This window comes from Myroides oncorhynchi (genome assembly GCF_020905415.1).
Lineage (GTDB): Bacteria > Bacteroidota > Bacteroidia > Flavobacteriales > Flavobacteriaceae > Flavobacterium > Flavobacterium oncorhynchi_A.
In genome coordinates this window covers 1048873-1106543 of sequence record NZ_JAJJMP010000001.1, presented here as the reverse complement: position 1 = coordinate 1106543, position 57671 = coordinate 1048873, and the positions used below count along the sequence as shown (strand labels likewise).

The following is a 57671-nucleotide window of genomic DNA, read 5'->3' as shown; positions in this document are numbered from 1 at the left end:
CACTAGTACCTTATCATTAGCGACATAGTAGTTAATATAACTTCCCTTATAATACAGGTTCACTCCCGAGGGTGTAGTTACGTTTTTATTAGTCAGGGGCAATGCTACTTTAGTGTATTCCTTATTCTCTATATTCGTAGCTGTGTATAAAGTAGTAATATCTGATGGGGATACTCCCCACTCTGACAAATCTTTTTTACTCATCGTCACCATCACATCACTACTTACAAACTTAGCTATACCATCTATGTGCATATCTGTAATATCTTCTTTTGAGAATCCACCTTCTAACCAAATAAACTTTTTGACACCTAAGTATTGAGAGAATATTTCTTCTGCTTTCGCCTGAGACATCCCTTTATTTCTAATCGAGTTAGTAGGATATTGACTAAGTATCGCACTTTTAGTAGCAAGGAATACTCCATTGGGATCAAGTTCTACAGCACCTCCTTCGTTTACCATTATATCATTTAGGTTCACTACCTGAGTATTCGTGTCTTTAGCGATTAAGGTAGGGATAGTATTACATCGTTCGTAATCAAACTTCTCTCCCCATCCATTAAAGCCCCAATCCTGTATAACAAGGAGAACCTTGTTATCAAGAACATAGATAGGGCCGTTATCTCGTATCCATACGTCATCAGTCTTATATATCTTGAAGTCGATATTCGCTAACGGTACATCATTCTCCACAAGTAGATCCGTGATGCGTACTCTTTCTATCTCATTATAAGCGATAAGGTGTACCCTTTCTGTAGACTGTAGCGCCTTAGTCATCTCTACCCATATTTGATCTAATTCGTCTGGATAATCTATCCCATGCTGATACTGATGAGGCCACTGTAGCCAAGTCCCCTCATGAGGAGCAGACTCTTCTGGAAATGTGTATGTAGTTTGTTTCATTTTTGTAGGTGGATCTGTATCTACATGATCAGACGCATTACAGGATTGATTTAGCATAGATAAGGTTAGACTTAAGGCAACGGTCTTTAGGAACATCGTTCTGTTATTTTGATGATTAATTATAGAGACAAAATTACTTCAAGTCAGTGATGTCGGATTGTTCTAAATTGACAAGTTTCTTTTCGACAGGAATTAGAATATGCGTTGCCCACATATCAGCTAACACCTCATTAGGAAGATATTGTTCTATGATAGGTGTAGCATTTATCGTATAAGAGGGAGCGTTCATCCACTGATAGTAGATATTTCGGTAGGTATCCTCTATTGGGGTATGATTATCAGGATGTGTATATCTCGCATACCACTGTCCGAAAATAGTCTTCTTTAAGAATGGTTTAGTATCTGTAACTTTAGTCATACAGGCTTCGTAGCGAGTTCTGGTTTTGTCAGAGATAAGAGGTTGATCGATGATTATCCCAAACAACATTGTGTCTGTGGTAGAGGATATATAGTTATCTACCTGTTGCCATATCGTGTTAATAGCATCAGTGTTATAATCATTAGTGATATATACATTATAATAGACTGCTAAGGGAGGTATAAATACATAGTCAAACGCAAGATCGTTACTATCTATTAGATGTGACGTTATATAAGGAATGAATACCTTCGCTTTATTCTTTCTCGCATTAAGTGGTGTAATGCCAAACTTCTGTTTAAACGCTTTCGCAAAAGATTGGTTACTCTCAAATCCTACATTAAAGGCTATCTCTGTAATTGGTAAATCTGAATATATAAGTAGTTTATAGGCGTTCTCTAATCGCAGACGTGTGATACATCTGCCTATCGTTTCTTTAGTCAGCGCTAAGAAGATTCGCTGTATGTTTCGATAAGAGTAATGAGACACATCCTCCAATTCCTCAGGGGTTATCTTTCGATGACTATTTGCTTCTATGAATGCTAAGAGTTTTTGTATTCGGTGTATATCCATATAGTTAAGTAGTCATAGAGGAGATTATTATTGAGCTAAAGTTAAGAATAATGAGGCTTTTTATACGAAGTAAAGTGACCTTAACTATTGATTTTTTTACAGCTTTTTAGGTGGTGGTCGGCTGATGGTCGGCATGTGATGGGCATGTGATGGGCTAAAAAGTGCTATAAATGAGCCTATCACTATCCGAGCATATCGGGAACATGTAGTGAGCATAGCTATGATACATCACGGATTATGACTACTGTGTGTACTCCACACGAGTTTTAACCTTAATTCCGTGTGGAATACCTTTTAAAACCTCCTATTTTGCTGGTATTGTTGGTTTTATTCTATATAAACTAAATAATTAGTTTGAAAACTAAAAAAATAGTTATATGTTTGTGGTATCAAATTACAATTATGGAAAAGCTGACTAATAAAGAAGAGGAGATTATGTGTATCCTCTGGAAACTTGAGAAGGGATTTGTCAATGATATTTTAGAACATATGCCAGAACCGAAACCTCATTATAATACATTGTCTACGTTAGTGCGTATTTTAGAAGAAAAAGGAGTGGTGTCTTATAAAGCATATGGAAAGTCTCATCAATATTTTCCATTGGTTAAGATGGAGGATTATCGCAAGATGTTTATGGAAGAGACGATGGAGAAATATTTTGATAATTCGTTTAGTAATCTAGTGAGTTTTTTTGTGAAGGATAAGAAGTTATCTAAGAATGAACTAGATGAATTGATGCAAATTATAGAACAGAATAAAAAATAGTTATTGCTGTTTAAAATGCTGACAAATAAAATTATTAGTTAGGATTTTGATTAATTTACTTTTTTGTCTTGACACCAAAAAGTAACAAAAAAAAGCCAAGGCAGTAACTCCTAAACGGTCAATGTACAATGTAAATTCTTAAACTAAATTAACTCCATTCGGTCAGGCACTGTTTAGTTTTACAGAATTCACATCTATTGACGCTCGCTTATGCGTTTACGCCCTTGTCGCTTCGCAAGAATATTTATTTGAGAGAGAATATCTAGCTTGTGTTCAGAAAAAAATAGTTTGATTATTAACCAACCAATCAACTGACTTATGACACCCATTCTGATATATATATTAAAAGTAAACGGATTGCTATTAATAGTTTATCTGTTTTATAAATTGTTTTTACAAAAGGAGACTTATGTAAGAGCTAATCGCTTATACTTCTTGTTGGGAGTGGCGTTAAGTGTTACTCTTCCTTTGTTTACCTATACTAAAGTAGAGACAGTAGAGTTTGAACTAATTCCTGAAAAGTTAGGTATTGTTGCTGATGCTAATAAGGTGATTCCAATTAGTGATTCCTCTTTATCCAATGAAGAGGGAGGTCTAGAAAGCACCCCTGATATTAAAGATTTAAAACACCTAGCTGTTGAAACAGCTACAGTACAACAGTCAGATTGGTCCGCGGTTGATTATTCTGGCTTAGCTATGAGACTTTTTATAGTTATGACTGGACTTAGTCTTTTATGGCTAGTGTATAAAGTACAGAGGTTAATACGTCATATTTATAGACTTCCCATTAGTCAGATAGATGCAAGTGTGCGTATAGATCATAGTAGTACTGATGCATATTCGTTTTTGAGATGGGTAGTGTTACCTAGTGATTATAAGTCTATGGATCAGTTAGAGGTGGTATTAGCTCATGAGCGTGTGCATGTGAGACAGTGGCATAGTGGAGATCTTATTCTTATGGAGATCTTAAAGCATCTGTTTTGGTTTAATCCTGCATTACATCTGTTGCAGAAGGAGGTTAATCTTAACTTAGAGTATATTGTAGATGAGAAGATAGCTCGTGAAGAGGATGTGTATAGTTATCAGAAAGCATTAGTGCTGTATGAATCTAATAAATTAGGGTATACTCCTATGGTGAATACATTCGGTTCTTCTGATTTGAAGAAGCGTATCTTAATGCTTAACAACCCAAAATCAACGAATATGAGACGTTTAAAATATTTATTACTTAGTCCTGTGATAGGGGGATTCTTCTTTCTATTTCAGATAGAGGTGCAAGCGCAGTATGTAGAGAAAGTTAGTGGTACATCTACTGTACCTGTGCCACCTCAACCTATGTCTGTTGATGTGATAGATGAAATGATAAAAGAAGGGGAGAAAGCTAAGTTTTTAGGTGAAGAAGCAAAACGCATAGGTGAAGAAGCGAAACGTGTAGGAGAGGATGCTAAAACTACAGCTAAAAAACGTGAAGAGATTAATACTGTTTTTTCTAGAGTATCCGTATCTGGAGATAATAATAAAACTCCACTATATATAGTAGATGGAAATGTAGCGAAAGAGATCAAAGATCTAGATGCTAGTACTATCGAGTCAATGGATATCCTTAAAGGTGATTCAGCTACTGAGTTATATGGAAATAGAGCAATGAATGGGGCAGTAGTAGTTAAACTTAAGAAGAATATAAAAGATGTTCCTTATATCGTGAATGGATTTGTGTATTCTTATAACGAGTTTACAGCGTTAGGTAATCCTATATCAAGTATCGCTAGTATGGATGTATTAGATATAGATATAGCTACTAAACGTTATGGAGAAGTAGGTAAGAATGGAGCTATCGTGGTCAAACTAAAACCTGATACAGAATGGACGAATAAAGGGAGCTTTATGGATGGTTCTCGTAATGTAGGGCATGCTTCTGGGACTACGTCTTACGTGTTAAGTCTTCAGGATAAAGAGGGTAATACGATAGAGACTAAGACTTATAAATCAAGAGCAGAAATGGATAAAGCTATGGAAGCTGGAATAAAAAAACTTGATAAAGAAGCGAAAAAGAAGGAAATAGAAGCGCTTAAAGCTGAAGTAGAAATTAAAAAACACGAGTATGCCTCTAAGAGAGAAAAAGCTCTTGCAGACCTAGAAGAAAGGAAAGTTTTGCTAGATCAAAAATTGAAAAAGCAATTGGAGGAGAGAGAGTACCAACAAAAGAGAGAGAGAGTTTTATTAGATCAAAAAGCGAAACAACAACTGGAAGAGAGAGAGGAAGTAAGAAAGGAAAGTAATGTATGGAAGGTTAAGTCTATTGGAAACGTAAAATCGAATAAAGATGTGCGCATTTTTCTAGATGGGTCAACGTTACATCAAGAGAGTGAAATTATAAATGAAAGTTTTAAAGGATTGGTATTGGTAAATGATGTAGAGAAGTTTAGTGAAGATCTTAAAAGTATCAATACCCAAGATGTGATAGCAGTGGAATATTATAAAGGAGCTTCTGCAGTAAAGAAGTATGGAGAAAGAGCTAAAGATGGCGTCATCTTACTCAGAACAAAATAAATCAATAACATAAATACTATTTTAAGAAAGTTAGCAGAAGGCAACCTCATATTACTGAGGTTGCTTTTTTTGTATGGTTAGGAATATGTATAATGATAAAAAGCTATTTTGGGGTTAATACCCCATTATCTAAGATCATTACTTTAGTAACGATAGAATCAACTAAGTCAGTATTATGATCAGTTAGGATGATTATTTTATGCCTTGCTTTCTCTTTAATAACCTGAGAAATAAATTCTTGTAATATGGGAGAGACCCCTGCGAAGGGTTCATCTAATAAGCAAATAGGTTGAGGTAAGTCTAAGACGTATAGGGTCTGTATTAGTTGTTTTTCGCCTGTTGATAAGTCTTTTATTTTGGTGTTGAAATATGGATAAAGAGGAGTATCTCTTATTGTGTTCTCTTTAATTACGTCACATACTTTTAAATGCTTAGGAAAGAGGTCAAACTGTGGTTTATAGCTAAAATATTTGTTGAGTTTGTGTCTATTCATTATCACTTGATCATCTATTTTGATATGATGATAGTTAGGCTTAATACTACCAAATAATATATTCAGAAGGGTTGATTTTCCAGAGCCATTACGACCACGGATATTGAGTATATCTCCAGTAGTAGCAGATAGATATACACCTCTTAATATAAGTTTATTATCGATAGAATAACTTAGGCTATCTACATGTAAAGAATGGCTAAATGACATTTAAAAAGTATTGGATTAGACAGGTAGTAATTAAACAACAGATAAAGATAAGTATTAGTATCTGAATAATATTTGTTTGGTTGTTACGATGATAGTACAACTCATTTTTTCTAAAAGTAAAGAAGTAGAAGATATATAAGCTTATGCTGACTATAGGAATGAAGAAAAACAATACATTTCGCATTGCTATAGTTATAATTATATTTAGAACTAAAATTGTCAAAATATTTCTCCAAGGAGTTGCTACTACGGGATTCATAATTATATAAATATCTGGTATATAAGGTGTAATTTAGAGTTATTTATCTAAAAAAAATCATTTGTTAAGACAAATTTGTCTATTTGAAAGGTCAGACCAGTAATATTGAGCCAGTATTTTGTATGTATATAAAGTATCACAGAGATTTCTCAAGAATGTGAATTAATTGTAAAACTTTGCTGCAAAGGTTGGCATTCAATAGATTTAAGTATATTTGTCTCTAAACTAATAACATCAATATGGATTTCGGTACAATTATTAAGCAAGCTCACTCTGGTGTTGCTTATTTAGCTGTTATTTTCTTATTAATCGTTGTGATCAACGCGTTTATGGGAATGTCAGCAAACAAAGAGTTTAAAGACAAAGACAAAAAACTTGGGCTGTTTGCATTAATCTTCACGCATACACAATTATTGTTAGGTCTTATTTTATATTTTGTTTCGCCAATGGTTCAAGGATTTGGAGTAGCAATGAAAGATTCTACATTAAGACTATATGCTTTAGAGCATCCACTAATTAATATCATCGCAATCGTGTTAATCACAATTGGATGGTCTAAACACAAAAAAGATGTGGATAGCAAAACTAAGTTTAAGCGTTTTGCAATATTCTATACATTAGGATTGATTTTGATCTTATCTAGAATTCCATGGAAAATGTGGTTACCAAGTTTATTCGCATAAACAAGTACTTATAAATATAGAGAAAGGATCTTCGAAAGAGGATCCTTTTTTCGTTTGGTATGCTTCTTGCAAATATTTACTTGTTGAATTAAAAAAAAGTATGAAAGCATATCAATATTTACTAGCTGTATTCTTTATGATTTTCTTATCAAGTTTTGGTGGAACGACAAGAATTGTTAAAGAAAATAAAGTTAAAATCGCATTGGCAAAAGTAGTTCCAGATTCTATTACAGAAGAGAACGATTCTATCGTTATGGCTGCAGATGCAGAAGAGAATTTTATTGTATTAGATGAGGATACTCAAGCTTCGTATTACCACGATAAATTCACTGGACGAAAAACAGCTAGTGGGGCAGTTTTTAACAACAAAGAATATACTGCAGCGCATAAATCACTGCCTTTCGGAACTAAAGTTAAAGTAACAAACTTAAAGAATAAACGTTTTGTTATACTTACAATTACGGATCGTGGACCATTTGTAAAAGGCAGAAATATAGATATGTCAAAGAAGGCTTTTAGTGACCTTACTGATAATGTTGGACGCGGAGTTTTAGATGTGAAAATCGAAAAGTTCGTAGGGGAAAATGAAGAAGAGATTTAGTTTAAAGAGTTATTTATTTCTAAGCTTTTTTATTATGTTTTTAGCAGGTTGTTCTTCCTCTAGAAACACAAGTTATTCAACAAAAGGCAATTATAAATCTAATGTAATTGCATCTTATTATCACAATAAGTTTAATGGAAAGCGTACCGCAAGTGGGGAAAAATTCCACAATTCGGGTATGACTGCCGCACATAAATCCCTTCCTTTTAATACTAAAGTGAAAGTAACGAACCTAAAGAATAATAAATCTGTAAAAGTTCGTATTAACGATAGAGGACCTTTTTCGAAAGGTCGTGAAATCGATCTTTCAAAAAAAGCTTTTATGAAAATAGCAGATCATAAAAACGATGGTCTATTACGGGTAGATATTAAGATTATCAAATAACGATGATTACCAGTTTTTAAATGGGTTATTGGCGATATAAGAATTGTAGTACTTTATATCACCTGTGACCTCTTCCCCTAACCAATTTGATTTATTATAGGCTTCTGTTTCTGAAGACAATTCTATTTCTGCGAGAATTAACCCTTCATTATCACCGTGAAATACATCTACTTCGAAAGTGTGTATTCCAGATTTGATTAAATATCTAGTCTTAGAGATTACATAGTCTTCACATAGATTAATCAATTGATTAGCTTCATTAAAGTCAATTTGCTTTTCCCATTCTAGTCGAGATGTTCCAGTATCATTACTTTTTCCTTTTATTGTTATAAAAGCGAGTTCATCTTTTAACCTTATGCGCACTGTTCTTTCAGGATGAGAGTTTAAATATCCTTGAGTAATCTTATGGTGTTTATAAGATTGTTTAATGAAATCCAGTGAGTTGACTAAAAACTTTCTTTCTATTTCGATCATTGTTTTGAGAATAAAATGTAATTTTATGCCAAAATAAACGATTTTATTTTACTAACTATTTAAAAGTAGATTTTTTTTCAAATGAGATTACGACATATGTTACGTTCACCACATGGTGTAGAAGAATTATTTAATAAGTATGTTATTGACGGAAAGGTTTATGCGACAGAAGATTTGCTTTTTATTGTTGATTTAGTACATATTTTTAGACCGAAAAATAACAAGAAAATAAATAGAGTATCAATAGATGCTTTAATCGCTTATCTAAAGACGCATGATTTAGAGCGTGTTGCTTTGATGGATTATATAAATGAATTACTATCAAGCAGGCATTTTAGTAGAATGGTATCAGATGCAGGTATACTTCAAGATGCTGATTTCTTTGATGAGGTTAAGAAGCGTCTTTGGGCTAAAGTATTACCTTATCAACCGGAGAAGGATACCTATGAGTATGTACTAAATCAGGTGTTCTATAAGCACACTGATGCGGAATGGGTGGATATGATTCCTGAAGATCAGTTAATAGAATTATTTTCTTTATTAGAGTTTAGTTCTATATTTTCTGATAAAAAAGAAGGAGAAAGCTTAAATGAATTATTGACTTCTATTGATATTATTACCCAACGTATGAGTGGTAGAGCCATGGAAAGTTCTATTATTAATATGGTTCCTGAATATTCTCATCTAGAAAGTCCTTTTAGGGCTTTAGAACATGAGTTTACAGTTATTCTTCAAAGTTTTCAAAATGGTGAGATCAAGTTCCTCTTAGACTCAGACATAAATTATAAGCAGATAGTGATTCTGCATAAGCAATGTCAGGAGTTCGTTAATCAGGCTTTTAAGAATAGTTCGAAGTATGGTATATCTATGAAGGTAAACCAAAGCTTACTTCGTCTTAGACAACAATTAGCAAGGGTAAATGTCCTTATTTCTATCTTGGTTGTCAAAGAAGGGAATTTGCAAGAGAAACGAGAAAACACATTGCGATTAGCCCGCAAATTAATTGAGTACAATTGTTATAAATATAATGTAAGCGGACTTATAAGAGAGAGTACACAGTTGATTTCTTATGAGATTACACAACATACTGCTAAAACTGGAGAACATTATATTACAAATTCTGCTAAGGAATATTGGCATATGTTTAAAGGAGCCATGGGTGGTGGTGTTATAGTAGGATTCATGTGTATCTTGAAAGTCTTTGCCCATGAAGCGAATGTCAGTAAATTCGGAGAGGCTATGTTGTATAGTTTAAACTATGCTTTAGGATTCTGTGTTATTTATCTTTTAGGATTTACACTTGCTACTAAACAGCCCGCAATGACTGCGGCTACTATTATTAAGGCAATTGAAGACGGAAGAAAGCAGCATATTGATAATGCGGATAAGCATATTGGTTTTGCTAAGCTGTTTGCTCGATTATTTAGATCGCAGTTTATTGCTTTTATTGGTAACGTTATTTTAGCATTTCCAATAGCAATGTTACTGATTTGGGGAATAGACCAAGTGTTTGATGTGAATATTGCAGAGCATGGTTGGGAGAAGATGTTAGTAGATGCTGATCCAATAGAGTCTAGAGCTTTATTCCATGCTGGTATAGCAGGAGTATTTCTGTTCTTATCTGGTATTATATCTGGTAACGTATCAAATAGAAATAAGCACAATAAAGTGTTTTATCGTATACAAGAACACCCTTGGTTAAAGAGAAATATAGGATACAAGCGTACTACTAAACTAGCAAATTGGGTAGATACTAAATGGCCAGGCATAGCATCAAATATTTGTTTTGGTTTATTTATGGGAACATGTGGTACTATTGGGGCATTTATAGGATTGGGAATAGATATTCGACATATTACATTTGTTAGTGGTAATATAGCATTAGGATGGTATGGCTCTGAGTTTGGAGCACCTGTTAATATGTTAGTATGGGCATTTGTAGGGATGTGGTTGATAGGATTTATGAATTTCTTAGTGAGTTTTTCATTATCTTTATTTTTAGCTTTCAGATCACGTAATATACCATTTAAAGAAACAAAAGACTTAATTAAGGCTACATGGAGACATTTTAGAAGTTTTCCAGTAGAGTTCTTTTTGCCTACTTCAAGTGGGGTGGTAGAAAATCCTCATAACCTTACAACCGGTAAGGCTACAGATAAAAAAGAAGATACACACTAGTAGGTTGATCACAATAAAAGCAAAAGGCTGTTACTAATATTAGTAACAGCCTTTTGCTTTTATTGTACAATCAGAGTTATCAACTAAAGAAAGTTCTATGATGCTTTGTATTATTTACAAACGATATATGTCGTTTGATAAAGCTTCAAAGTTATTATTAGTTCTCAGAAGTTACATTAGCAGTTTCTTCTATTTTAGACTCTGTGGTTTTTTTGTGGTTTCTTGTATTCTGAAGATTGTTTTTCATCATGTCAGATTGTTCTGCAAACTCTAATCTAGAGACATTTATGTAGTCTTCTAAATTGTGTATGTTCTTTGCAAGTTTGCGAAGGGATGCTCTATCACTTTTAATGAATAGCTCACTCTGATTAGTTGCTTCTTCATGGCTAAACCCTAGTTTTTCTAACATTACACCTCCAACATAAACTGCGGAGAAGAAAGTTTCTCTATAGACTTCTGTCAATCCATCTTGAAGATATTCGTAAGCATTTTTACGGTTTTTAGCACGTACGATTACTTCTACATTAGGGAAGTGCTTGCGAAGCACAGCTACTAATTGTTGATTCAGTTCTGGGGGATCCATAGCGGCTATTACGTAATCGGCATCTTCTACGCCTATTGATTTTAAGATATTGATAGAAGTAGCATCTCCATAATAGACATTAAAACCAAGTTTACGCAGGTGATCTACTCGTTCTGCATCATTATCAAGAACGAGAGTAGGTACATCATTGGCTTGTAAAAGTCGTCCAATAGTATTACCAAAATCTCCGAAACCTGCAATTACAATTTTTTTATGAGCTGTAATATGCGATAGGTCATCAAATTCTTGTTTCTCTTTTGTAGAAGGGCTTAGTCCTAGGTATGGAGCTATCCATTTCTCGTTTAATAACAATAGTATTGGTGTCACAACCATAGACAAAGCTGTCGTCGCAAGTAGATAGTCATACCACTGCTGATTTATCAAGTTAATAGTCTTTCCTAAGGCTAAGATTACAAATGCAAATTCACCTACTTGAGAAAGTAAAATCGCAAATAAGAAATTCTGATCTTTAGGGAATTTTTTCCATTTTCCAATAGCTAGTAAAACTATAGCTTTTATCCCCATAGACCCTAGTAACAAGCTCAGAATGACTAATGGTTCATCTTTGATAACTTTAAAGTTAATAGTAGAACCTACAGCAATAAAGAATATTCCTAATAATAAAGCTTTAAAAGGTTCAATATCACTTTCTAGTTGATGTTTATAAGGATTGTTAGCAAGTACTACACCTGCGATGAACGCTCCTAACGCTGGAGATAGACCTACTGTTCTCATTAGTAGTGATACTCCAATTACTAATAATAATGCTGAGGCGGTATAAATCTCTCTAATCTGTAGTCGTCCTACAGACTTGAACAGAGGATTGACAATGTAGTTACCAACAACAAAGATCATTGAGATAGCCCCTAAGATAGCAAGGGTCTTCATAAAGACAGGAGCACCATTTAACCAGCTATCAGCTTCTGTTGTTATTGGTGTGTTCGTAGATACTGCTAATAATGGAATAATCGCCATCATTGGGATTACCATTATATCCTGAAATAAAAGTACAGCAAAGCTTGATTTACCCGCATTAGATTGGTTTAATCCGCGTTCTGAAATGGTTTGAAGTATAATAGCAGTAGAAGACATTGTTATGACAAACCCTATGGTTAGAGATGTACCTATGGTCATATCTAGCCCTAGATGAGCAATAGTCGCTATAATAGCTGTAGTACCAACAGCCTGTGCTGTACCAAGTCCGATAATCTCATTTTTAATTTTCCAGAATTCTTTTGGATCCAGTTCTAGTCCTACTAAGAACAGCATCATGACAACACCAAATTCTGTAGCGTGCATAATATCTGCACCATCAGTCCCTACAAACTTTAATACAAAAGGTCCTATCAGAACACCTGCAAATAGATAGCCTAATACAGATCCCATACCTAATTTCTTTGAAATCAGGACACATACAACGGCAGCAAAGAGAAAGATAAATGCCTGTGCCAAAAAATCATTCATTTTATATAGCTCTTTTTTTTAGTTAGTTAATAATGATGTGAAAATCACTATTTTTTTCATAGTCTCTACAAAATTATAAAAAGCGATTAGCATTATTAAGAATAAGTTAAAAAAAAAGTAGTTTATTTTTGCATTAGCAATGTTTGCCCTTTTTGGTATAACTTAGTTTCGTAATTAGTTGATTTAATGAATCGTAAGATAATACATGTCGATATGGATGCTTTCTATGCATCAGTAGAACAATTAGACTTTCCTGAATTAAGAGGTAAGGCCTTGGCTGTTGGTGGAAGTGAAGAGAGAGGGGTTATTGCGGCAGCTAGTTATGAAGCAAGGAAGTTCGGAGTTCGGAGTGCCATGAGCGGAGTGATGGCTAAAAAGAATTGTCCTCATCTCATTTTTGTCAAGCCAAGGTTTGAGCGTTATAAAGAAATCTCTAGAATAATTAGATTAGTATTCTATGAATATACTGATCTAGTAGAACCATTAGCATTAGATGAAGCATTCTTAGATGTAACGGAGAATAAGATAGGTTGTCCGAGTGCAACCTTGATTGCGCATGAGATTAGAATGAAGATATTTGAAAGAACTGGACTTACTGCGTCTGCTGGTATCTCTGTTAATAAATTTCTTGCCAAAATAGCAAGTGACTATAATAAACCCAATGGACAAAAGACAATTGAACCTCATGAGATAGTTGAATTTTTAGAGCGTTTAGAGATAAAGAAGTTCTTCGGTATCGGAAAAAAGACGGCAGATAGGATGTACCATTTGGGTATTTTTATGGGGTTAGACCTAAAGAGTAAGACAGAAGAGTTTTTGACAGAGCACTTCGGTAAGTCAGGTAAGATCTACTATGATGTCGTAAGAGGGATAAGTCATTCTCCAGTACAACCAAATCGAACGATGAAGTCTGTTGGAACTGAACGTACATTTGATGAAAACTTGTCCTCTGAAGTTTATATAGAGTCAAGACTAGAGTCTTTAGTTGAGGAACTTAGTTTAAGGCTAAAAAAACAAAATCTCGCAGGAAAAACAGTTACATTAAAGATTAAGTATTCAGATTTTGTTCAACAAACTCGTAGTATAACGGTTTCTTATTTTGTGTCAGATTACGATATTATCTTTGATTTAGCTAAGGCTTTGCTTTATCAAGAGCGATTAAAGGATTCTGTTCGTTTAATAGGCGTATCGCTGTCCAATTTAAATACGGATGAAAAGAAGAGACCTATTGCTGTTCAGTTAAGTTTTGATTTCTAAATTTGTAATACAACATTAATAACAATACACAATGATAAGACCCGATTATTTAAAAAAAGGAGATAAAGTAGCTATCGTATGTACAGCACGTAAGTTTAGTAAAGATGAAGCTGAATTAGCTATCGCATTAATGAGTTCATGGGGATTAGAAGTTGTGTTGGGGGATACTATCGGTTTAGATAATTATCAATTAGGAGGAACGGATAAGCAACGTGCTGATGACTTTACTAAGCAACTGAGGGATCCTGAGATTAAAGCGATATGGTGCGCTAGAGGAGGATATGGAACGGTACGCATTATTGACGAGATTGATTTTACGGGATTTAGAGATAATCCGAAGTGGGTTATAGGCTTTAGTGATGTGACTGTCTTACATAGCCACGTTCATAATCTTGGTGTAGAGACGATACATGGTATAATGGCATTTAGTGTAGCGAAGTCATTAGTTGACTCTAGAGATTCGCTGTATAGAGCATTGTTTGGACAACAGATTTCTTATATGATTAAATCTGATATAAGTAATAAGATTGGACATGGTCAAGGTGAGTTAGTTGGAGGAAATTTATCTATTCTATATAGTCTCTTAGGATCGGTATCTTCGATGGACACAGAAGGGAAGGTATTGTTTATAGAAGATCTCGATGAGTATCTCTATCATTTAGACCGCATGCTCCATAATCTTAAACGCAATGGATTGTTGAGTGGTTTGAGTGGTTTGGTTGTTGGTGGAATGACCGATATGCATGATAACGCTATTCCCTTTGGTTACGATGCAAAGCAAATCATCCTTTCAATTACAGCAGAATATGATTATCCTATCGTTTTTGATTTCCCTGCTGGACATGGTGAAGAAAACCTAGCACTAAATCTTGGTAGAGAGGTTAAATTAGATGTCTCGTTAGAACATACGCAATTAACATTCATATAGTATGGCTATAAATCAAGATGTAGGTAAAGAGGGAGAGGAAGCAGCTGTTCAATTTTTAATTGATCTAGGCTATGTGATTCTTCATCGCAATTATAAAGGAGGTAAAGCAGAAATTGATATCATTGCTTTGTTTAATAACCTTTTGGTTATTGTGGAGGTGAAGACTAGAAGCTCTGTGGATTTCATTCTCCCACAAGATGCCGTCAATGCAAGAAAAAGAATGTAATTGATCAAAGCAACTAATTATTATGTAGAAGAATTTGACCGTACAGAGGAGGTTAGATTTGATATTATTGCTATTCATAAAAAAGGGAATACGTTTGATGTGAATCATATTGAGGATGCTTTTTACTTCTTTTAAACAGACTCTTAATGTAATAGATTGAGGATTTAAGTAATTAGGAAAGGAGTGTAGTAAAAACATTGGGTTTTATTACATATATTTGTAGAACATTGAAATTCAGCGTTCAATAGTTTTTTTTAGACCAATCTTCGAGGTCAATTTTAAAATAATTACATTTTGCACTAATCAAGGAGAGGAATAGGCATTTTTATGCAGTCTTGGTTTAGGTGAGTCCATAATGAGTCCATAGTGACTCCATTAGAACAGCCTTTTTAATGGAGTCACTATGCACACAAGATGCTATCAATATCCAATCAGATGAATGGAGTTAGTAACATCTCTAAAAGAGGCGATTAATAAGGTGAGTTTTTATTGAGATAAGTGAGGATGTATAATCCTTAAGTGGACTATTATTCTTGATTTCTAATTAAATAGAAATGAATATTGAACTGTAGATATACGAATTTAAATTAAACGTATGTGAAAGGGATATACTAAAAAGAGTTCTATTTTGTAACAGTTTTAAATAGGTAGGCTTCTAAATTTTGTTCTTTTATCTCTTTATTAAAAGTTATTTTTAAGAAATTAGAAGTTGACTTATTTTGTCGTATTCGTGATTTCTCCTTGTTTTATCAAGGCTTGAGTAGGATTAGTTTAGGATTTAAGGGGTGTTTTTCTATTTTATTTAATAACTATTTAAAAAAAGTCTTAATAAGACTTGGTTGTTATTTAGAATCAATATACATTTGCACAAGTTAAATGAGTCTAAATAATATAACTAAGTATGAAATTAATAAATACTCTTTTATTTACTATTGGTGGGGTAATAGTAAGTATTGCTCAGACTTCTACGATTAAAGGTCGTATTGTTGACGAAGCGAATAAACCTGTCCCTTTTGCAACAGTATATGTTGGTGAAGGTAATGTAGTAACTCAAGCTGGAGAAAATGGGGAGTTTAAATTAGTTCAAGTTCCTAAAGGAAAGGCGATAGTAAAAGTTTCTTCTGTAGGATATGTTGATTCTCAACGTGAGTTAAATGTAGCTAAAAGTGATGAAGTATTGAATTTTGTGATGTCTTCGGATAGCCAACTTAGCAATATTACAGTATATGGAAGAAGTAATAAAAATGTAAAAAAGTTACAGAATTTAACTAGACTTCCATTGGGATTACAAGACCAGGTTCAATCTATAAGTATTGTGTCAGAACATATTATTAAAGAACAAGGAGCATTAACTATTACTGAGGCTGCACGTAACGTAGCAGGTGTAGTACAATTCTCAAACTATGGTGGACCTGCAGAAAGTATGTCTATTCGCGGTTTTAGAGGTACTCCTGTATTGCGTAATGGTGTAGGAATGGATTCTGACTTTAGAACCGCTTCAGCTATGGCAGACATGCAAGGTGTTGAAAGTGTAGAAGTTATTAAAGGGTCTGCTGCTGTATTACAAGGTATTGGTAATGGATTAGGAGCTGCAGGAGGTGTTATTAACTTAGTTACTAAAACTCCAAACTTCCAAAATAAAAGAGAAGTTAGTTTCCGTACAGGAAGTTATGGACAAATCAGACCAACTTTTGATTTTGAACAGGTTTTAGATAAAAAAGAGACTGTGTCATTCCGTTTAAATGCTGCTTACGAAAGAAATGATGGTTGGAGAACGCATACAGGAAATGATCACTTCTATATTAACCCATCGTTAACTTGGAAGATTGATAGTAAAACGAAGTTGACTGTAGAGATGGATTACCTAAACGGAGATTATACTCCAGATAAAGGAACAGTTAATTTAGCTCCTGATTATGTGGAAGCTGTCTATAAAATGCCTCATAATAAATTCTTAGGATTTAAAGGTGACAATCAGAGTATTACAATGCAGAATTATGTTGCTCGTTTTGAAAGACAACTTACTGATAAGTTGACGCTGAGAACTTCTTATACAGCATCTATTTATAATGAAGATAATCGTACTACAAGTGTTGGTACAGTAAAACGTAAAACGGATATTACTGACTGGAATGATTTTCAAAATATAAGACGTACGGTCTCTAAAGGAGAAACAGGAGATTATAATTCTGTATTTCAAGCTGATTTAGTAGGTAAGGATATCTTCACAGGAGTACTGAAACATACTTTTCAAATAGGATTTGATTATCGACAAACTAAAACAATTGCAGGAAGTACAACAGGGCAAGTTTGGGGAACAGATAAAAATGGTAAACCTGCTTTAGTGAATTACACTAATGATGTAAATGTTTTAGGTCCAATTGATAATACATTACCTGATAATGTAGTGTTTGGAGATATTAATACAACAAGAACAATGAGCCCTACAATTGGATTTATGGTACAAGATTATGTTGCTATTGGCGATAAATTAAGTGCTATGTTAGGAGTTCGTTATAGTAGATTAAATGGTAGTACTACTGAAAATGCTACTGTGGAACGTTGGAACCCAATATTCGGATTAATCTATAAACCTGTTGAAAATGTTAGTGCGTTTGCATCATATACAACAACATCAAGTTTAAGACAATCTAATAAACTTATTCACGGAGGCGGTACAGCAGGTGCTTCTGATACTAAGCAAATTGAGTTTGGTTTCAAATCAAATTGGCTTAATGATCGTTTAGGATTTAATTTTAGTTACTTCTTTATTAACCAAGATAATCTATTAGCTCCTTATATTGATCCTATTACTAATGAGCAGTCTAAAACCGAGAGTATCTTAGTAGGAAGCTTGAAACGTAATGGGTTTGAGATTGAAGTTAATGGGAAAATTACGAATAACTTAGAAGTAATGTTAGGATATGCCAATCTAGATGCTAGATATAAAAATAGTCCAAATTACGAAGATGGTTCTGCTCCAATGAATGCACCTAAAAATGTAGCTAATGGATGGGTTAACTACAAGTTCGACCAAGGTTCTTTAAATGGATTATCATTAGGGTTAGGGGTTTATTATGTTGGGAAACGCCCAGTTAATGAGTTTACAATGACTCCTGACGGACACGGATCTAATGTAAATAAGCGTCCATTCGATATGCCAAGTTATACTACAGTGAATGGACAAATATCATACACATATAAGAATGCTACATTAGGAGTTTATATGAACAATATGTTCAATGAGTTAGGTTACACTTCTTACTACAGAGGTGGATACATTAATGAGATTGCTCCAAGAAACTTTGCAGCACAATTAACATATAGATTTTAGTTAATAATATTTGATTTAGTAAGACACGACTTCGCTCTTTTGAGTGGGGTCGTGTTTTTGTAATTATAACCCTTTTTATGAAATCACCGAAGAAATACAGTTTTCGCCAATTAATGAACGACCTACATTTATGGTTAGGTATAGGTAGTTCTATTATCCTTTTTGTCGTATGCCTTACAGGTACGATATATACATTTAAGAGTGAAATACAGTCTATGATAGCTCCTGATATGTATAAATTAACTGTAGTGAAAGAAGAGTTTTTGCCTATTGATGAATTAAGAGAATATGTGGAGACTACATATCAGGGTAAAGTACAGAGAGTAAGTATTTCAAACAGTCAGGACAAACCTTATCAATTCTCTGTAGGGTTTAAGGATAAAGAAAAAAAGAATGAAACTGTTTATCTAAATCCATATACTAAAGAGGTAGTGGGAAGTGGTAAAGGACCAGGTGATGAGTTTTTTATGACTGTATTCAAATTACATAGATGGTTATTATTAGAAAGTGAAATTGGTCGTCCTATCGTAGGAGGTGCAACTATCATTTTTGTGTTCTTATCTATTTCGGGCTTGATTCTTTGGTTTCCAAAGAAGATGAAAGGGTGGAAGAGTATTAAACCAGGCTTTAAAATAAAATATAAAGCGAACTGGAAGCGTATCAATCACGATTTACATAATACACTTGGATTTTATACTTTACTGATTGTTGTGATTATGGCGTTGACAGGATTGTGTTGGTCTTTTGAGTGGTATAAAGATGGATTAAGCAAGGTATTGGGAACTAAAGTTTTTGGAGGTCGAAATGAAGTGAAACCTGAGTCAGCTTTTGCAGATAATAAAACGATTACCTTATCTGAGGCTATCAATATAGCTAATAAAGAATTGCCTTTTACAAGTAGAACTATTTCTGTTTCTATTCCTAAAGATTCTATAGGAAGTTATGAGATTAATAAAAATGACTTGGCTCGTTTTAATGAAAGTGCTACTGACAGAGTGTTTATTGATCAATATAGTGGAGCTGTACTAAAGAAAGAAGTGTTTGCAGATAAATCAGTTGGAGAGAAGATATCAGCCTCTATTAAACCTTTACACCTTGGAGATATCTATGGTAAGTTCTCTAAAACTATTTATTTCATAGTCTGTTTAATAGCAACTACTTTACCTGTCACAGGAATCTTCATTTGGCTGAATAAGATGAAGAAAGATAAGAAAAAGAAAGTATAACATTTCTTTATAATTGATATGTTTTTATGTTTAATAAAAAATGTAACTTTGCTATATAACATAATTTAGATAAGATATGTACCCAGAAGAAATAGTAAAACCAATGCGTCAAGAATTAGTTGAGGCAGGATTTGAATCATTACATACAGGAGAAGAAGTAGAAGCGGCTTTACAAAAAGCAGGTACTACACTAGTAGTTGTGAACTCAGTATGTGGATGTGCAGCTCGTAATGCACGCCCAGCAGCAGTTATGAGTTTACAAGGAGATAAGAAACCAAGTAACATCATCACTGTATTTGCAGGAGTAGATAAGGATGCTGTAGACGTAGCACGTAAACACATGTTCCCGTTCCCTCCATCATCACCAGCTATGGCGTTATTCAAAGATGGTGAGTTAGTTCACATGTTAGAAAGACATCACATCGAAGGGGCTACTGCAGATGCAATAGCAGAAAACCTAAAAGATGCTTATACAGAATTCTGTTAAAAATATAAAACCACCTAATAGGTGGTTTTTTTTATCCCAGATTCCACGATAGACATATAAACGAAAAGAAACTATACGAAATAGGTTTGAATTAGTTCTTAAAGCATACTGTAGTATGGTTTAAGAACTAATGTAAGAGATATGAAGTAGAATTGCTTTGTAGTATTTGGCTAATGCGGAATCTGGGTTTATGCTTTAGATTATGCGAAAAATGTATTAATGACTGTTAATAGTTTGTTTAAGATTTAGATTAGTTGATACTTCCACCTATAGTATAGTATATGAACTAGTTAAAGGTATCATATCGTTACTGTTGATTATAGATTAAAACGATCGATAAGACTATTAATTTGCTGTATATGTTTATTGTAGTATTTGCGTTTAAGTGTATATTTGCGTTAAACTATTTGATTAATGCAGAAAATTATATCCTATCCTATATCTTTACTATTTGTGATTGTTATGCTAATAGTATTATTGGTATTCCAAGCTTTGCAATGGATAGCTTTAAACTTGTTTGGTTATAAGGCTCATAATGTTACAGTAGAAGGACTTGTTTGGTGGCTAATGGCATGTACAGGAATCTTAGGAACGACGTATAAATTTCGAAAGGAAGAGGAACTCCCTGCTGATCGACCTATTATATTTGTATCTAATCACCAGAGTATGTTTGATATTCCAATGATTATTTGGTTTTTTAGGAAAAATCACCCAAAGTTTGTGAGTAAGAAAGAGTTGGGGAAAGGCTTTCCTAGTGTTTCTTATAATCTTAATCATGGGGGGTCTGTATTAATAGATCGAAAGGATGCTAAGCAGGCACTAAGTGCTATTAAAGGGTTAGGTCAATATATAACTAAGTACAATCGCTCTGCGGTAATCTTTCCAGAAGGGACACGTAGTCGAGACGGACATCCTAAGAGGTTCTCTGAAAATGGCGTAAAAATGCTTTGTAAGTTTGCACCAGATGCTTTAGTTGTACCTTTGACGATAAATAACTCTTGGAAATTATTCCGTTTCGGGAAGTTTCCTTTTGGTTTAGGAGCACGTATAAGTTTGTATGCGCATAAATCATTTGCAGTTAAAGACCATACATTTGAAGAAATTATGCAGATGTGTGAGAGTCAAATAAAATCGAGAATAGAATAAAATCGAGAATAGAATAAAATTCTAAATATAAACTAGCCTTTAGCATTAATAAATCAAACTAAACCATTGAGAGAATAATGTAGAAGGCATAAATACAACAATATGTCTATAAAGAATGTTCGCCTAGAAGTAATGCAATTCCTAGAGAAGAATATCGATAGTTTCGTAGATAGCTATTTGATACCTGTAGAGAAGATATGGCAACCATCAGACTTATTACCAGACTCAGAAGGAGTAAACTTCATCGAAGAGGTAAAAGAGCTTAGAGAATATGCCAAAGAATTACCATACGATTTTTGGGTTGTCTTAGTAGGTGATACGATCACTGAAGAGGCGCTTCCTACTTACGAATCATGGTTAATGGATGTAGAAGGTGTAAACCAAAAAGATGGAGAAGGTGGTAATGGATGGGCTAAATGGCTACGTCACTGGACTGGTGAAGAGAATCGTCATGGAGACCTTCTTAATAAATACTTATACCTATCAGGAAGAGTAGATATGAAAGAGATAGAGATTACTACACATCACTTAATTAACGATGGTTTTGATCCAGGTACAGATAGAGATCCTTATAAAAACTTTGTGTTTACAAGCTTTCAGGAGTTAGCAACGTATGTATCACATAACCGTGTAGCGAAGTTAGCGAAGCAGTATGGTGACCATAAGTTATCTAAGATCTGTAGATTAATCGCAGGAGATGAGATGAGACATCATCATGCTTATAGTGAGTTTGTGGATCGTATTTTTAAAGTTGATCCTAGCGAAATGATGTTGGCTTTCGTTGATATGATGAAAAGAAAAATCACTATGCCAGCCAATCTAATTCGCGAATCTGGAGGTAAAATGGGTGATGCGTTTGAGTTGTTTTCTGATTCAGCACAGCGTATTGGCGTGTATACTGCACACGATTATATCGAGATTATGCAGAAGCTTATCGACCGTTGGCAAGTGGATCAATTAAATAACCTTACTGATGAAGCTGAGAAAGCAAGAGATTATTTAATGAAATTACCTGCACGTATGGCTAGAGTAGCTGACCGTATGACTATCGGTAAAGAAGAGCACGTTTTTAAATGGGTAAAACCAGCCCTTATTAAATAATAACCAAGTACAATACAATAGTTATGGACAAGCGTATAGATCAAGTCATCCTTTATGTAAAGAAAGAATTACAGCAAGCTGAGAGCGGTCACGACTGGTTCCACATTGAACGAGTTTATAAAAACGCATTGAATATAGTAGAGGGTGAAGGTGAAGTCAACTTAGTCGTTGTCAAACTTATCGCACTACTACACGATATAGCAGATAGTAAATTCCACGGTGGAGACGAGACAGTAGGGCCTACTAAAGCAAGGGCATTACTAGAAGAGTTGTCTTACGATCAACAGACTATTGAACATGTTGTAAAAGGGATTGAGAATATTTCTTTTAAAGGAGGTAACTTTAATCAGGTGTTTCGCTCTAAGGAGTTAGATATAGTACAAGACGCTGATAGATTAGATGCTATTGGTGCTATAGGTATCGCTAGAACATTTAACTACGGGGGGTATAAGAATACATTGATGTATGATCCTAAGATAGAACCTAAGATAGGGATGTCTAAAGAAGAGTATAAGAACAATGTAGGAACAACGATTAATCACTTTTATGAGAAACTACTTCGATTAAAAGATTTAATGAATACAGAAACAGGAAGACAATTAGCAGAAGGACGCCATAAGTTTATGGAATCTTTCTTAAGCCAGTTCTACGATGAGTGTGAGGGTAATGCCTAATAAAGTCTTAGTTAGATATAAAAAAGCCAGTCGGAAGACTGGCTTTTTTGTTATGCATAATATACTTTTTGGATATATTTATCTGTTTAAGCACTGTTTTTTTGTTTAAAAATTATGTGAAGTGTAATTTATTGTTAACTTTAGTTAAAATTAGTAAACTACTTATGATATGCGTTTAGATTACGAACCTGATGTAAGACCGCTAAAGTCTGTAAGGAACTACCTTATTATTCTTTTTAATGTTATTACGTTATTACTTCTTATCAACTACTTACCATACGAACCACAGGTTAACAAAGGATTAGCCCTTTTAGTATTTGTAGCAGTATTATGGTTGACAGAGGCTATACATGTAACTACGACAGCTGTGTTTGTGCCAGTACTTGCTATAGGATTAGGACTTTCTGACACTAAAGCAGCTTTGTCATCATTTGCTGACCCTACTATTTTCTTATTCTTGGGAGGATTTGTATTAGCAGGAGCGTTACATGTGCAGAAGTTAGATACCATTATCGCTAATAAGATTATGTATTTAGCAAAAGGGAGGTTACTCTATGCTGTATTTTATCTGTTCTTAGTAACTGCTTTATTATCCATGTGGATTAGCAACACTGCTACAGTAGCGATGATGCTGCCATTAGTAGTAGGAGTCTTGGGACAGTTAGATAGAGAAAAACATCGTAATACATATGTATTCGTTTTATTAGGGATAGCATATAGTGCAAGTATAGGAGGTATGGGAACTGTAGTAGGTAGTCCGCCGAATGCTATCGTAGCTTCACAACTTAATATATCCTTTTCGGAGTGGATGAAGATGGGTATCCCTATCGTATTGTTGTTATTGCCGATTATGATTGCTGTTATTTACTTTGTATTTAAACCGAAGCTAGACTTTACCTTTAAACATACCTCTGAAAACATTCCAATGAATTTTGATAGATGGTTAACCTTAGGTATATTCCTGTTTACTGCGATCTGTTGGATCTTCAGTAATGACTTAAACCCGATTGTAGCTAATTGGGTTGGTTTCGAAGGTAAGTTCTCTAGTTTTGATACGTTCATCTCTCTATTGGCTTTTATATTGATCTGTGTGAGTCAAGTGTCAAGGTGGAAAGAATTGCAGCATAATGTAGACTGGGGCGTGCTACTTCTTTTTGGAGGAGGGTTGACACTTAGTATGGTGCTTAAAGACTCAGGTGCAAGTAAAGTGATGGCAGATGTATTGGTTTCTTTTATTAAGAATAGTCACTATTTTACTATTGGATTAGTAGTCTCATTCTTCATTGTATTCTTGACTGAGTTTACATCTAATACAGCTAGTGCGGCGTTATTAGTGCCTATTTTTATCTCTATTTCAGAAGAGTTAGGATTGCCTCCGTTAGGACTGTCGATGATTATTGGGTTAGGAGCATCATGTGCATTTATGTTACCTGTAGCGACACCACCTAATGCCATCGTATTCGGTACAGGAGATATCCGTCAGAAAGATATGATGAAGGCAGGTTTTGTATTGAATATTATCTGTGCGATATTACTGTCTATTATTGCTTATTTCTTTTGGTTAAAGTAACATTATAAGTATTCGTAAAATATAAAGGGCTGTATCATGTTTTGATACAGCCCTTATTTCATTATATCTGTAGATAAGTGATTATAAATTATTCATCACTATCTACTAATACGGTTTCTCATCACGTCCTTCATAGAAGTTGATAAACGCTCTGTTTACTACTCGGTTACCACCAACAGTAGGATATTCACCAGTGAAGTACCAGTCCCCTAAGTTATGAGGACATGCAGTATGTAGGTTCTCTACAGACTGAAATACAATCTTAACTTCAGATTTGATATTCACATCTTTTACCATCTGAGCTATCTTGTCAGAGATCTCTTTATCTGTAAATGGAGCATATATTTCTGTAACGAAGTTTATTACTTCGCTATCGTGTAAATTTTCTTGTGCTTTAGATTTCGTATATACCTCTTCTACGATATGATATAGGTTGCGTTCTTTCAGTAGTTCTATAGCTGCCTGGAAAGCGATAAGACCTTCTAGTTTAGCCATATCGATACCATAACAGTCTGGATATCTCACCTGAGGAGCAGCAGAAACAACTACGATACTCTTAGGATTAAGTCTATCTAACATACGGATAATACTCTTTTTAAGTGTAGTACCACGTACGATACTATCATCTATAATAACTAGATTATCCGTTGGTTTTATCACTCCATAAGTCACATCATATACGTGAGCGACTAAGTCATCACGACTACTGTCATCAGTGATAAAAGTTCTCAACTTAGCGTCTTTTACAGCTATCTTCTCTGTTCTTAATTTCACAGATAAAATCTCTTGTAGTTTAGCCTCAGTTAAGTTTTCTTTATTCTTTAGGATATCACTGATTTTTCTTTGGTTAAGGAAGTCTTGTGCTCCCTCTACCATACCATAGAATGATGTCTCAGAAGTGTTTGGGATATATGAGAACACAGAGTTATCTGTATCGTCATTAATTGATTTAAGTACTTCGGGAAAGATTAGTTTACCTAGATCTTTACGCTCTTGATAGATTTCAGCATCATTTCCTCTAGAGAAATAAACCCTCTCGAAAGAACAAGCCTTTAATGGAAGTGGGTCTAAAATCTGTTCAAAGTGTACTGAAGCATCTTTGCGAATGATAAGCGCTTGTCCAGGAACGATTTCTTTAATCTCATCAAAAGGAACATTAAATGCAGTCTGTATTACTGGGCGCTCACTAGCTACTACTACTATCTCGTCATTCTCAAAGTAGAATGCAGGACGTATACCAGCAGGATCACGTAATACGAATGTATCACCATGTCCTATCATACCAGCCATAGCGAATCCACCATCCCAGTTTTTAGAAGCACGACGTAGAATACGTGCTACATCTAGACGCTCTCCGATAAGTGGAGACGCATTCTTTTTAGTATATCCTTCTTGTTTTATTTTATAGTATAAGTCATTTACTTCATCATCTAAGAAGTGACCTATCTTTTCCATTACTGTGATTGTATCAGACATCTCTTTAGGATGTTGTCCTAACTCTACTAGATCTTGAAACAAATCTCTAACATTAGTAAGGTTAAAGTTACCAGCTACGATTAAGTTTCTGTGCATCCAGTTATTTTGACGCAAGAAAGGGTGAACGCTTTCGATATTGTTTTTACCGAAAGTACCATATCTTACGTGTCCTAAGAACACCTCTCCTATATAAGGAATGTGTTTCTTTTGTAAATCTACGTTATTGTGATATTCAGGATGAGCTTCCATCTCCTCATTGATACGTTCATTGATTTGTTGGAATATATCTTGTATAGGTTGTGCTTTATTAGAGCGAACGCGACTGATATAACGCTCACCAGCATCCATATCTAGTTTGATACTTGCTAGTCCAGCTCCATCTTGTCCTCTGTTGTGCTGTTTTTCTAGTAGTAAGTACATCTTCTGTATAGGGTAGAAGGCACTACCATACTTTTCTTTGTAGAAAGATAGCGGTTTTTTTAATCTTAAAACTGCTATACCACATTCGTGTTTTAAAGCGTCGCTCATGTTTAGTTGTGTGTTGTTGTTGAATAAAAAAAGCCCCATGACGAGGCTTATAATTTTACATTATTGTTTTAATTCGATATCGAATTGAGTTAACATCTTAAATTGTTGTAGTCTTTTCACCACATCACTATCATTTAAATTTTCCATCCTACATGTTCCGAATTCTTCTACACAGAATGAGGCAAGATTGGATCCATATATAATAGCGTTTTTCATGTTTCTAAACGAAACATTGCTACTCTGTGTTAAATATCCTGTAAAACCACCTGCAAATGTATCTCCAGCCCCAGTAGGGTCGAATACTTCTTTTAATGGTAATGCAGGAGCAAAGAATACATCTTTATCAGCGAAAAGTAAAGCACCATGCTCACCTTTCTTAATCACTACATATTTTGGTCCCATCGTATGAATAACTTCAGCCGCCTTTACTAGTGAATATTCACCAGATAGTTGACGTGCTTCCTCATCGTTGATAGTGATCGCATCTACTCTTTTTAATACTTCTTTCAGTTCCTCAAGAGCACAGTTCATCCAAAAGTTCATAGTATCTAATACGACAAGTTTTGGTTGAGTAGTTAATTGATCTAAGACACCTATTTGAATATTTGGATGTAAGTTACCTAACATCACTACATCTGCGTCTTTAAAGTCTGTAGGAACTACAGGGTTAAAGTCTGCTAATACATTAAGCTGTGTGTCTAATGTATCTCTAGAATTTAGATCATTGTGGTATCTACCGCTCCAGAAGAAGGTTTTTCCTCCTTGTACAACTTCGATTCCTGAGGTATCTATGTTTTTACTATTTAAAAGATCCAAGTGTTCTTGTGGAAAATCATCTCCTACCACAGACACTATAGCTGATTTAATTTTGAAGTGTGAGGCAGACAATCCGATGTACGTTGCCGCACCACCTAAGATCTTGTCTGTCTTTCCGAATGGAGTTTCTATCGCATCAAAGGCCACCGTCCCCACTATCAGTAATTTATTCATATTTTTTGCAAAGAAATAAGCTACAAATATATGGCAATACTCTTTTTACTACCAAATTAAATAAGCACAATTAACTATTTTACTAGCAATGAGTTTACTACCAAATATAAGGGTTTATTCGTAATCATCACATACTAAGTGAATATAATGTCACTTTAGGGTCTAAATCTTTATCTTTTGTGTTGTTTTTTTAACAAGGTTAGCATGGATTTATAAAATAGATCTCGAATGTTTAGGAGATCTTATTTATATCAACCTTAGAGATTATCATGTATCTCAATCTTATGAAGTATCATGTATTTTAGCGTTTATATGAAACTATTATAGTTGAGGTAATGCTAAATAATGAAGTTAATTATGGTTATTATCATACTCTTATTTTTATGAGGTGTTTGCTTCAAGAGTGATTTAAAATTACGTCAATAATACTTCAACAAAAGGCTTTGTTAATAGGGTAATCTTGTAGTAATGTTGAAGCGGTGATGAAGGAGTTAGATGTGGTGAGTATAAATCGCTTTTTAATTCAATTTGTTTTCATGATTAGAGTAAAATTAGTGCTTATTTTGAAAAGATTATATATGGTCAATTTAATCATTCGATACTTTATAGCATGAATTATTTTTATAGATTTACCATAACCAACTAACCTTTAAATTGATTTGATTATGAAGAGAAACTTGATGCTTTTAACGATGCTTGTTATAGGGGCTGTAGCAGATGCTCAGGTACATATTCCTTTTAGATTAACAACTTATAATAATATGCTGATTAAGACTGTGGTTAATGAGAGAGACAGCCTTAATCTGATGTTCCAAGTAGCAATGGATGATGGAGCTATATCCCCTGAGGCAACTGCTAAAGTGGTAGGGTTAAAGTTTGATAAGGAAGGGTATAGTGCGTCTAATAAGGTGCAGATAGCAGGGACGAATTGGGAGAATGTCTCGTTTATAAATAATCAGTATAGCGGGCAGGAGTCAGATGGTAAGATAGGGATGTTGTTATTTAAGGACAAGGTGTTAGAGATTAACTATGATAGTGCTGAATTAGTGAGACATGAAGTGATGCCTAGTATAGAAGGCTATGTTGCTATACCTGTAAAACATCGAAATGGGGCTATGTTTATAGATGTAGTTAGTGAGATAACAGGAGAGAGTTATACACATCCTTTTTATCTGCAGTCTGGATATGCAGGGGCGATGTTATACGATGATATATTCTCAGAGAAGAATGTGTTAAGTGAGAAGTTAGTTACTATTAGCGAGAGGGAACTGAAGAATTCGGCGGGCAAGAGTGTGATTACTAAAACTGCTGAGGTTAGTAGGGTGAGTGTTGGCGGTTTTGAGTTAAATAATGTAGCTGTTGGATATTTTGTTGGAGAGTTAAAGAATCAATCTTTTAGTTTGTTTGGTGCTGATATGATGAAGCGTTTTAACTGGATTATTAATGCTGACAGAACTATGGCGTGGATTAAACCAAGTAAACATTATAATGAAGTTTTTTTTCGTTTGGATTAATATGTGAGAATTAATGTTTTTTGGGTAAGAACCATTTTTAGGAAGGTTTTACTCTTAGAAGATGTAATTGTTAATTGATTCTGTACAGTAGAATTGATTTTTCGCCATATACTAACGCTAATAACCAGACATCACATGTTTAACCTAGATTCGCATTAGCCAAATACTACAAAGTAATTCTCCTTCATATCTCTTTCATTAGTTCTTAAACCATACTATGCTTTACTCACTAATTCAGACCTATTTTGTGTAATTACTTTTCGTTTATATGTCTATCGCGGATCTGGGTTTAATTATGCGATGCTCTTTGGTTATTAACCCTCTATTGATTCGTAGTATTCATCGATGAGAAGGTTTGTTCCTGTGGCAGCTTTAACCGCCAGGACATCGCATCGCTCGTTCATTGGGTGGTTATTATGACCTTTAACCCATTTAAATTGAACGTTATGTTTGCGGTATACTTTTAAAAAACGTTGCCATAAATCAGGGTTTTTCTTGTCTTTATAAGCTTTTTTTTCCCATCCGAACACCCATCGTTTATCCACAGCATCGACTACATATTTAGAGTCAGACACCACTAATACTGAAGTGCCTTCGTTTTTTAGCATTTCTAGTCCGACTATGACAGCTAATAGTTCCATGCGATTATTAGTAGTTTTTCGATATCCTTGAGATACTTCTTTATAGACTTTATGTCCAGCCCACTCTAATATTAATCCATACCCACCAGGACCAGGATTACCTCTAGACGAGCCATCAGTATATAGTATTACTTGTGGTAAATTCATTTATATTAAAATAGTAGTTTTTCGATAACTTGAGGAAAGTGTAAGTGCTCTAGTTTTAGTACTGCAGCTCCAACTTGTTCTGGAGAGAATGATGGATCTAAAGGTGTTGTAGCTTGAAATATAGTAGCTCCTTCGTCATAATTCTCATTGACATAGTGTATGGTGATACCAGATTCAGTTTCTTTATTAGCGACAACAGCTTCGTGTACAAAGTGACCATACATTCCTTTTCCTCCATATTTAGGTAAAAGAGCAGGATGTATATTAATTACTTTATTCGGATATTTTTTAACAAGGTCATCAGGGAATTTCCATAGGAAACCAGCTAATACAATTAAATCAGGTTGAAATTGTTCTAATTTTTGAGAGATAAGTCCTTCCTTTAGCATATTTCTGTCAAAAAGGACAACAGGGATATTTCTTTTTTCGGCTTTTTCTATTACCTTAGCGTTTTGGTTATTAACCAAAATAAGGTATTGATTTAAAATAGATTTGGTTTCAAAGTAGTTGATGATGTTTTCTACGTTTGATCCTGATCCCGAGGCGAATAAGGCTATTTTTTTCATTTGTTTAGTTGTTTTGTGAAGTTGTGAGTGCGCTATTTCAGTACAAAAAAAAGAATAATAACTGACAATAAGGAGAAAAATAGCGATAAGTATTAATAATTTTTATAATTTCGCACCGACAATTAACATGAAAAATCAGGTTTTAAAATAAAGTTGTTTATTTTTGCCTACGAAATTAAATTTAAAATTAAAGATTATGTCAGACATTGCATCAAGAGTAAAAGCGATTATCGTTGACAAATTAGGTGTTGACGAGAACGAAGTTGTAGCAGAAGCAAGCTTCACTAATGATTTAGGAGCTGATTCACTAGACACTGTTGAGCTTATCATGGAATTCGAAAAAGAATTTGATATTCAAATTCCAGATGACCAAGCTGAAAACATTGCTACAGTTGGACAAGCTATCTCTTACATAGAAGAAGCTAAAAAGTAATAACTATATCCCACGTGTCTTTTTTAAGTACACGTGGGTGTTATTATTTTCTTGAAATGACTGATTTTTAGAAGAAACAAAAAAGGACAGATTGGCAACAATCTAACATATACAATCAAACAAACACCCCAATGTTTCCTTTTTTACAAAAGTGAATATTTGGGATTTTTTTTTATAGTACAAACCATATAAGTTATTTTATGAAATTAAAGCGAGTTGTTGTAACCGGTTTAGGTGCCCTTACGCCAATTGGAAATAATATTCAAGAGTATTGGAACAACCTAATAAATGGGGTAAGCGGAGCTGCACCCATTACATATTTTGACGCTGCCAATTTCAAAACTCAGTTTGCGTGTGAAGTTAAGAATTTTAACGTAGAGGATTTTATTGAGAGAAAAGAAGCACGTAAGATGGACCGTTATGCTCAGTATGCAATGGTCAGCGCTGATGAAGCGATCAAAGATTCAGGATTAAATTTAGAAGCAATAGATTTAGATAGAGCTGGAGTAATCTGGGGTTCAGGTATCGGAGGTTTAGAAACATTCCAAAACGAAGTTACTAATTTTGTACAAGGAAATGGAGTACCTAAGTTCAATCCGTTCTTTATTCCTAAGATGATTGCGGATTTAGCAGGTGGTCATATCTCGATGAAGTATAATCTGAGAGGGCCTAACTTTACTACTGTGTCTGCATGTGCGTCTTCTACTAATGCTATTATAGATGCATTTAACTATATTCGTTTAGGTATGGCTGATATCTTCGTAACAGGAGGATCTGAAGCAGCTGTGACTATCGCTGGTATAGGTGGATTTAATGCTATGCATGCTTTATCTACTCGTAATGATGATCCACAAACTGCATCACGTCCTATGGACAAAGACAGAGAAGGATTTGTATTAGGTGAAGGAGCTGGAGCCATTATCTTAGAGGAGTATGAACATGCTGTAGCTCGTGGGGCTAGAATCTACTGTGAAATCGGTGGAGGGGGTATGTCTGCAGATGCACATCACTTAACTGCGCCACATCCTGAAGGATTAGGAGCAACTAATGTAATGAAGAACTGTCTAAAAGATGCTGGATTAGAACCAAAAGATGTAGATGTGCTTAATATGCATGGTACTTCTACTCCATTAGGAGATATCGCAGAGTCTAAGGCAATTCTAAATGTATTCGGAGAGCATGCTTATGATATGAATCTTAATTCGACTAAGTCGATGACAGGACACTTATTAGGTGCGGCAGGAGTTATAGAGACTATCTCTGTGATATTGTCTATAGAGCACGGTATTGTACCTCCTACTATTAACCATTTCACTGATGACGAACAAATCGATTCTAAGCTTAACTTTACTTTTAACAAAGCTCAAAAAAGAGATGTTAAAGTAGGTATGAGTAATACCTTTGGTTTTGGTGGTCACAATGCATGTGTATTGGTAAAAAAAATAGAGAAGTAAAATCATCCTATAAAGATGAAAAAGTTACTAAATAGAATATTCAATAATTCCCGTTCCTTCAGTATTGAAGACGGGAATTTTTGTCAAAAGGTGACTCAAATAGTTGGCGTAAAACCTGTTGAATTATCGTATTATAAAGTGGCATTCACTCATCGTTCTATGAATAGATGTGACGAAGGAGGAAATCCAATAAACTACGAACGACTTGAGTTCTTAGGAGATGCGATGTTAGGATCAGTTATAGCATCCTATTTATACATAGAAGTTCCCAGTGGTGATGAAGGTTATTTAACCAAAATGCGCTCTAAGATAGTAAGTAGAGAGAATCTAAACCAAATAGGTAAGGAATTAGATCTAGTGTCTTATGTAGAGAGTAAAATGGGAAATCAACAATTTGGAGAGAATATTCATGGCAATTTATTAGAAGCTATTATTGGAGCCATTTATTTAGATCGTGGTTATCCAGCATGTGAGAAGTTTATTCACGATAAACTGCTTAGTATAGTAGCGGATATTCAACAACTAGAGACTAAAATTACTAGTTATAAAAGCTTGCTTATAGAATGGTGTCAAAAGAGAAAACATACGTTTAAGTATGATACATTCGAAGAGAATACAGCTGAAGAATTAAAATACTTTGGTGTGCGTTTGTTTATAGACGACAAACTTGTAGCAAGGGCTAGAGCTACTTCTAAAAAGAAAGCAGAAGAGAAGGCTTCTCAGAGAGCATATTTTGCATTTCAAGAACAAATAAAACAATAATTATTGTTAATTCCTTAACTTTTTAATAATCTATTATACTGCTATTTGATATAAGTAGCTGAATAAAAGTTGTATATTTGTATAACTAATTTCGTATATGGGTATTATAAAATATAAGCTAGAAGACTTTGACAGTGAGGACTATCGCTTAATCGCAATACACACTTCTCGAAAAGAGGATTATAAAGTAGTGTATTTTATTAATTCAATACTTGAGATTAATTTAGAAAGAAGTAAAGCTGATGTGGACATCTTCACAGATGTAGGGCATGCTTTTTTTTCATTCTATGAATATGATGATTTTAATCGTCATGTTTATTGGAAAGTAGTTGCGAATAAAGCTTTTTTAATACCTGAATCAGGTTTAGATTCTCCTCTGTTTGTCTCAGCTAACCATCCAGTAACAAAACAAGGGTATTTGTTACCTGAGTTAAAAGCAGTCGATTATTTGATTAAAATTGAAGAGACGGATAGTCAATTTGAAATTGGTACAATCATTGAAAGGCTAAATACAGTTAAATTTATCTCTGCAGCTTATGAGATTAAGCAAGAGATATTAAAAAATAAAACGAACTTAATTTTTTAAAAATATGTTAGCACAAAAAAAGACGAAAATCGTAGCAACGTTAGGACCAGCATCTAGTACAAGAGAGGTATTACATGATATGATCAAAGCTGGTGTAAATGTTTTTAGAATCAACTTTTCACACGCTGATTATAAAGATGTTCAGGAAAAAGTAAATATAATTCGCGATTTAAATAAAGAGTTTGGATACACTGTTTCTATTTTAGGAGATTTACAAGGACCTAAATTAAGAGTAGGTGTAATGGCAGAGGATGTTATTGTAAATCCTGGAGATGTTATTACTTTTTCTACAACTGAAGAGTTTAAAGGAGATGCTGAACGCGTCTATATGAACTATAAGAAATTCCCTTCTGACGTCAATGCTGGTGAGAGAATCTTATTAGATGATGGAAAACTTATCTTCGATGTATTAGAAACGAATGGTGTGGATGAGGTTAAGACTGTTGTAGTACAAGGAGGTCCTCTTAAATCTAAAAAAGGAGTTAACTTGCCAATGACTAAAGTATCTTTGCCAGCATTAACTGAGAAAGATATTAAAGATGCTATTTTCGCTTGTGAATTACAGGTAGATTGGATGGCATTGTCATTTGTACGTACACCAGAAGACTTAATGGACTTACAAGATTTGATTAATAAGCATTCAGATCATAAAATTCCTATAGTAGCTAAAATTGAAAAACCAGAAGCAGTTAAGAATATTAAGAAAATAGTCGCTTACTGTGATGGTCTTATGGTTGCTCGTGGTGATTTAGGAGTTGAGATTCCTGCACAAGAGGTTCCGTTAATTCAGAAAGAATTAGTACATGTAGCTAAGAATGCTAGAATTCCTGTTATCATTGCAACGCAAATGATGGAGACGATGATTTCTAGTCTTACACCTACGAGAGCTGAGGTAAATGATGTAGCAAACTCTGTGATGGATGGTGCTGATGCAGTGATGCTATCAGGGGAAACGTCTGTAGGGGCTTATCCAGTACAAGTAATCGAAAAAATGACACAGATTATTCAAAGTGTTGAGACTTCTCCAATGATTAAGGTACCTCAAAGTCCACCTACAATCAAAACGAATCGCTATATTACTAAGAATATTTGTTACCATGCTGCTTTAATGGCAAATGATATCGAAGCAAAAGCTATCTGTACATTAACAAATAGTGGTTATACTGCGTTCCAAATTTCGGCTTGGAGACCTAATAGTAATATTTTAGTATTCTCTTCTAATCGCCGTATCATTACTCAATTAAACTTGTTATGGGGAGTTCAAGCTTTCTATTATGATAAATATGTTAGTACTGATGAGACGATTGAGGACATTAATGCTATGGTTAAAGAAAAAGGACTTGCTACTACAGGGGATATGGTTATCAACTTAGCTGCAATGCCAATTATCGAAAAAGGTATGGTAAATACATTAAGAATATCTGAAGTAGAGTAATTGCTTTAGACTAAAATATAGAAGCTCAGAATTTATTCTGAGCTTTTTTTGTTAGTATTTAATCAAAAAAAAAGCTCCTATAAGGAGCTTTTAATAGTTTGTAATATAGGTGCAAAATATTATTATTTTGCTTCTGCGTATCTTCTTGAAACTTCAGTCCAGTTAATTACGCTAAAGAAAGCATTGATGTAATCAGGACGACGGTTTTGGTAGTTTAAGTAGTAGGCATGTTCCCATACGTCCATACCTAAAATAGGAGTACCACCACAAGCAACACCTGGCATTAGCGGGTTGTCTTGGTTAGGAGTTCCACATACTTCTAATTTTCCATTATTCACACATAACCAAGCCCATCCAGACCCAAACTGTGTAGCTCCAGCTTTAGCGAAAGCATCTTTAAAGTTTTCGAAAGATCCGAAATCTTTAGCGATAGCGTCAGCTAATTCACCTGCAGGTTCACCTCCTCCATTAGGAGACATTACTGTCCAAAATAAGTTGTGGTTATAGAATCCACCACCATTGTTACGTACAGCGCCTTTAGTCATATCTAGATTAGCAAGAATATCTCCTATAGATTTTCCTTCTAAATCAGTACCTTCGATAGCTGCATTTAAGTTAGTAGTGTACGCATTATGATGTTTAGTATGGTGGATTTCCATCGTACGAGCATCAATATGTGGTTCTAATGCATCATATGCATAAGGTAATTTTGGTAATTCGAAAGCCATAATTCGTATTATTTAAAGATTAGTATTAATTTTATTTCAAAATTAAACAAAATCGACCTAATATGGAAGGTTTGGAATGTTTAATAAACGTTAATGATAAAACTTATTTAATGTCTGATAAAGCTTCATTTTCAATTTATAACGCTTCTGCTGGCTCTGGGAAGACACATACTTTAGTAAAAGAATATCTTAAGATCTTGCTTTTGGATAAGCAAGATGATGCTTATAAAAAGATTCTAGCTATTACTTTTACAAATAAAGCAGTTGCAGAAATGAAGAGTCGTGTAGTCTCTTGTTTAAATGCATTTTCAAAAGAAATATTAGATAAAAAATATCTTGGTATTTTTGAACAAGTTAAAGACGATACACAATTGTCAAAAGAATTTATTCAAGCTAAATCGGGTAGGATTATTAGAAGTATAATACACAACTATGCTTCTTTTGATATTTCAACCATTGATAAATTCACTCATAAAGTCATACGTTCTTTTGCATTCGATTTGGAGTTGCCGATGACTTTTGAGGTTTCTTTAGATTCAGATGAGTTGTTACAAGAAGCTGTAGACGCTGTAATTGCTAAGGCGGGAGTAGATAAGGAGTTGACAGAATTGTTGATAGATTTCTCAATAGATAAAGCTGATAATGACAAGAGTTGGGATATCACAAGAGAGCTTAAAGATGTAGGTTCTCTTTTGTTAAATGAAAATAACAGGGAAGAGATAGCTTTATTTTCTGAGCATACCTTGAATGATTTTGTGAAGGTTAGAGATTTTCTACGTCAGGAGATTAGATCAATCACAGAAGAAAGTAAAGTGATAGGACAAAGCATTCTAGATTTTATAGAGTCGAAAGGAATAGATAAAAGCTCTTTTTCGGGTCAGTATTTTATCAAACATATTGAAAATGTTATTAAGGACACTGTTGGTACGACAAAGCGATATCATGAATTCGATGATATTAAAATAAAAAAGGGAGCAAAAGATACTGAATTAATAGAAGCCTGTATTTCTGATCTTTTAGGAATATTATCTAAGGTGTATGATTTGTATTCACGTAGAGCGTTTTATAAGGCTTTTTTAAAGAATTTAATGCCTCTTTCCTTACTCACTACGATAGGGCAAGAGATGGATAAAATACAAGAAGAACAGAACATATTATCCATTACGCAGTTTAATGCTATTATCCATAATGAAATACAGAATCAGCCAGCTCCATTTATTTATGAACGTCTAGGTGAACGTTATCATCATTTCTTTATAGATGAATTTCAGGATACCTCTGAAATGCAATGGCAAAACTTAATTCCACTTATTGATAATGCCTTAGCAGGTGAGGATAATGTAGGAGTTAAAGGTAGTTTGATGATTGTAGGGGATCCTAAACAATCGATTTATAGATGGCGAGGAGGTAAAGCGGAACAATTTATTGCATTGAGTAAGGATGAAAATCCCTTTTCAAATCCTGATAAACAAACAGTTAATTTAGGTAGGAACTATAGGAGTTATGCTGAGGTAATTAACTTTAATAACAGATTGTTTAAAGATATATCTAGAAACTTTATTAATGAGGATTATAAAGATCTTTATGAGAATAATAGTTATCAAGAGGTGAATAGTAAAGAAGGGGGGTATGTTAATATTACTTTTCTACAAAAAGACAAGAGTGATGAAGAGAAGGATAAGAATCTACAATTCGTTGAAGCAACTCTTAGCGCTATCAATCAAGCCTTAGAGCAAGGTTTTGACTTAAAGGATATAGTTATCTTAACACGTAGACGAGATCACGGTGTTTTGTTGGCTAACTTTTTAACAGAAAATGGAATTGATATCTTATCTTCTGATTCGCTTTTAATTAATAATGCTAGTGAGGTTCGCTTGATTATTAATGTTCTTAAGTTCCTTAAAACAGAAAAGGATTTAGAGGCAAAAATGATGTTTTTGTACTATATAGCTTCTAAGAATAAGGAGTCGAAAGCAAAGCATGATTTTATAAAAGAAGGATTGTCTTTTCGTTCTGAGATTGAGCTTGAAGGGTGGTTAGTAGATAATGGTGTTCCGATCTCTTTTGAGGCATGTCGTTCTAAGTCCCTATACGATGCTGTAGAGGCTATTGTAGTTGCATTTATTCCAGAAAAAGGGGCTAGTTCTTATGTGTTATATTTTTTGGATTTAATACTAGAGAAATCATTGAAAAACCAATTTGGAATTAGTGATTTCTTAGATTATTGGAGTGCAAATTATCAAAAATTCAGTATACCTACTCCAGAAGGACGTAATGCTGTGCAGATTATGACTATTCACAAATCTAAAGGATTGGAGTTCCCTGTGGTGATATTCCCTTTTGCTGAAGAGAGCTTTACAGCGGCTAGTCGTGACAAGTTATGGGTGAATATAGAGACTGATAATGATCAAATTATGTTTCCAAAAGCCTTAGTTGATTCCAAAAAAGAAGTGACAGAGTATGGAGAGTTTGCACAAAAACTTTATGAAAGTAAGAAGCAGGAGACTTTACTAGACAATGTCAATGTGTTATATGTTGCACTAACAAGAGCGGAAGAGCAATTATATGTTATTAGTTATAAGAACATTAATGCTAAAGGTGATTTTCAAGACAATCTATCTAAGTTTTTCTTAGACTTTTTGGTGACTGAGGGTGTGTATAATGATATAGATTTATCATATGATTTTGGTGTTAAAGAGCGCGTGTCACGAAAAGAAGAAATTCGTGAAGGAGAATTAAATAAGATGATTCTACCAGTACGCTCAGGTTTAGATTTTGAGGCAATTAAAATAGCACAGAGAGAAGCTTTAATGTGGGACTCTAATAACCAAAAAGCTATAGAATATGGTAACTTGGTTCATGAATTAATGTCTTTTATTACTGATTATCGGGATTTAGATGCTGTAGTAAAGGAAGGATTAGAAAAGGGCTTGATACAAGAGGATGTTAAAGAAGATTTTAGAGATGTGATTTCTAAGATAATAGAGCATCCTGATTTAGAAATTTTCTTTAGAATAGATAATAAAGTTTTTAATGAACGAGTAATTATTGGTCCATATCAACGGAATACGATACCAGATAGGGTTGTTATTCGAGGTAAGCAAGCTTATATATTGGATTATAAGACTGGTAAAGAAGAAGAGAAATATAAAGAACAGGTTAAGTCTTATGGTAAATCACTAGAAGAAATGGGTTATGAAGTCGTTAAAATGGTCTTGCTTTATACAGGAGAGAACTTAAATATGATACATTTGTAGAATAGTATATAAATTGTTTAAAGTAAAAAAGATATAATATGTACGGAAAGATTAAAGAGCATCTTCAAAATGAATTAAAGTCAATAGAAGATAATGGACTTTTTAAAAAAGAGAGAATTATTACTTCTCCGCAGGGAGCAGAAATTACTGTGTCAACAGGAGATAAAGTTTTAAACTTTTGTGCAAATAATTACTTGGGGCTATCTTCTCATCCAGAAGTAATCAAGGCAGCAAAAGAAGCCTTAGATACTCATGGTTTTGGTATGTCTTCTGTTCGTTTTATTTGTGGGACTCAAGATATTCACAAGCAACTAGAGGCTACTATTGCTGAGTTCTATGGGACAGAAGATACTATTCTTTATGCAGCAGCATTTGATGCAAATGGAGGAGTGTTCGAACCTTTATTAGGAGGAGAGGATGCTATTATTTCAGATAGTTTAAATCACGCTTCAATTATTGATGGTGTGAGATTATGTAAAGCTGCTCGTTACCGTTATGAGAATAACAATATGGCAGATTTAGAAGATCAGTTGATTAAAGCTAATGAAGCAGGGCATCGCTTTAAGATTATCGTTACAGATGGGGTATTCTCTATGGACGGTTTAGTAGCGCCATTAGATAAAATTTGTGATTTAGCAGATAAGTATGATGCGTTGGTCATGGTAGATGAGTGTCACGCTGCTGGATTTATAGGTGCAACTGGTAAAGGTACTTTAGAAGCTAAAAACGTAATGGGACGTGTGGATATCATCACAGGTACATTAGGAAAAGCTTTAGGTGGAGCTATGGGGGGATATACAACAGGTAAAAAAGAGATTATTGAACTGTTAAGACAGCGTTCTAGACCTTATTTGTTTTCTAATTCATTAGCACCGATGATTGTAGGGGCGTCTATTAAAGTATTTGAATTATTACAGAATGATACATCTTTAAGAGATAAGTTAGAGTGGAATACTAATTATTTTAAAGCAGGTATGAAAAAAGCTGGATTTGACATTATAGATGGTGATTCTGCTATCGTTCCAGTAATGTTATATGATGCTAAGCTATCTCAAGTTATGGCGGATAGACTTCTAGAAAAAGGAGTTTATGTTACAGGTTTCTTCTATCCAGTTGTTCCTCAGGATAAAGCGAGAATACGAGTTCAGTTATCAGCAGCTCATACACAAGAGCATTTAGATAAAACTATAGCTGCATTTACTGAGGTTGGAAAAGAGTTAAAGGTTATCTAATATAAAAGTTATTTTCAATAAAAAGAGCTATTCTTAACGAAATTTTTTGTAAATATAGTTTGAGAATTGTACTTTTGCTAGATTATTACGGTAAAGTAAAAATAAAAGTTATGAAACATTTCAACAAATTATTTGCAGCAGCAGTACTTTGTGCAGGGCTATCAGCTCACGCGCAAGATGCTGACCATCCTTGGGCAGTAACAGTTGGAGCTAACGCTGTTAATACAAAAGTTAGTACAACTAGTAACTTCTCTAACAGAATGGGAGGTTATTTTAACACAAGTGATTGGAATATCTTACCTTCAGTATCTTACTTAAATGTAGCGAGATACTTAGGTGATGGATTTTCTCTTGGTTTAGTAGGGTCAGTTAATAAAATTGACAAATTTATCAAATCAGAAGCTGAAGGGTATGAAAAATACAATCCAGGTGATTTGACTTACTACGGAATCGACGCAGAAGTTAAATATAGCTTTAAAGAATTATTAAAATCTAAAGTAGTTGATCCATTCATCTTAGTTGGTGGAGGTTATACTTTTATGGGTGATGCAAGTCAAGGTACTGTTAACGGTGGAGCAGGATTAAACTTCTGGTTTACTAAAAACGTAGCTTTAACTGTGCAATCTACTTATAAGCATTCATTCTCTGATTCTAGAACACCAGATTTAGGAGTTGCTTCACATATTCAACATTTCGCAGGTATTCGTTTCCAATTTGGTGGAAAAGATACTGATGGAGATGGAGTATTAGATAAGTATGACGAATGTCCAGAAGTACCTGGTTTAGCTGAATTTAATGGATGTCCTGATACAGATGGAGACGGTATTCCAGATGATAAAGATAACTGTCCAGATATACCTGGTTTACCAGAATTTAATGGATGTCCTGATACAGACGGAGACGGTATTCCAGATGATAAAGACGAGTGTATTGATGTACCTGGTTTAGCTGAGTTCAATGGTTGTCCTGATACTGACGGAGACGGAGTGCCAGATAACAAAGACGAATGTCCTGAAGTTCCTGGTCCTAAAGAAAATAAAGGTTGTCCATGGCCAGATAGAGATGGAGACGGAGTGCCTGATCATTTAGACAAATGTCCAGATGTACCTGGTCCAGCTACTAACAATGGATGTCCTGAAGTTAAAGAAATCAAAGCTGAACAAGTAAAACAGCTTAATGATTACGGAAAAACTTTATTATTCCACACTGGAAAATATACTTTCCAAGACGGTTCTTATGCTGTTTTAGATAACATGGTTAAAATTATGAAAGAATACCCAACTGCACAATTCCACATCGCTGGATATACTGACAGCACAGGTTCTAACAAAATTAACTTACCATTATCTGACAACAGAGCGAATGCTGTAAAAGTTTATTTAATTGAAAAAGGAATCGACTCTTCTAGATTAACTTCTAAAGGGTACGGATCAGCTGATCCAATCGCTTCTAACAAAACAGTTAAAGGACGTGAGTTAAACAGACGTGTTGAGATTCAATTAGCTAAATAATTGAGTTAAAACTTAATACTATAGAAAACGCTTCGAGTAATCGGAGCGTTTTTTTTGTACCTTTATTTATATGGAATCGAATACATTTTTAGATAGATTGAGTGCACAAATTAGTGCTGATTTTCCTGATACAATGGAGAATTTAGTTATTGTTCTACCTAATAAAAGGGCGAAAGTATTTTTATTAGAAAATCTGAAAAAATATTATAGAACAAGTGTTTTTGCTCCGGAGATAATTAATATTGAAGATTTCATTCAACAGGTTTCTAATATTAGAGGGATTGACTCTATTGAGCTACTGTTTAAATTCTATGTGGTCTATCAAGAAATTGAACAAAGTAGTGCACAAGACTTTGATCGTTTTTCTAGTTGGGCAAATATGTTACTTGGTGACTTTAATGAAGTCGATAGATATTTGTTGGATCCAAACTATGTTTTCTCGTATCTGAAGAATATTGAAGATCTAAAACACTGGTCTCTTGATCTAGAGAAAAGAACGGATATTATTACTAATTATCTTGCTTTTTGGGAGCAAATTCCTATTTATTACCATAAGTTTTATGAAGTACTCTTAAGTGAATCTATAGGATATCAAGGAATGATCTATAGAGAAGCAGTGAAGTTGCACAAAGAATATCTAAAAGAAAGTGATAAGATATATTATTTTGCTGGTTTTAATGCCTTGAATGCAGCGGAAGAAGTTATTATACAACATTTTCTACTAGAGAAAAGAGGAAAGGTATTCTGGGATATTGATAAGCACTTTATTGAAGATCCTTATCACGATGCAGGTTTGTTTTTGCGTAGAATAAAGAAGAATTGGAATCATTATCATTACAATTCATTTGATTGGATAGTTGATGAGTTTGGAAAGACTAAAAATATACAAGTAATCCAGACACCTAAGAGTGTAGGGCAAGCTAAGATAACTGGGCAAATAATAGAAGCTTTAGGTAATGAGACATTTCACTTTGATAAAGTTGCTGTTGTCTTAGGTGAAGAAAATTTGCTGTTACCAGTTTTACATAGTTTACCATCGTCTGTTCCTAGTTTAAACATAACTATGGGGTATAGCGGGAAGAGTAACCCTGTTCAGATTTTATTAAATAAGATCTTTAAGATGCACTTAGGTGCTATACGACGCTCTGGAAAACAATATACAGTATATTATAAAGAAGTTCTGGATGTTTTGACTAACCCTGTTTTATCTGATATTCTTCACTCGGAGTTAGTTATCAAGGAGATTAATGACCGCAATCTGAGTTTCTTTGGCTTGCATCGTTTCTCGGATTGGATAGAGAATTCTAATTATCCTGTTCGTGCTTTAGTATTTGATAGTTGGAAGGAACTTAATTCAGTGGATGTCTTGAAGAACCTTATTAAGGTGATCTTGCTAGTTAAAGAGAATCTAAATGATGAAGTACATAGTGAGCGTATTACTAAGACCTTTCTATATTCATCTTATCAAATGTTAAATAGACTTATATCTTATTGTCAGCGATATGATTTTATAAGTAGTTATGATACTTTATATTCCTTGTTTAAGCAAATAATGGATATGTCTGAAGTTTCTTTTGAAGGGGAGCCTTTGGAAGGGTTACAGATAATGGGAGTTTTAGAAAGTAGAGTTCTGGATTTTGACACTGTTATCGTAACTTCTGTAAATGAAGGAAAGTTTCCTGCAGGTAAGTCTGTCAACTCTTTTATTCCTTATGATGTTAAACGAGAGATTGGTTTGCCTACTTATAAAGAAAAGGATGCGATATATAGTTATCACTTCTATCATTTATTGTTAAGAGCTAAGAATATTTATTTGTTGTATAACTCCCAATCAGAAGGGATGGATGCAGGAGAAAGAAGTCGATTCCTTACTCAGTTAGATGTTGAGAAGTTAGATGCACATAATGTTGAGTATATTACATATTCTGCGGATTTACCTGAAAAAGCGAATGAACTTATACAAGTCTCAAAGTCCGATTTATTACAACAGGAGTTGAAGAATATTTCTATAAGTAAGGGGTTTTCTCCGTCTGCTTTGTCTAATTATTTAAGAAATCCCATACAGTTTTATCTACAACGAGTTTTGCGTATTAGAGAAGTGGAAGAAGTAGAAGAGAGCGTTGCTCTGAATACGCTTGGAACTATTATACATAATTCATTAGAAAACTTATATAAACCATTTAAAGGTGCAATACTTACTGTGGATATTATTAAAACTATACAATCTAAAGCTGATGTAGAAGTGCAGAAGCAATTTGAGGAGGTATATAATAGTGATAAGGAGAAAATTGGAAAGAATCTATTAGCTTTCGAAGTAGCAAAGCGAAATGTATATCATTTTCTTGAGGGTGAGTTAGAAAAGTTAAATGCAGGAGATCACATTCTTCTATTGGAGCTAGAGACTGAGCTTACGTATACTTTAGAAGATACTAGGTTGCCATATTCAGTTAATTTATTTGGTTTTGTAGACAGAATAGAAGAACGAAATGGAGTAATTAGAGTTATTGATTATAAGAGTGGAAAAGTAGAGGCTAATAACGTAAAACTAAGCACGTGGGAAGGCTTTACGCTAGATTTAAAGAACGATAAAATTATTCAGCTTTTGTGTTATGCTTTAATGTATACCAAAGATAATCCTGCTCAATCTGTTGAAGCTGGGATTTATTCTTTTAAGAATAGGAAAGAAGGTTTCTTGTTTTTTGGGGTTAAGGAAGGTAAGAATGAAGTTAACCATGAGATAACACAAGATACTTTATCCTTATTTAAGGAGGAATTAGTTACTTTACTTCTGGAAATATTAAATCCAGAAGTTGATTTTATAGAGAAAGAATTATAAATCAAGAGGAAAGTATTACTTTCCTCTTGATTATTTTAAACATATTTTTAAAGCTTCTAGTAATTCTTCTTTAGCCTCTATCTGTGGTAGATGTCCGCTATTAATCAGTATGAGTTCTGTTTCAGTGTTATCAATTTCTTTGTTGATATCATCAAGCGAAATTACTGGATCTAAGGTTCCTAATATCATTTTTATAGGATATGGAGCGAAGTGTAATAGGATTTCTCTATCGTTTCGGGATTTCATACCCTCTACAGCTGCAAGTATTCCTTGTTTTGAAGTTTTTAAAGCTGTCTCTAAGTGTTGTTCTACTTCTTTTGCATGAGTGATTTTGGCATCTTCAAGGAACGTATTATTTATAGCCATTGCTACAAATAAGTCACTATTTTTTTTAATAACATCTATAGCTCTATCTCTGTTTATCTTTCTCTCTACGCTGTCAGCTCTAGTGGAAGATGATATTAGAACTATTTTCTTGACATAATCTGGATATAATTCACCAAAGGCTAATGATACATACCCGCCCATTGAATGACCAATAAGAGTTACTTTCTTTAAGTTTAAAGAAGTGATTATAGCGAATACGGAATCAGCCATATCTTCCATACTGTGTACATATCCAATACAGCCAGAATCCCCATGCCCTAATAAGTCAATAGCTATTACTCTGTTTTTTTGAGAAAAATGATTGAGATAGTATTCCCACATTTTGCTGTCTTCTAAAAAGCCATGTAAGAATACTAATGTATTTCCTTTTCCTTTGTCGTAGTATGATAAATTGGTATTCCTATAAAGAATCTTTGTAACTCCCATCATTTGAATTTCCTACAAATTTAAAATATACGTTCAATGGTTGCAAGCTTTTAACATTCAAAAGTGGTATGGGCATGTGATTTCTATATTAATCTACTTAACTGTTTTTTGTAGTTGAAATATTTCTTTGTATGATTCTATTATTAACTATTTAAAGCGGGATATGAGTTTTAGGGCTAGTAGAGGAACATTAAAAGAAGAATAAAAGGTGTATTGTTGGGCAAATCGCATCTTTTCCCCGCTATAGTCCTATAAATGTCCTAGGATTAAAGGAAGTCTAAGATTTGAAGTGTTATTGTTTTGTTTTTATAATGGTTTGTTTTATAGTACATTGTGTGTTTAAAAAAAAAATAAAAAAATGCTTTTGACTTTAGGTAAAATAGTAAAATGAAGGATATTTGGAATAAAAGCACCTTGTTGGAATACCAAATAGAGTAATAAAAGTAAATTATAGTGATTTATGAAAAAAACCTTTGAAATTTATTTGGCCTAGTAAGTAGAAGAATACTGTATTAATCTTTTTTAATACTTAAGTGGATCATTTTTGTTAAGTGAGATAGGGATCTTGTTTTTGACTGTTTTCTTGGATTAAAAAATGGTAAATGTATTTGACTATTGGGTTAGATCTCTATTATTGGTGGTTTACTATATAGAATAGTTTATCTAAACTAAATCTAAATAAACTAAAAGTATATCTTTGTCATTCAAATTTATATACGATGAAAAATATTATAGCTGTATTTGTCCTTTTTTGTACAATGTCTTATAGTCAGTCCGGTGTTCCTTATCAAATCTATACAAGTAAAGGAAAGAAAGTAACTTATGAAAAAATGATAAAAGAACTGACTAAGAATGATGTGGTTCTCTTTGGTGAGTTTCACAATAATTCATTAGGACATTGGTTACAATTGCAAGTAACTCAATCGTTAGGAGAAAAAAGAGAGTTAATGCTTGGGGCTGAGATGTTTGAGGCAGATAATCAAAAGGGATTAAAAGATTATGTACAGGGTGTGATTGATGAGGAGGCGTTTGGTAAAGAAGTTAGACTTTGGAATAATTACAAAACGGATTACAAGCCTTTAGTAGAATACGCCAAAACGAATAAACGCGAATTTATAGCAACGAATGTTCCTAGACGTTATGCTAGTTTATTATTTAAAAAAGGAACCGAGGCACTTGATTCGCTAAGTGTAGAAGAAAAGGATTGGATCGCTCCACTGCCATTTCCTTATGATGGGAATTTACCTGGCTATAAAAAGATGTTAGACATGTTTGAAGATCACAAGGATGATAATTTGCCTAAAGCGCAAGCAATAAAAGATGCTACTATGGGACACTTTATAGTTAATAACTTTAAAGCTCCTCAACTATTCCTTCATTTTAATGGTTCATATCACAGTAATAATTTTGAAGGTATAGTTTGGTATGTTAATAAATATAATCCTACCCTTAAAATTAGCACTATTACAATGGTAGAAAGTGATAATACAGGTAATTTCGAAAATGATAATTTAGGTTTAGCTAACTTTATTATTGTTATAGATGCGAATATTTTAAAGTCTTTTTAACATAAACGTGTATAAAACACTTTAATGTCTTAATTATTTTTTTGATAGGGTTGTTTTGAGTCTTTTTGATTGTGTAATTCTTTGTTTGTACTGAGTATAAATAGAAGAGTTTGCTTTGTGAATAACGTTAAGATGGTGTATTTTTGAGAGATTTTTTCAAGAAAAACAATTAAAATTACATTATGGCAAAATCTGCACTTTTAAAGTCATCCTTAGCGAAAAAATATTGGATGGCTCTTACAGGGTTATTTTTATGCTTGTTTTTAGTAGGTCACTTGGCGGGAAACCTTCAATTGATTTTTGGTGACGCCTCTGCATTCAACGAGTATGCGTTATTTATGACTACTAATCCAGCAGTAAAAGTATTATCTTATGTTACGTATATCTCAATCCTTTTTCACGCGATTGATGGTATCGTATTAACAATCCAAAACAAGAAAGCACGTCCAATCGGATATGCAAAAAACAATGCGGCTGCTAATAGCTCGTTTTCATCTAGAAACATGGCTATCTTAGGTACATTGTTATTAGTATTCATCGTGACTCACATGGCTAACTTCTGGGCTAAGATGCATTTTGCTGAAATGCCATTACAAACGGTAGAAGTTAAAGTGGAAGGTCAAGAACCTGTGATGATTTATAAAACAGTACAACAACAAGCTATTCCAGTAACAGCTGTTGAAATGGGGCAGTTAGAAATAAAAGGGACACAGTTTTTCCAACCAGGTACTGATTTAAAAATTGCTGATGGATACAAAGACTTACACAAAATTACTGTTGAGTTCTTTAAAAATAAAAGCACTGGATTAATTGCAACGATAGCTTATGTATTAGCTATGGTAGTATTAGGGTTCCACTTATCTCATGGATTTGGTAGTGCATTCCAATCTTTAGGGGTTAATAATCCTAAGTATAAAGGATGTATCAAAGGGCTTAGCTTTTTAATCGCTTATGTTATACCAGCGTTATTTGCTATTATTCCTGTTTATATTCATTTTATTAAATAGTCCTAAAGAAATTTATCATGAAATTAGATTCTAAAATACCTAATGGACCACTTGATAAAAAATGGTCTGATTATAAAAATCATATTAAATTAGTTAACCCAGCTAATAAACGTAACATTGATGTTATCGTTGTTGGTACTGGATTAGCTGGTGGTTCTGCTGCTGCTACATTAGCTGAGTTAGGATATAACGTAAAAGCTTTTTGTTACCAAGATTCACCTCGTCGTGCGCACTCTATCGCTGCTCAAGGGGGGATTAACGCATCTAAGAACTACCAAGGTGATGGTGACTCTGTTTACAGATTATTCTATGATACTGTAAAAGGAGGGGATTACCGTGCACGTGAGGCTAACGTTTACCGTTTAGCTGAAGTATCAGAAAATATTATTGACCAATGTGTTGCTCAAGGTGTACCTTTTGCACGTGAGTATGGAGGTCTTTTAGATAACCGTTCTTTTGGAGGGGTACAAGTATCTCGTACTTTCTACGCTAAAGGACAAACTGGACAACAGTTATTATTAGGGGCATATTCTGCTATGAACCGTCAAATCGGTCGTGGTAAAATCCAAATGTATAACCGTCATGAGATGTTAGACATCGTTAAAGTGGATGGGAAAGCAAGAGGTATTATTGCTCGTAACTTAATCAATGGTGAGATAGAGCGTCATTCTGCTCACGCTGTAGTTATTTGTACAGGTGGATACGGTAACGTATTCTTCTTATCAACAAATGCAATGGGTTCTAACGTTACTGCTGCTTGGAAAGCACATAAACGTGGAGCATTCTTTGCTAACCCTTGTTATACACAAATTCACCCAACTTGTATTCCTGTTACTGGTGATCACCAATCAAAACTTACTTTGATGTCTGAATCATTGCGTAATGATGGACGTATTTGGGTTCCTGCAAAAATGGAGGATGCAATAGCAATTAGAGAAGGTAGATTAAAACCAACTCAAATCGCTGAAGAAAATAGAGATTACTACTTAGAAAGAAGATATCCATCATTCGGTAACTTAGTACCTCGTGACGTTGCGTCTCGTGCTGCTAAAGAAAGATGTGATGCTGGATACGGTGTTAATGCTACAGGTGAAGCTGTATACTTAGACTTTGCTTCTGCTATAGACCGTTACGGTAAAGAACAAGCTCGTATTCACCATTTAGATGAGAACGATGCTAAGCTAGTTTATAAATTAGGTAGAGATGTTGTAGAGAATAAGTATGGTAATTTATTCCAAATGTATGAGAAAATCGTTGATGAGGATCCATATACAACTCCTATGATGATTTACCCAGCTGTTCACTATACTATGGGTGGATTATGGGTGGATTATAACTTAATGTCTACTATCGAAGGATGTTATATCTTAGGTGAAGCTAACTTCTCTGATCACGGTGCTAACCGTCTAGGAGCTTCTGCATTAATGCAAGGTTTAGCTGATGGATATTTCGTATTACCTTATACTATTGGTAACTACTTAGCGGATGATATCCGTACAGGTACTATCCCAACTGATTTACCTGAGTTCGAAGCTGCTGAGAAAAATGTTCGTGATATTATCGGACACTTACTTAACAATAACGGAACTCACTCTGTTGACTTCTTCCACAAGAAGCTTGGTAAAATCATGTGGGATAAAGTAGGTATGGCTCGTAACGCTAAAGGATTAACTGAAGCGATGGCTGAAATCGCTCAGTTAAGAGAAGAGTTCTATAAAGATGTGAAAGTATCTGGTACTAACGAAAGCTTTAACCAAGAGTTAGAGAAAGCGTTAAGAGTAGCTGATTACTTGGAACTAGGTGAATTATTCGCTAAAGATGCTTTACACCGTGAAGAATCTTGTGGAGGACACTTCCGTGAAGAACACCAAACTGAGGATGGAGAAGCAAGACGTGATGATGAAAACTTCGCTTACGTGGCTGCTTGGGAATACAAAGGTAACCCTAGCGATGCAGTGCTTCACAAAGAAGACTTAGTTTATGAAAACATTAAATTGGTAACTCGTAGTTATAAATAATATTGAGGCTTAGGTCTTCGGACCTAACCTTTTTGTAAAAATTCGATACAAATGAATCTTACACTTAAAATATGGCGTCAATCAAACGCTAAAGAACAAGGGAAAATGGTTGATTATAAAATCGGCAATGTTTCTCCTGATATGTCTTTCTTAGAAATGCTTGATGTATTAAACAACGAGCTAATCGAGAAAGGTGATGATCCTGTAGCTTTCGATCATGACTGTCGTGAGGGTATCTGTGGTATGTGTTCTTTATTCATTAATGGAGAAGCTCACGGACCAGATAGAGGTATTACTACTTGTCAGTTGCACATGAGAAAGTTTAAAGATGGTGATACTATCTATATTGAGCCTTTTAGAGCTAAAGCTTTCCCTGTAATTAAAGACTTAGTAGTTGACCGTACTGCTTTTGATAAAATTCAACATGCAGGTGGTTTCATCTCTGTAAATACTTCAGGTAATACACAGGATGCTAATGCTATTCCAATTCCTAAACATGATGCTGACCGTGCTTTTGACGCAGCTACTTGTATTGGATGTGGTGCTTGTGTAGCTACATGTAAAAACTCGTCTGCTATGTTATTCGTATCAGCTAAGGTTTCTCAATTTGCTTTGTTACCACAAGGTAAAGTTGAGGCTGCTGACCGTGTATTAAATATGGTTAATGAAATGGATGCTTTAGGTTTTGGTAACTGTACTAATACAGGAGCATGTGAGGTAGAATGTCCTAAGGGAATTTCTTTAGAGAACATCGCTCGTATGAATAGAGAATATTTAAAAGCAAGTTTTAAATAATAGTTTTTCTTGAAATAAATGAAAAAGCAGATATAGAAATATATCTGCTTTTTTTATGTTTTTATTTGAATAAGGAGAGCGTTTGATTCTTTAATTTTACATCCTTGTTTTCAGTTATATAATTAATACTCTCATGAATAAGAAAACTATAAAATATAAAGTATATGACTTGTTAAATAATGATTCCATTACTTTAGGAAGTAAGATTGTACAAGGAGTCATTATCATTTTAATTTTATTTAATGCTGTTTCTTTAATATTTGAATCTATCCCTGAGATTAAGGAAGAGTATGCAAGATTCTTTATCAATTTTAATCTGTTTTCTGTCGTTTTCTTTTCTATAGAATATCTATTGCGCATGTGGTCTATTACATGTGATGAGCGTTTTAATAAACCTTTGATGGGAAGGATAAAGTATGCTTTTACCTCGATGCAACTTATTGATTTATGTGCAATATTGCCGTTTTATTTGGTATTCGTACATGTGGATTTACGTATTTTGAGATTGATGCGAGTATTTAGGTTATTGAGAGTGTTTAAGATTACTAGATATGTTTCTGCATTAGCTCTTGTCGTTAATGTATTTAAACGCAAGGCAAGCGAATTAGCTATAGCAGCTTTCATGTTAGTATTCCTTTTGCTAATAGCTTCTACTGCTATTTATTATGCAGAGAATTCATATCAACCAGAAGCTTTTTCTAGTATACCTGATTCTATGTGGTGGTCTGTTATCACTATCTGTACTGTAGGGTATGGAGATATATACCCTATTACGGTACTTGGTAAAGTTATAGGAGGTATTTTGGCTGTAATAGGAATTGGTTTCTTTGCCTTGCCTACGGGTATTATATCTTCAGGATTTACAGAAGTATTGGACGAACGTAAGGAAAAGAGAGCCCTTTCTACTCAAGAAGTAAAAGAAAAAGATTCTTTAGAGAAATGTCCATGTTGTGGAAAACCGATAGACTAGATATAATACAGGTAATAATGCTTACTTTTGAAGTATAATCTAGTATTCTTATGAAAGTAGCAATGTTACAGTCTCCGATGGCATGGGAGAATATTGAACAAAATAAAGTATATTTCTTAAAACAATTAGGTAGTATAGACGATGGAACGGATTTAGTAATCCTGCCAGAGATGTTTGTCTCAGGCTTTACTATGAGTCCTGATCGAGTTTATATAACGATGGAAGATAGATTTATAGCAGAGTTACAGAAAGTCTGTGAAAAGCAAGCATTTGCTTTAATAGGGAGTATTGTGATTAAAGAGGGGGGAGCTTATTATAACCGTTTGTTTTTTATTTCTGATAAAGGAGATATTAGTACCTACGATAAAAGGCATTTGTTTTCATTAGCAGGAGAAGAAAAGGTATATAAAGCTGGAGATAAGCGACTGATAGTTAATTATAGAGGATGGAATATTTGTCCATTAGTATGTTATGATTTAAGATTCCCAGTTTTTAGTCGCAATTATGCTGAGGCTTATGACTTATTGATATATGTTGCTAGTTGGCCGGATCAGCGTATTTATGCTTGGGATTCTTTATTGAAAGCACGCGCTATTGAGAATATGAGTTATCTCGTGGCAGTCAACAGATGCGGTACTGATGAAAATGAAAATGTATATTCAGGGCATTCACAAGCGATTGATATGCTTGGTAAATACCTTGTTGATCCAATGGAAGGAGAACAAATAGCTTATGTATCACTGGATAAACAAAAGCAAGATAAGATTAGAAAGAGTTTTGGGGTGCTTAGGGATGCCGATGCTTTTATACTAAAAATAGAATAAATAAGAAAAGCCTCAAATGTAAGTTTGAGGCTTTTATCTATAGATTTATTTGTTCTTTAATATCCCAATTAGCACGGACATCTATTTTTTCTGGAAAGTAGATTGTTTCTTCTGGCTGTTTTTTATCCCAATAGTAACCAGTATCCCATTTACCATTTTTATTGTCATCATAGATCACACGTATGTAATATTGTCTAGGAGGTAAAACAGTAAATTCGAAGATATTCGATTTATCACTGTATTGACTTACTACGACCTTTTCTTTCTCGTCTAGTAATTCTATTATAACAGGAAATCGTTTTATCCCATTTAGAGTGATTGTTAGATTACCATAGTCTGTATAGGCAGAAGTTTTATTTTTTAGAATGATTGTGTCATTTGCTTTTCCAAAAAAGTCTTGTATAGCACCAGGCCATAGTGTCACTTTGTATTCATTAAGTTCTTCTTTCTTGAATTTTAAATAAAGCTTTTGATCTTCCATCTTATTATCTAATTCAAAAGGGACTGCTACTGAATCTTTGTTGAATATCGTGATAAGGTTTTTGTTGATTTCTTTTACAGGTGTAGTCGTTTCTATTAATAGATCAGAAATGAAATCTAATGTTCCAGATTTACCATTAACTGATAAAGAATCTATTTCTTTCATTTTTGGACGTGGCTTTACAGTAAAGGTTTTTGTAAAATCTCCTTTTGTTGCTGTAAAGTGTAATGAATCTGCTTCTATCTTAGGGAACCAAACTTGTAAACTATCCTTTTCAGGAAGATATGTATAAGTACTAGGAAGTAATATCCCATCTTTTTTTACTTCTATTTTGGCTCCTTTAGGATTACCTGTATAAGGTAAGTACCATTTGTTTTGTGTAATCTGAGCAGGTCTTGACGCTATAAAGTTTTCATCCGATTTAAATAATGTCAGATCAAATGTTTGGTCAGTAGGAAGTTCAATAGGCTCTTTAATAAAGGCTATTTTGTCTTCTACTGCATTAAACATAAAGTTGTTATTTTTATCTTTTAATGCTACTAGATAATATTTACCCGCTTTTACATTCTCAATTGAGAACGTCGTCAGACTATCTAATGTATTTGTAACATAGAGAGGCTTCTGTTTATAGATAGTAGAATCATTAAAGTTCTCTGCTTGATACAGCATTACATTAACGAAATTATCAGCTTTAAGTTGATTAGCAGATTTAATAGTTCCACCTACTTTTAATGAATCAATATAATCTCCAGTAGAGAAGATGTATTTAAATTGCTTAAGAACATTTCCTTCATTATTATCTGTGATGGCATCACCAAAGTTAAAACTGTATGTGGTATTAGGTTTAAGAGAGTCAATAAGATTAATCGTAACTGTCTTTCTAGCATTCCCCATAGGCAATACTTCAGGCATTTTCTCCATAGGAGGAGAGATTATTAAGTTCTGATTTACGTTTTTAATCTTAACATATTCGTCAAAATTTATAGTAATTTGCTTTTTATCAAAGTGTGTAGATAAGTTCTTAGGGGAGCTACCTAATACCACTGGAGGTATAGTGTCCTTATCTCCACCAGAGATAAAGCCTCTTTTTGCACAGTTTGAAAATGTTATAAAACAAAATATCGTAAAGCAAACAATGAAGTAAATACGAAACTTAGACATAATTTTAATTTAAAGGACAAATTAACAACTATATTTTTTAGTTAGAAAATATCAATTATTAAAACTTCTTAAATGCTTCGAGCTAAACATAAAATAGTGATTTTTGTATTTGGTATTTGGAGTAGCTTTTTACAACATGCTTCTAAAGTATTTCCTGTGGTTAAGATGTCATCAAGTAGTAGAAAATGGTTTGTATCATATTCAAGTTGGGAAATATTGATATCAAATATCTCTTTCTTATGGTATTTTCGTTGAAATCTTGATTTCGTTGTTTGAGAAGAAGTTTGAAGTGTTTTTATCAATAGTTTCTTATTAATACCTATGTTAAAACGCTCGCTTATTGCCTTTGCAAAGCCATCTACTTGGTTGTAACCTCTAGAACGTAATTTGCTTCTATGCAATGGTACAGGAATGATAGTTGTAACATCCTTAAGACGGTCTGTCTGAGCTAACTGCGCAGCATATATTTGTCCTAAGAAATAACTTATTTTAGGATGATTTTTATATTTCATATTATGAATAAGCTGTTGTACAATACCTCCTTTAGAATAAAACATTAAACAAGCAACATGCTCTACAAGGATTTTTCCATAGAACTTATTCATTGAAGCATTTTCTGGTATGTTGTGCTCTTGTGTAAAAGGGAGAGAATCTCTACAAAGTAAACATATTGTATTCTCATTTCGAAGTAATAAAGTATTACACCCAAGACAACTATTTGGAAATAGCAGGTTTAAAATATCTTTTATCATCTGGCTTTGATTTTTTGAATGAATAAAGGGATATTGTAAAAGTTAAGATGTAAAATTAGTTATTAGGAAAGTGTTCTACTGATTAATAACAAATATCTTTGTATGGAAATGAATGTATTGAAATGAAAATAGAAGAAGTACAACAAATGATTATGCAATTAATGGTATTGGTTGCACAAAACAAAAAAAGCGAAGCCTTAAATGCAATTGATAAGATTGAAGAAAGCATTAATGAAGGACTTGATTTTGCTCAGACGGATAAGGAAGTTGTTCACTGGAGTAAATTTGCAAAAATTGTAGAAGAATTAAAGCAAAAAATAAAATAATGAATCCAAAACAATTTTGTTACTGCTGTAGTAAGAAAGAGTTTAAAGATTGTTGTGAACCATTTATTAAACTTCAGGTAAAACCTGATACGGCTGAAGAATTAATGCGTTCGCGCTATACAGCTTATGCATTGTGTAATGCGACTTACATTGTAGATACTACACATCCTAGAAATAGACATTTACATAGTAAAAAAGCTATTTCTAATTGGGCTAAAGAGAATACCTGGATACAACTTGAAGTGGTTAAGACTGAGGATTATCAGGTGATATTTAAAGCGTACTATAATGATGTGAATGGGAATAGTTGTGTTCATTATGAAGATTCTTTGTTCGAAAAATTAGGAGAGAATTGGTATTATGTATCAGGTGTGTTTCTTGAATAATCCTTGATTTTAGAAGTGTTAAGTTAAAATTACTTTGTAAATTAGTAAAAATATAAAAACTGTATTATTATGAAAACAACCAGAGTCGAAAGTGATTTATTAGGTGAATTACAAATACCACAACAAGCTTATTATGGTGTTCAAACACAAAGAGCTATTAATAACTTCAATATATCGACAAGTAAGTTGTCTGATTATCCAGAGTTTGTAAAAGGATTAGCTATTGTAAAATGGGCAGCAGCAAAGACTAATTTTGAATTAAACGTTTTAGACGAAAAAATATATAAGGTAATTGCTGATGTATGTCAGGAGATTATAGATGGTAAATTACATGCTGAGTTTCCTGTAGATATGATACAGGGAGGTGCAGGTACTTCTGTGAATATGAACGCAAATGAGGTTATCGCTAATAGAGCCTTAGAGATTCTAGGATTCGAGAAAGGTGATTATGCACATTGCTCTCCTAATGATCACGTTAATTTGTCTCAATCTACTAATGACGCATACCCAACATCATTTAAGGTAGCAGTATTTGAGATGAATAAGAAGGTAGTAGAAAAGTTAGAGTTGTTAGTAAAAGGCTTTGAAGCAAAAGCTAAGGAGTTCGAAGACATTATTAAAATGGGACGTACACAACTTCAAGATGCTGTACCTATGACTTTAGGTCAAGAGTTTGGAGCATTTGCTTTTACTTTAAAAAGAGAAATAGCTACATTAAATCAAGCTAGCCAAGCATTCTTAGAGATTAATATGGGGGCTACAGCTATAGGTACTGGTTTAAATGCTGTACCTGGATATGCTGATTTATGCGCTAAGAATTTGGGGTTATTAATGAAACAACCTGTTACGTCTGCAGAAAATCTTGTAGAAGCAACATCAGATACTAGTGGATTTGTGGCATACTCAGGAGTGCTAAAGAAAGTTGCTATTAAACTGTCTAAGATATGTAATGACTTAAGATTACTATCTTCAGGACCGCGTACAGGACTTAATGAAATACAACTACCTCCTATGCAACCAGGTTCTTCTATTATGCCAGGAAAAGTAAATCCTGTTATTCCTGAAGTAGTTAATCAGGTGTGTTTTAAAGTGATTGGTAATGATATGACTATTACAATGGCATCTGAAGCGGCTCAGTTGCAATTAAATGTAATGGAACCTGTACTAGCTCACACACTAATGGAGTCTATGATTTGGATGGAGAATGCTATGCAGACATTAGTAGAGAAGTGTGTAGTTGGTATTAAAGCTAATGTAGAGCACAATAAAGACTTAGTACTTGGAAGTATTGGTATCGTTACAGCCTTAAACCCATATATAGGGTATAAAGCAAGTACTAAAATTGCTAAAGAAGCATTAGAATCTGGAAGAGGTGTTTATGAGTTGGTTTTAGAACACAATCTGTTGACTAAAGATAAGTTAGACGAGATTTTAGATCCTAAACATATGCTTGCTCCGCATTCAATTTAAAAATTAAAGTGTATTATAAAATAGAAAGTCTCCATTATGGAGACTTTTTTATTATTTTTAAATGTAACTTTTTTAATAGTTGTTGTCTTAATATAGAGTGGTAAGTTTATTATAGTGAACCAAAGAAATTTATTATGAAAGCATTAGTCATTGGAGGTACTGGAGCAACTGGAAAAGTACTTGTACGTCAATTACTTTGTGACGATGATTTTCACGAAGTAGTTATTTTTATTCGAAAAGGATGGGAGATAAATCACCCTAAGTTAATTTCGCACATTGTTGATTTTGATAAGATTGATCAATGGAAACATTTGATTGTAGGTGATGTAGCATTTAGTTGTCTTGGTACAACAATAAAACAAGCTGGTAGCAAAAAGAATCAATGGCATATTGACTATGACTATGTAATGCAGTTTGCTCAGTATGCTAAAGCTAATAGAGTAGATAATTTTGTCTTACTATCAGCTAAAGGAGCTTCGGATAGAAGTACTTTTTTCTATAGTAAACTAAAAGGGA

At 33.9% G+C, this 57671-nt stretch carries 48 protein-coding genes and 1 pseudogene (2 of these 49 only partly in view); 36 read left to right on the top strand and 13 right to left on the bottom strand.

Features of this window, described 5'->3' with window-relative positions:
- Positions 1–999, bottom strand: the 5' portion of a protein-coding gene (locus tag LNQ81_RS04850) for an agmatine deiminase family protein (protein WP_229945041.1). Its footprint begins 147 nt before the window's first position; 999 of the gene's 1146 nt are visible here — the first part of the coding sequence; its start codon is at positions 997–999; the stop codon falls past the left edge of the window.
- A gap of 37 nt (positions 1000–1036) precedes the next feature.
- Positions 1037–1894, bottom strand: coding sequence for an AraC family transcriptional regulator (locus tag LNQ81_RS04845; protein ID WP_229945040.1), 858 nt, complete (start codon positions 1892–1894; stop codon positions 1037–1039).
- A gap of 402 nt (positions 1895–2296) precedes the next feature.
- On the opposite strand from LNQ81_RS04845, the gene LNQ81_RS04840 reads away from it, so the two are divergent.
- Positions 2297–2659 carry a BlaI/MecI/CopY family transcriptional regulator gene (locus LNQ81_RS04840; RefSeq protein WP_121964248.1) on the top strand — a complete coding sequence of 121 codons (363 nt, stop codon included), beginning with the start codon at positions 2297–2299 and terminating at the stop codon, positions 2657–2659.
- Positions 2660–2977: 318 nt separating this feature from the next.
- Positions 2978–5209: a M56 family metallopeptidase gene (locus LNQ81_RS04835; protein WP_229945039.1), complete on the top strand. Its 2232-nt coding sequence runs from the start codon at positions 2978–2980 to the stop codon at positions 5207–5209.
- Between the two features lie 103 nt (positions 5210–5312).
- On the opposite strand, the gene LNQ81_RS04830 is transcribed toward LNQ81_RS04835, so the two are convergent.
- Positions 5313–5912: an ATP-binding cassette domain-containing protein gene (locus LNQ81_RS04830; RefSeq protein WP_229945038.1), complete on the bottom strand. Its 600-nt coding sequence runs from the start codon at positions 5910–5912 to the stop codon at positions 5313–5315.
- A gap of 498 nt (positions 5913–6410) precedes the next feature.
- On the opposite strand from LNQ81_RS04830, the gene LNQ81_RS04825 reads away from it, so the two are divergent.
- From LNQ81_RS04825 to LNQ81_RS04815, 3 genes are all read left to right on the top strand, one after another.
- Positions 6411–6854: a hypothetical protein gene (locus LNQ81_RS04825; protein ID WP_229945037.1), complete on the top strand. Its 444-nt coding sequence runs from the start codon at positions 6411–6413 to the stop codon at positions 6852–6854.
- A gap of 100 nt (positions 6855–6954) precedes the next feature.
- Positions 6955–7455, top strand: coding sequence for a septal ring lytic transglycosylase RlpA family protein (locus LNQ81_RS04820; RefSeq protein WP_229945036.1), 501 nt, complete (start codon positions 6955–6957; stop codon positions 7453–7455).
- A gap of 34 nt (positions 7456–7489) precedes the next feature.
- Positions 7490–7840, top strand: coding sequence for a septal ring lytic transglycosylase RlpA family protein (locus tag LNQ81_RS04815; RefSeq protein ID WP_418887960.1), 351 nt, complete (start codon positions 7490–7492; stop codon positions 7838–7840).
- A gap of 6 nt (positions 7841–7846) precedes the next feature.
- On the opposite strand, the gene LNQ81_RS04810 is transcribed toward LNQ81_RS04815, so the two are convergent.
- Positions 7847–8314, bottom strand: a complete 468-nt coding sequence (locus tag LNQ81_RS04810; protein WP_229945034.1) for a CYTH domain-containing protein — start codon at positions 8312–8314, stop codon at positions 7847–7849.
- Positions 8315–8410: 96 nt separating this feature from the next.
- Here LNQ81_RS04810 and LNQ81_RS04805 point away from each other — a divergent pair, with 96 nt between their 5' ends.
- Positions 8411–10492, top strand: a complete 2082-nt coding sequence (locus LNQ81_RS04805; protein WP_229949240.1) for a site-specific recombinase — start codon at positions 8411–8413, stop codon at positions 10490–10492.
- Between the two features lie 157 nt (positions 10493–10649).
- Here the strand turns inward: LNQ81_RS04805 and LNQ81_RS04800 are convergent, their stop codons facing one another.
- On the bottom strand, positions 10650–12539 hold the full coding sequence (locus LNQ81_RS04800; protein WP_229945033.1) for a monovalent cation:proton antiporter-2 (CPA2) family protein: 1890 nt from the start codon (positions 12537–12539) through the stop codon (positions 10650–10652).
- A 186-nt stretch (positions 12540–12725) separates the two neighbouring features.
- Between LNQ81_RS04800 and dinB the strand changes: the two genes are divergently transcribed.
- From dinB to LNQ81_RS04750, 10 genes and pseudogenes are all read left to right on the top strand, one after another.
- Positions 12726–13796: a DNA polymerase IV gene (gene dinB, locus LNQ81_RS04795; RefSeq protein ID WP_229945032.1), complete on the top strand. Its 1071-nt coding sequence runs from the start codon at positions 12726–12728 to the stop codon at positions 13794–13796.
- 31 nt (positions 13797–13827) lie between these two features.
- Entirely contained in the window at positions 13828–14724 is an 897-nt protein-coding gene (locus LNQ81_RS04790) for a S66 peptidase family protein (protein ID WP_229945031.1), read from the top strand.
- A gap of 1 nt (position 14725) precedes the next feature.
- A pseudogene (locus tag LNQ81_RS04785) lies at positions 14726–15085 on the top strand (YraN family protein).
- A gap of 766 nt (positions 15086–15851) precedes the next feature.
- Entirely contained in the window at positions 15852–18284 is a 2433-nt protein-coding gene (locus LNQ81_RS04780) for a TonB-dependent receptor (protein ID WP_229945030.1), read from the top strand.
- A gap of 77 nt (positions 18285–18361) precedes the next feature.
- Entirely contained in the window at positions 18362–19510 is a 1149-nt protein-coding gene (locus tag LNQ81_RS04775; protein ID WP_229945029.1) for a PepSY-associated TM helix domain-containing protein, read from the top strand.
- A 76-nt stretch (positions 19511–19586) separates the two neighbouring features.
- A complete protein-coding gene (locus LNQ81_RS04770) occupies positions 19587–19997 on the top strand; it encodes a BrxA/BrxB family bacilliredoxin (protein ID WP_121964259.1) in 411 nt (136 codons plus the stop codon).
- A 414-nt stretch (positions 19998–20411) separates the two neighbouring features.
- A complete protein-coding gene (locus tag LNQ81_RS04765; protein WP_229945028.1) occupies positions 20412–21143 on the top strand; it encodes a lysophospholipid acyltransferase family protein in 732 nt (243 codons plus the stop codon).
- Positions 21144–21245: 102 nt separating this feature from the next.
- Entirely contained in the window at positions 21246–22244 is a 999-nt protein-coding gene (locus LNQ81_RS04760; RefSeq protein WP_229945027.1) for an acyl-ACP desaturase, read from the top strand.
- 23 nt (positions 22245–22267) lie between these two features.
- On the top strand, positions 22268–22918 hold the full coding sequence (locus LNQ81_RS04755; protein ID WP_229945026.1) for an HD domain-containing protein: 651 nt from the start codon (positions 22268–22270) through the stop codon (positions 22916–22918).
- A gap of 169 nt (positions 22919–23087) precedes the next feature.
- Positions 23088–24488, top strand: a complete 1401-nt coding sequence (locus LNQ81_RS04750) for an SLC13 family permease (protein WP_229945025.1) — start codon at positions 23088–23090, stop codon at positions 24486–24488.
- Between the two features lie 105 nt (positions 24489–24593).
- On the opposite strand, the gene LNQ81_RS04745 is transcribed toward LNQ81_RS04750, so the two are convergent.
- Positions 24594–26492, bottom strand: coding sequence for an amidophosphoribosyltransferase (locus tag LNQ81_RS04745; protein ID WP_229945024.1), 1899 nt, complete (start codon positions 26490–26492; stop codon positions 24594–24596).
- A 60-nt stretch (positions 26493–26552) separates the two neighbouring features.
- Positions 26553–27482 (bottom strand): PfkB family carbohydrate kinase, encoded by a 930-nt coding sequence (locus tag LNQ81_RS04740; protein ID WP_229945023.1) that lies wholly within the window; start codon positions 27480–27482, stop codon positions 26553–26555.
- 665 nt (positions 27483–28147) lie between these two features.
- Here LNQ81_RS04740 and LNQ81_RS04735 point away from each other — a divergent pair.
- The gene (locus LNQ81_RS04735; RefSeq protein WP_229945022.1) at positions 28148–28996 is read left to right on the top strand and encodes a hypothetical protein; all 849 of its coding nucleotides are present in this window, start codon (positions 28148–28150) and stop codon (positions 28994–28996) included.
- 314 nt (positions 28997–29310) lie between these two features.
- Here the strand turns inward: LNQ81_RS04735 and rnhA are convergent, their stop codons facing one another.
- Positions 29311–29784: a ribonuclease HI gene (gene rnhA, locus LNQ81_RS04730; RefSeq protein ID WP_229945021.1), complete on the bottom strand. Its 474-nt coding sequence runs from the start codon at positions 29782–29784 to the stop codon at positions 29311–29313.
- Between the two features lie 5 nt (positions 29785–29789).
- Complete coding sequence (gene purN, locus LNQ81_RS04725; protein WP_229945020.1) at positions 29790–30350, bottom strand: phosphoribosylglycinamide formyltransferase; 561 nt, start codon at positions 30348–30350, stop codon at positions 29790–29792.
- A 196-nt stretch (positions 30351–30546) separates the two neighbouring features.
- Here purN and LNQ81_RS04720 point away from each other — a divergent pair, with 196 nt between their 5' ends.
- The 5 genes from LNQ81_RS04720 to pyk all read left to right on the top strand — a co-directional run bounded on the left by LNQ81_RS04720 (position 30547) and on the right by pyk (position 35020).
- The gene (locus LNQ81_RS04720; RefSeq protein WP_002988156.1) at positions 30547–30783 is read left to right on the top strand and encodes an acyl carrier protein; all 237 of its coding nucleotides are present in this window, start codon (positions 30547–30549) and stop codon (positions 30781–30783) included.
- A 200-nt stretch (positions 30784–30983) separates the two neighbouring features.
- A complete protein-coding gene (gene fabF / locus LNQ81_RS04715) occupies positions 30984–32237 on the top strand; it encodes a beta-ketoacyl-ACP synthase II (protein ID WP_229945019.1) in 1254 nt (417 codons plus the stop codon).
- 15 nt (positions 32238–32252) lie between these two features.
- Positions 32253–32999 carry a ribonuclease III gene (gene rnc, locus LNQ81_RS04710; RefSeq protein WP_229945018.1) on the top strand — a complete coding sequence of 249 codons (747 nt, stop codon included), beginning with the start codon at positions 32253–32255 and terminating at the stop codon, positions 32997–32999.
- Positions 33000–33096: 97 nt separating this feature from the next.
- Positions 33097–33585: an IPExxxVDY family protein gene (locus LNQ81_RS04705; protein WP_229945017.1), complete on the top strand. Its 489-nt coding sequence runs from the start codon at positions 33097–33099 to the stop codon at positions 33583–33585.
- Positions 33586–33589: 4 nt separating this feature from the next.
- Complete coding sequence (gene pyk, locus LNQ81_RS04700) at positions 33590–35020, top strand: pyruvate kinase (RefSeq protein WP_229945016.1); 1431 nt, start codon at positions 33590–33592, stop codon at positions 35018–35020.
- A gap of 122 nt (positions 35021–35142) precedes the next feature.
- On the opposite strand, the gene LNQ81_RS04695 is transcribed toward pyk, so the two are convergent.
- The gene (locus LNQ81_RS04695) at positions 35143–35748 is read right to left on the bottom strand and encodes a superoxide dismutase (protein WP_229945015.1); all 606 of its coding nucleotides are present in this window, start codon (positions 35746–35748) and stop codon (positions 35143–35145) included.
- Between the two features lie 110 nt (positions 35749–35858).
- Between LNQ81_RS04695 and LNQ81_RS04690 the strand changes: the two genes are divergently transcribed.
- The 4 genes from LNQ81_RS04690 to LNQ81_RS04675 all read left to right on the top strand — a co-directional run bounded on the left by LNQ81_RS04690 (position 35859) and on the right by LNQ81_RS04675 (position 44584).
- Positions 35859–39005, top strand: coding sequence for a UvrD-helicase domain-containing protein (locus LNQ81_RS04690; protein WP_229949238.1), 3147 nt, complete (start codon positions 35859–35861; stop codon positions 39003–39005).
- 38 nt (positions 39006–39043) lie between these two features.
- Positions 39044–40237, top strand: coding sequence for a glycine C-acetyltransferase (gene kbl, locus LNQ81_RS04685; protein ID WP_229945014.1), 1194 nt, complete (start codon positions 39044–39046; stop codon positions 40235–40237).
- A 110-nt stretch (positions 40238–40347) separates the two neighbouring features.
- On the top strand, positions 40348–41748 hold the full coding sequence (locus LNQ81_RS04680; protein ID WP_229945013.1) for an OmpA family protein: 1401 nt from the start codon (positions 40348–40350) through the stop codon (positions 41746–41748).
- 70 nt (positions 41749–41818) lie between these two features.
- Complete coding sequence (locus LNQ81_RS04675) at positions 41819–44584, top strand: PD-(D/E)XK nuclease family protein (protein ID WP_229945012.1); 2766 nt, start codon at positions 41819–41821, stop codon at positions 44582–44584.
- Positions 44585–44614: 30 nt separating this feature from the next.
- Here the strand turns inward: LNQ81_RS04675 and LNQ81_RS04670 are convergent, their stop codons facing one another.
- The gene (locus tag LNQ81_RS04670; protein ID WP_229949236.1) at positions 44615–45397 is read right to left on the bottom strand and encodes an alpha/beta fold hydrolase; all 783 of its coding nucleotides are present in this window, start codon (positions 45395–45397) and stop codon (positions 44615–44617) included.
- A 719-nt stretch (positions 45398–46116) separates the two neighbouring features.
- On the opposite strand from LNQ81_RS04670, the gene LNQ81_RS04665 reads away from it, so the two are divergent.
- From LNQ81_RS04665 to LNQ81_RS04640, 6 genes are all read left to right on the top strand, one after another.
- Positions 46117–46965: a ChaN family lipoprotein gene (locus LNQ81_RS04665; protein ID WP_229945011.1), complete on the top strand. Its 849-nt coding sequence runs from the start codon at positions 46117–46119 to the stop codon at positions 46963–46965.
- A 182-nt stretch (positions 46966–47147) separates the two neighbouring features.
- Complete coding sequence (locus LNQ81_RS04660) at positions 47148–47972, top strand: succinate dehydrogenase cytochrome b subunit (protein WP_229945010.1); 825 nt, start codon at positions 47148–47150, stop codon at positions 47970–47972.
- Positions 47973–47989: 17 nt separating this feature from the next.
- On the top strand, positions 47990–49990 hold the full coding sequence (locus LNQ81_RS04655; protein ID WP_229945009.1) for a fumarate reductase/succinate dehydrogenase flavoprotein subunit: 2001 nt from the start codon (positions 47990–47992) through the stop codon (positions 49988–49990).
- Between the two features lie 51 nt (positions 49991–50041).
- Positions 50042–50785, top strand: coding sequence for a succinate dehydrogenase/fumarate reductase iron-sulfur subunit (locus LNQ81_RS04650; RefSeq protein WP_229945008.1), 744 nt, complete (start codon positions 50042–50044; stop codon positions 50783–50785).
- A 133-nt stretch (positions 50786–50918) separates the two neighbouring features.
- Complete coding sequence (locus LNQ81_RS04645; protein ID WP_229945007.1) at positions 50919–51755, top strand: ion transporter; 837 nt, start codon at positions 50919–50921, stop codon at positions 51753–51755.
- 50 nt (positions 51756–51805) lie between these two features.
- Positions 51806–52579, top strand: a complete 774-nt coding sequence (locus tag LNQ81_RS04640; RefSeq protein ID WP_229945006.1) for a nitrilase-related carbon-nitrogen hydrolase — start codon at positions 51806–51808, stop codon at positions 52577–52579.
- Positions 52580–52616: 37 nt separating this feature from the next.
- Here LNQ81_RS04640 and LNQ81_RS04635 read toward each other — a convergent pair whose 3' ends face one another.
- Together LNQ81_RS04635 and LNQ81_RS04630 are read right to left on the bottom strand one after the other, a co-directional pair.
- The gene (locus LNQ81_RS04635; RefSeq protein WP_229945005.1) at positions 52617–54221 is read right to left on the bottom strand and encodes an Ig-like domain-containing domain; all 1605 of its coding nucleotides are present in this window, start codon (positions 54219–54221) and stop codon (positions 52617–52619) included.
- 68 nt (positions 54222–54289) lie between these two features.
- Positions 54290–54973 carry a ComF family protein gene (locus LNQ81_RS04630; protein ID WP_229945004.1) on the bottom strand — a complete coding sequence of 228 codons (684 nt, stop codon included), beginning with the start codon at positions 54971–54973 and terminating at the stop codon, positions 54290–54292.
- 122 nt (positions 54974–55095) lie between these two features.
- On the opposite strand from LNQ81_RS04630, the gene LNQ81_RS04625 reads away from it, so the two are divergent.
- The 4 genes from LNQ81_RS04625 to LNQ81_RS04610 form a co-directional block, all read left to right on the top strand.
- Positions 55096–55299, top strand: coding sequence for a hypothetical protein (locus tag LNQ81_RS04625; RefSeq protein ID WP_229945003.1), 204 nt, complete (start codon positions 55096–55098; stop codon positions 55297–55299).
- On the top strand, positions 55299–55685 hold the full coding sequence (locus LNQ81_RS04620) for a YchJ family protein (RefSeq protein WP_229945002.1): 387 nt from the start codon (positions 55299–55301) through the stop codon (positions 55683–55685). Before LNQ81_RS04625 ends, LNQ81_RS04620 begins: the two co-directional genes overlap by 1 nt.
- Before the next feature lie 69 nt (positions 55686–55754).
- A complete protein-coding gene (aspA, locus tag LNQ81_RS04615) occupies positions 55755–57155 on the top strand; it encodes an aspartate ammonia-lyase (RefSeq protein WP_229945001.1) in 1401 nt (466 codons plus the stop codon).
- 134 nt (positions 57156–57289) lie between these two features.
- Positions 57290–57671: the 5' portion of an NAD(P)H-binding protein gene (locus tag LNQ81_RS04610; protein WP_229945000.1), read on the top strand. Its footprint extends 248 nt past the window's final position; only the first 382 of its 630 coding nucleotides appear in the window; its start codon is at positions 57290–57292; the stop codon falls past the right edge of the window.

Bases quoted from the DNA above. Each gene is read 5' to 3' on its own strand.
- LNQ81_RS04845 (WP_229945040.1), bottom strand. From the start codon at position 1,894: ATGGATATACACCGAATACAAAAACTCTTAGCATTCATAGAAGCAAAT.
- LNQ81_RS04840 (WP_121964248.1), top strand. From the start codon at position 2,297: ATGGAAAAGCTGACTAATAAAGAAGAGGAGATTATGTGTATCCTCTGG.
- LNQ81_RS04835 (WP_229945039.1), top strand. From the start codon at position 2,978: ATGACACCCATTCTGATATATATATTAAAAGTAAACGGATTGCTATTA.
- LNQ81_RS04830 (WP_229945038.1), bottom strand. From the start codon at position 5,912: ATGTCATTTAGCCATTCTTTACATGTAGATAGCCTAAGTTATTCTATC.
- LNQ81_RS04825 (WP_229945037.1), top strand. From the start codon at position 6,411: ATGGATTTCGGTACAATTATTAAGCAAGCTCACTCTGGTGTTGCTTAT.
- LNQ81_RS04820 (WP_229945036.1), top strand. From the start codon at position 6,955: ATGAAAGCATATCAATATTTACTAGCTGTATTCTTTATGATTTTCTTA.
- LNQ81_RS04815 (WP_418887960.1), top strand. From the start codon at position 7,490: ATGTTTTTAGCAGGTTGTTCTTCCTCTAGAAACACAAGTTATTCAACA.
- LNQ81_RS04810 (WP_229945034.1), bottom strand. From the start codon at position 8,314: ATGATCGAAATAGAAAGAAAGTTTTTAGTCAACTCACTGGATTTCATT.
- LNQ81_RS04805 (WP_229949240.1), top strand. From the start codon at position 8,411: ATGTTACGTTCACCACATGGTGTAGAAGAATTATTTAATAAGTATGTT.
- LNQ81_RS04800 (WP_229945033.1), bottom strand. From the start codon at position 12,539: ATGAATGATTTTTTGGCACAGGCATTTATCTTTCTCTTTGCTGCCGTT.
- dinB (WP_229945032.1), top strand. From the start codon at position 12,726: ATGAATCGTAAGATAATACATGTCGATATGGATGCTTTCTATGCATCA.
- LNQ81_RS04790 (WP_229945031.1), top strand. From the start codon at position 13,828: ATGATAAGACCCGATTATTTAAAAAAAGGAGATAAAGTAGCTATCGTA.
- LNQ81_RS04780 (WP_229945030.1), top strand. From the start codon at position 15,852: ATGAAATTAATAAATACTCTTTTATTTACTATTGGTGGGGTAATAGTA.
- LNQ81_RS04775 (WP_229945029.1), top strand. From the start codon at position 18,362: ATGAAATCACCGAAGAAATACAGTTTTCGCCAATTAATGAACGACCTA.
- LNQ81_RS04770 (WP_121964259.1), top strand. From the start codon at position 19,587: ATGTACCCAGAAGAAATAGTAAAACCAATGCGTCAAGAATTAGTTGAG.
- LNQ81_RS04765 (WP_229945028.1), top strand. From the start codon at position 20,412: ATGCAGAAAATTATATCCTATCCTATATCTTTACTATTTGTGATTGTT.
- LNQ81_RS04760 (WP_229945027.1), top strand. From the start codon at position 21,246: ATGTCTATAAAGAATGTTCGCCTAGAAGTAATGCAATTCCTAGAGAAG.
- LNQ81_RS04755 (WP_229945026.1), top strand. From the start codon at position 22,268: ATGGACAAGCGTATAGATCAAGTCATCCTTTATGTAAAGAAAGAATTA.
- LNQ81_RS04750 (WP_229945025.1), top strand. From the start codon at position 23,088: ATGCGTTTAGATTACGAACCTGATGTAAGACCGCTAAAGTCTGTAAGG.
- LNQ81_RS04745 (WP_229945024.1), bottom strand. From the start codon at position 26,492: ATGAGCGACGCTTTAAAACACGAATGTGGTATAGCAGTTTTAAGATTA.
- LNQ81_RS04740 (WP_229945023.1), bottom strand. From the start codon at position 27,482: ATGAATAAATTACTGATAGTGGGGACGGTGGCCTTTGATGCGATAGAA.
- LNQ81_RS04735 (WP_229945022.1), top strand. From the start codon at position 28,148: ATGAAGAGAAACTTGATGCTTTTAACGATGCTTGTTATAGGGGCTGTA.
- rnhA (WP_229945021.1), bottom strand. From the start codon at position 29,784: ATGAATTTACCACAAGTAATACTATATACTGATGGCTCGTCTAGAGGT.
- purN (WP_229945020.1), bottom strand. From the start codon at position 30,350: ATGAAAAAAATAGCCTTATTCGCCTCGGGATCAGGATCAAACGTAGAA.
- LNQ81_RS04720 (WP_002988156.1), top strand. From the start codon at position 30,547: ATGTCAGACATTGCATCAAGAGTAAAAGCGATTATCGTTGACAAATTA.
- fabF (WP_229945019.1), top strand. From the start codon at position 30,984: ATGAAATTAAAGCGAGTTGTTGTAACCGGTTTAGGTGCCCTTACGCCA.
- rnc (WP_229945018.1), top strand. From the start codon at position 32,253: ATGAAAAAGTTACTAAATAGAATATTCAATAATTCCCGTTCCTTCAGT.
- LNQ81_RS04705 (WP_229945017.1), top strand. From the start codon at position 33,097: ATGGGTATTATAAAATATAAGCTAGAAGACTTTGACAGTGAGGACTAT.
- pyk (WP_229945016.1), top strand. From the start codon at position 33,590: ATGTTAGCACAAAAAAAGACGAAAATCGTAGCAACGTTAGGACCAGCA.
- LNQ81_RS04695 (WP_229945015.1), bottom strand. From the start codon at position 35,748: ATGGCTTTCGAATTACCAAAATTACCTTATGCATATGATGCATTAGAA.
- LNQ81_RS04690 (WP_229949238.1), top strand. From the start codon at position 35,859: ATGTCTGATAAAGCTTCATTTTCAATTTATAACGCTTCTGCTGGCTCT.
- kbl (WP_229945014.1), top strand. From the start codon at position 39,044: ATGTACGGAAAGATTAAAGAGCATCTTCAAAATGAATTAAAGTCAATA.
- LNQ81_RS04680 (WP_229945013.1), top strand. From the start codon at position 40,348: ATGAAACATTTCAACAAATTATTTGCAGCAGCAGTACTTTGTGCAGGG.
- LNQ81_RS04675 (WP_229945012.1), top strand. From the start codon at position 41,819: ATGGAATCGAATACATTTTTAGATAGATTGAGTGCACAAATTAGTGCT.
- LNQ81_RS04670 (WP_229949236.1), bottom strand. From the start codon at position 45,397: ATGGGAGTTACAAAGATTCTTTATAGGAATACCAATTTATCATACTAC.
- LNQ81_RS04665 (WP_229945011.1), top strand. From the start codon at position 46,117: ATGAAAAATATTATAGCTGTATTTGTCCTTTTTTGTACAATGTCTTAT.
- LNQ81_RS04660 (WP_229945010.1), top strand. From the start codon at position 47,148: ATGGCAAAATCTGCACTTTTAAAGTCATCCTTAGCGAAAAAATATTGG.
- LNQ81_RS04655 (WP_229945009.1), top strand. From the start codon at position 47,990: ATGAAATTAGATTCTAAAATACCTAATGGACCACTTGATAAAAAATGG.
- LNQ81_RS04650 (WP_229945008.1), top strand. From the start codon at position 50,042: ATGAATCTTACACTTAAAATATGGCGTCAATCAAACGCTAAAGAACAA.
- LNQ81_RS04645 (WP_229945007.1), top strand. From the start codon at position 50,919: ATGAATAAGAAAACTATAAAATATAAAGTATATGACTTGTTAAATAAT.
- LNQ81_RS04640 (WP_229945006.1), top strand. From the start codon at position 51,806: ATGAAAGTAGCAATGTTACAGTCTCCGATGGCATGGGAGAATATTGAA.
- LNQ81_RS04635 (WP_229945005.1), bottom strand. From the start codon at position 54,221: ATGTCTAAGTTTCGTATTTACTTCATTGTTTGCTTTACGATATTTTGT.
- LNQ81_RS04630 (WP_229945004.1), bottom strand. From the start codon at position 54,973: ATGATAAAAGATATTTTAAACCTGCTATTTCCAAATAGTTGTCTTGGG.
- LNQ81_RS04625 (WP_229945003.1), top strand. From the start codon at position 55,096: ATGAAAATAGAAGAAGTACAACAAATGATTATGCAATTAATGGTATTG.
- LNQ81_RS04620 (WP_229945002.1), top strand. From the start codon at position 55,299: ATGAATCCAAAACAATTTTGTTACTGCTGTAGTAAGAAAGAGTTTAAA.
- aspA (WP_229945001.1), top strand. From the start codon at position 55,755: ATGAAAACAACCAGAGTCGAAAGTGATTTATTAGGTGAATTACAAATA.